Genomic DNA, 52,417 nt, shown 5'->3' with positions numbered 1-52,417 from the left:
TCCGAAGGGTTCTACGGATTAATAAGAGAAAGAGTCTGTGACTCGTTTTAATTGAGTTTGTAAACTCATCTACCATTGACAGATTCCAATAAAACGGTCGTCATCTCGACCGCAGCAACGCGAAGTGGAGAGATCTTTGTGCTATTTATTGAAATCAAATTTAAAAGATTTTGCTTCGCAGAGCCTTCGGGTTCTCCACTACTGTCGAAATGACGCCCTTGACAAAAGTCCAAGCATGCAACCCGCCCGGATTACAATGCCTCCATCCTCGTGTATCGAAAAACTTATTAACAACCATTTACGCCAGTATATTTAAAATATTCCTTCTAATAAGCCCTATTAACTCATTTAGAAACCAATTTTACAGGCGCCTGAAAGGACTAGAAAAAAATAAACGTTATAAATACGCTAAAAATACCGCTACTTTATTTTTTTATTTAATAAGTGTTACTACATTCGTGCGGACGTCTTATGAAACTAGACGCTGGTAAGTTAATCAAACATAACTTTATAGCGTAACTTCTTTGAGTGCTAATGGCCTCAATTTAGTAATTAAGGGGTTTTTATGCTAACCAAATTTATTAAACAGATGAAAGATGTTTCAGAGGAACTAGAACTTTTGTTGCGTGTAGCTGATGGTGATCGTCTGGCGTTTAATTTGTTGTATAAGAAATATCTCCATAATCTAAGAAAATTTGTCGCTTCGATTTCTGGTAATACCGATCTGGCAGATGAGCTTGTGCAGGACATCTTTGTTAAAATATGGCTTAACAGGAAAAACCTGCCCCTTATCGGATCCTTCAAACCTTACCTTTACCGTTGTGCACGAAACCTTTTAATCGATCATATCCGAAAATCAAAGACACAGATCAGGATAAAAGAGGTTTCAAAAACCCTTGAAGAGAACAGTTCTGTTAGCACAGACGATAATTTAATTTATTCACAGACCTTAAGCCAGCTATACAACGGCATTAACCTGCTTCCTGAAAAAAGAAAAAAAATTGTTGAGCTCAAAATAAACGATGACCTTTCTCTTGATGAAATTGCACTACAGTTAAAAATATCCAAATCGGTGGTCAAAAAACAGCTCTATACCGGAATAGCTTTTCTGAGAAATCACCTGAAACATTTATACAGGATTGCACCTTTTATTTCTTTTATATATTTTTTTCTTTAACGAGGGGGCCTTTTTTGTTCCACATCCGTCTTAAGCAGATATGGAACAAAAGGATGTTGAGCAACTCAGGCAAAAATTGATTCAGGGTGAATTGACTGAGCCTGAACAGCAGGACTTTTTTAATTGGTTAAAGCAATTAGATGAGCCTGAGCTAAACGCATTCATGCAAGAGTACAGCGCATCATTCGAACAAAAAACAGACAGCTTAGCGGTAGAACAGAACGAAGATTTAGCGAAAAAGATCGAAATGCGCTTAGATGCTTTAGAGGATATGAGCATACCATTCTGGAAACGCTCAGCTTTTAAACTCATGGCTGCCGCTGCAGTATTGGTTGTAGCCTGCTCATCTATATTTTTGTACTATGCTAATGCAGATGGGAACAAACGCACCACATTGTCCAAAAACACAACCATCCCACATGCAAAAGCTATCTATGGAGGAAGTGACAAAGTATTGCTTATTCTCTCAAATGGTAAGCGTATTGAAGTAAATAATTTCACAAATGGACAACTCGCCGTAGAAAATGGCTATTCTATCGAAAAACAAAGTAAGGGTCTTTTAAAATATAGAAAGATTAATGCCGCAACCGCTTTAGCATCGGGTAATTCAAACACCATCGAAACGCCCCGCGGTGGACAATATTGCGTTAATCTTCCTGATGGAAGTAAAGTTTGGCTGAATGCAGAGAGTAAAATAACTTATCCGGTAGTTTTTTCGGGCAATACCAGAAAAATTGCCCTTCAAGGCGAAGCTTATTTTGAGGTAGCCCATAATCCGAACAAACCTTTCATCGTCGATTTTGATGGCTCAAATGTAAAAGTGCTGGGTACCCATTTTAATATCTGCGCATACGGAGATGGCGAAATCCCTAAAACAACCTTGCTTCAGGGGTCGGTAGAAGTAAGTAAAGGCGACAGAAAAAAAATAATTTTACCTGGTCAGCAGGCCATTTTAAGTCATAACATTGGTATTGTTAATGTTGATACGAACCACGTAATGGGATGGAAAAACGGAAATTTTTCATTTGAACATGAACGCATCGGCACGGTGATGGGGAAAATATCCCGATGGTACGATGTTGATGTCAAATATCAGGGTGAAGTAACGCAGGAAGAATTTGTCGGTTCGATTCCAAAATCAAAAAATTTGGAAGAAGTGCTCCACAGGCTGGAGCTGACCGGATTGTTGCACTTTAAAATCAAAGGAAGGAGCGTGACCATTATGCCATAACCTTACAAAAACAGGCTGGCCCAATCCATGAAACAAAAGCCAGAGTGCTGTAACACTCTGACCTGACGTTTGGATCGCCACCAAGTATTCCAGACAATAGTACAACCAAGTATAAACCCAAACATTCAAATATATGAATTATTATGCATCACGCGTAAATAGGCTTCTGGCCTATCTGCGTAAACCGCTACTGGTTATGAAATTAACATGCTTACTTTTAGTTTCCTTAATGTTACAGCTCTCATTAGCCAGCAGCGGACAAACGGTAACGCTTTCAAAAAAGAATGCAGCTGTCGAAAAAATTTTCAAAGAAATTGAGCGCCAAACCGGTTATCAGTTTTTGTACACCAGGCAAATGCTTAGCGGAACTCACCCGGTGAGTATCGAAATTAACAAAATGAGTTTAGCAGAGGCATTGGATCTCTCGCTGAGGTCACAACCCATCAGCTATAAACTTGAAGATAATATTATCATTATCCAGCGGAGAGCAATAACTGAACCCACAACAAATAAAATAGCTGAAATCTCCGTAACAGGTAAAGTTACTGATGAGGCTGGTCTTCCAATCCCTTCTGTTAGCATTAAAATTAAAGGCACCAATACGGGTGTTCAAACCGCACCGAACGGAACCTATAGTCTTAAGGTTCCTACTGGTAGCGAAACATTGGTTTTTAGCTCGGTAGGCTTTGCTTCTCAGGAAATCGCGGTCAACAACAGAACCGAAATCAATGTTCAGCTAAAGGCCGAACTTAATAATTTAACGGATGTAGTTGTAATCGGGTACGGATTGCAACGTAAAGGTGATGTAACAAGTTCTGTAGCGAGTGTTAAAGCCGAGAATTTTGTAAAATCGCCGGTATTAGATGCAGGCCAGTTAATTCAGGGTAAAGTAGCCGGACTAACCGTTAATACGCCAAGTGGCGATCCTACCTCAGGTAGCAAAATCAGGCTTCGTGGAAACAACACACTCTTTGGTGCCAATGCCGATCCACTTGTTATTGTAGATGGTGTGCCAAGTAGCCTTAAGCTGGTTGCACCGGAGGATATTGAATCAATAGATGTATTAAAAGACGGTTCAGCAGCAGCCATTTACGGTGTACGCGGTACCAATGGCGTAATTATCGTTACCACTAAAAGATCTTCAGGAAAGAATAGCAACGTGGTGGAATATAGTGGCTCTGTAAGTACACAAACTATTGCCAGAAAACTCAACATGCTTACTGCCGATGATTACCGCAGGCAGATTGCCGAAGGAACGCGTCTTGCATCATACGATCTCGGCACGAGCACGGATTGGTTAAAAGAGATTTCAAATAAGACACCTATTACCAACATCCACAATATTACTTTCCGCGGGGGTAACGGACAAACCAATTACCTGGCTACGGTAAACTACCGTTATTTTAACGGGATATTTAAAAAATCTGACAACTCTACGCTTACTGCAAGGGCAGATATTAATCACTCCATGTTTGATAATAAGGTAAAAATTAACATGGGCGTTTTGGTACAGAACAATAAATATACCCAAACCCAGGATGGTGAAAGTTTCAATGGCGTTGTTTACCGTCAGGCCCTGATCCGTAACCCAACCTCTCCCCTTTTCGGTAGTGACGGACATTACTTTGAAGAACCGAACAATTTTGAATATGACAACCCTGTTGCGCGCCTTTTCGAAAGCACGGGGCTTAACCAAAACACCACTCAGCGTTTAAATTCGCAGATTACTTATAACCCGATTGCGGATCTTAAATTAAGTGCCTTAGGTTCATACACCAAATATGTTTCGAATGGTGGTTATTCAGAATCGAAGTTCCACATTTCCAACATCAGAGACAAACTTAATGGCTATGCCGCCCTGGGTTCTACCCAAAGTATAGACAGATTGCTTGAACTGACAGCTCAATACTCAAAAAAACTGGGCGACCATAGTTTCACGCTACTGGGCGGGTACAGTTATCAGGATAATTCGTTTCTCAATTTCTATGAGCGGAATTATGATTTCCCTACAGATGCTTTTGGCTATTATAATATTCAGCAAGGGCGTGGTGCAAACCGCGCTTTAGATGCACTATTGGGAAGTAAATATTCAGAAACCAACCTGATTGGTTTTTTTAGCAGGTTAACCTATAGCTACAAAGACAGATACCTGTTAATGGCCTCTTTAAGAAGAGAAGGTGCCAGCCAGCTTTATGGTGCTGAAAAACCGTATGGTAATTTTCCATCCGTATCTGTTGGATGGAAAATCACCAACGAAGCATTTATGAAAGATCAAACGATTTTTGACGACTTAAAACTTCGTGCAGGATATGGTGTAACGGGTAACCAGCCAAGTGATGGTTTCCGCGCTGTTGCATTATTAGGCTATGGTGCTAATGTGCTATCTAACGGCAACTGGATCCAGACACTCGTTCCTACACAGAACCCTAATCCGGCTTTACGCTGGGAAGAAAAAAGAGAGACTAATATTGGTCTTGATTTCAGCATGTATAAAGGAAGAGTTACAGGTACCGTTGATGTTTACAACAGAAACTACAATGGTTTATTATTTGATTATCAGGTACCTAGTCCACCAAACCTTTACCCTAGCACCAGGGCAAATGTTGGTACCATGCAAAATAAAGGTATTGAGGTTTTATTAAACATTGTACCGATCCAGAGCAAAGATTTTGAATGGACAACAAGTTTCAACTTTTCAACCAACAGAAATAAACTGGTTAGTTTATCTAACGATTTATACCAGGCCACAAACGACTATTTCACTACGGGGGCAACAGGTCCGCCAGCAACCACTTTTACCAATATTGTTCGTGTTGGCGATAACATTGGAGATTTTTATGGTTTTAAAGTTAAAGGCGTAACCGCTGATGGTCAGTGGATTTATGAAGGTAAAAATGGTGAAGATGTTTCCTACAACCAGTTTAATCATGCTTTTGAAGATAAAAAAGTACTTGGAAACGGTATTCCTAAATTTACCGGCGGATGGAACAATAACTTCAGGTATAAAGACCTCGATTTAAGCATCACTATGCGGGGCGCATTTGGTTTCCAGATTCTCAATTTCCAAAGAATGTATTATGAAAACACGGGTATTCAGAACTATAACCGGCTAACATCAGCTTACGATCCTGTTTTTGGCACAGCTGTTCTCAATAAGAATATGCCTGTAGAATTTAACAGCTACTACGTAGAAAACGGCGATTTCTGGAAAATTGACAACATTGTATTGGGTTATACCTTTAACAAGCTAAAAACCAAATACCTTAAAGGCGCAAGGGTTTATGTTTCTTCATTAAACACTTTTACCATTACTGGCTATAAGGGATTAGATCCAGAAGTAGACTGGAGCGGTTTGGCACCTGGTAATGATAATAGGGATAAGTATCCTACCGCCCGTACTTTTACACTAGGTTTTTCTCTTAATCTTTAATCCTTTACATCATGAAAACAAGATTTATATTGAGCACCGGCATCATGGCACTTGTAGTCCTGGTTATTAGTTTAGCATCCTGCACGAAGTTAAAGGACGAAAACTACGCTGCATTCATTCAAAATAATTTTACCCCTAATACCTCTGATGTTGCGGCGCTGGTTGGCGCAGGTTACACCTATTGGAGGCCCTTAATGCTCGGACGAAGCAACAACTCGATCTTTCGTACCAACGAGATTTCAAGTGATGAAGCCGTAATACCCGCCCGCCCGAACGGCTGGGTTGACAATGGGATCTATCGCCGCATGCATGAACATAGATGGACATCTGATGAGGACAATAGCTACCAGATCTGGAACAATGCCTATGGAGGCATTACATCATGCAACCGTGTACTTTATCAAATTCAATCCAACCTGATTCCAATTACTACGGGTAAAGATGCTACCATAGCCGAGTTGCGTGCCTTAAGAGCATCTTACTATTATGCACTCTGCGATTTCTTTGGCGGAGTACCTATAGTAGATAAATTTGATGTACCATCCGGATTCCTTCCACAGCAGAGCACACGCGCCCAGGTTTATGCTTTTATTGTTAAAGAACTTACTGAAAGCCTTCCAAATCTGAGCAAGGCCAATACCCAGGCTACTTATGGTAAATTTAATTACTGGGCTGCCACTGCCCTGCTTGCTAAAGTTTACCTGAATGCTAATGTATATATCGGCACTCCAGCTTATGCTCAATGCATTGCAGCCTGTAATGAGATCATAGCATCGAACGTATATACGCTTGAAGCCAATCAGAAAACTATTTTTCTTGACGCAAATGAAGGCAGCAGAGAAACTATTTTTGCCATTCCTTTTGACGAGAAATTCACAGCCAATGACGCTGATGCCTTTACGCTTCACATGGAAACACTTCAGCCAGAAAACCAGTCTACTTATAACTTCAAGAACTCGCCATGGGGCGGAATCTGTGCCACACCACAGTTTGTAAGCACATTCGATCCTGAAGATAACCGCCTAAAAGACAATTATGTGCAGGGGCAGCAATATACCGCTGCAGGTGCTGTTTTATTGGGAACCATTGGTGCAAGTAATGGCAAACCGCTGATTTATATCAATGAGCTTCCGGGTGTTGATCAATCAGATGAAGTACATGGTTTCAGGTTAGGAAAATTTGAATTCAAACCAGGTGCCCTGGTAGGGATGAACAACGATTTCCCTTTGCTTCGGTATGCGGATGTTTTAATGATGAAGGCCGAATGCCTGTTAAGAACAGGAGATGCCGCTGGTGCCGCTGCATTGGTAACACAGGTTCGTCAACGGTCTTTCTTAAGCAATCCTTCAAAAGCAACCGTAACTGGTAGCCAGCTTTTGTCAGGCAGCGTGTATAACTATGGCCTCCGCAATCACTTAACTTCTACTGTAGAAGGTGGAAGTGACATTCAATACGGAAGGTTTCTTGATGAACTGGGTTGGGAATTCAATACCGAAGGACGACGTAGACAGGATATGATCAGATTTGGTGTTTTCACCAAAAAATCGTGGTTATCACATTCGCCAAATGGAGATTATCGTACATTATTACCCATTCCACGTGCCGAACTTGCTAAAAACCCGAACATAAAACAAAACCAGGGATATTAGTCCTGATTACAGAGGTTGTATCATAAGATATAAAATTGTCATCCTGAGCATTAATTTATCACATAAAATCAATATAAATTAAAGGAGAATTTAACATTATGGATTTCCGCGAGAAATCTTCATCCGATAGCTATCGGATGAAGACATTTCTTAGGTATCTGTCATTAATGACTCAACGTGACAAAATCTGGAAAAAACTATCTTATGATACAGCCTCAAATTCAATTAAATATGAAAAGAAAATTTATTACCGTAATTACATTATTTTTAAGCTACCACATTTCCGTACAGGCCCAGTCTTTTCAAAAAACCCCGCAGGGTATCCACGCCGTTATTCAATCAATGGATGTAGAGGTAAGTTTTTATTCACCATCTATTGTTCGGGTTTTTAAAAAGCCAGAAGGGAGCCAGCCAAAAAAAGAAAGCCTCTCTGTTGTAAAACTTCCTGAACAGTTAACACCTGATATTAAAACCAACGGGCAAAGTGTAACCATCAGCAGTAAACTAATATCTGCAACGGTTAACCTGCAAACCGGAAAAGTTTTATTTGAAGATCCGAAGGGCAGGCAGTTATTTACAGAAAAAGATTATGGCACCCAGTTTACCGCGATAAAAGATGCCGGAAATCCTACGTATGTGGTTAGACAGGCCTATTTATTAGACAAGGACGAAATTATTTATGGGCTTGGCCAGCAGCAGAATGGAAAATTGAACCAAAGGGGTCAAAAATTACTCCTTAAACAGGAGAACACGAGGGTGTGTATTCCTTTCTTCCAATCGGTAAAAGGTTATGGAATTTTCTGGGACAACTATTCACCAACTACTTTTACAGATAATGTTCAGGAAACTTCATTTGATTCGGAAGTTGGAAACTGCGCTGATTATTATTTTATGTTTGGCGGAGGTGGCGACGGGGTGGTTGCCCAAATGCGTGAGCTTACCGGGCAATCTCCTATGATGCCCTTATGGTCATTTGGTTTCAGCCAATCGCGTGAGCGCTACAAGACACAGTTTGAGCTTGTTGATGTGGTAAAAAAATACAGAGCGTTAAAAATACCACTTGATGGTATTGTACAGGACTGGCAATATTGGGGAAAAGACGATAACTGGAATGCCATGAGTTTTGAGCCTAGCACTTTCCCAAAACCACAAGCCATGGTAGATAGTGTGCACCAGCTTAACGCCCATCTTTTTATTGTTTCATGGCCAGGTTTCGCACCAAAAACCCCGCAATACCAGGAGTTTAAGTCAAAGAATATGCTCATTAACTTTGATACATGGCCGCCGGGTGCAAACACCAAACCTTATGATGTTTATAACCCTACTGCCCGTAACATTTACTGGGATTACCTGAACAAAGGCATATTCTCATTGGGTATAGATGCCTGGTGGCTTGATTCTACCGAACCAGACCACATTAATATTAAGGAAAAGGATTTCGATCAGCCTACTTTTTTGGGGAGTTACCGAAGCGTAGAGAACGCTTTTCCGCTTCAACACACCGGTGGTGTTTATGATCACCAGAGAGCAGTAAGTAATACTAAACGCGTACTGCTGTTAACCCGTTCAGCATTTGCAGGTCAGCAACGATATGGAACAAACACCTGGAGCGGAGATGTTGGTTCTAACTGGCCTACACTAAAAAAACAGATCCCGGCAGCACTAAATTTCTCCTTAACCGGTTTACCTTACTGGAATGGAGATATTGGTGGTTTTTTCGCAGGTGACTTTGTGAAAGGTGGTGGCGCAAAAAATCCTGATTTTCAGGAATTATATAACCGCTGGATGCAGTTTGCAACCTTTACACCAATGATGCGTTCGCACGGTACCGATATACCAAGAGAAATATACCAGTTCGGCAAAAAAGGAGATCGGGCATTTGATATCCAGGAGAAGTTTATCAACCTGCGCTACCGCTTACTGCCATACACTTATGCAACTGCCTGGGCGGTAACGCATCACGCAGGATCCATTATGCGGCCATTATACTCACAATTCCCTAACGATCCTGCAGGTTTTGAAAACAACTCGGAGTATATGTTCGGAAGCTCGTTTCTCGTATCACCAGTTACCGATAAAGGTGTTACCAATCAGGAAATATACCTCCCGGCAGCCAGCAAATGGTTTGATTTCTGGACAGGTGAAGTATTTAAAGGCGGCCAAACGGTTAAACGTGAAACGCCGATGGAGATTATACCACTTTACGTAAAAGCAGGTTCAATTGTGCCTTGGGGACCGAAAGTGCAATATGCAACAGAAAAGAGATGGAATGATCTGGATATCCGCATATATCCTGGCGATAACGGTGATTTCGTTTTGTATGAGGATGAAAATGACAATTATAACTACGAGAAGGGAGAATTTTCAGAAATCCACTTCAAATGGAACGATGCCTCAAAAAACCTTACCATTGAGGATAGAAAAGGACAGTTTAAAGGCATGTTAGAAAAGCGCAAATTTAACATCGTGATGGTAAGCAAACAGAACGGAATAAGCATTGACAATCAAACCATTAATAAATCAGTTAATTATAATGGCCGTAAACTTTCTGTTAAACTCTAAGCCAAAAAAAGAGGCCATGAATGTTGTAAAACACTTATCCGCTAAATAAAACATGAGCAGGGGAAAAGAAATATACTTTAAGGCAGCGGCATTGTCGCTGCCATTGGTATTTTTATGCTTCATCGAAATCCTTTTGAGATTTTTCAATTATGGTTTTGATCCGTCATTGTTTATCAAAGATCCCGATCAGCAGGGCTACATGATGATGAACCCTACCGCCTCTTATAAGTTTTTTTCTACCAGTGCCAATGCAACCCAGGGTAACCGCGAACGATTTGGCATTGTTAAATCTAAAAACACCTACAGGATATTTGTAATAGGCGAATCGACTACAGCAGGCTACCCATATATGCACAATGGATCGTTTCACAGGTGGTTGCAATACCGGCTGATGCACCAATATCCCAGCCTAAGCTTCGAGGTGATTAATGTTTCGCTTACCGCGGTAAATTCTTACACGGTATTAGATTTTGCAAAACAAATTGTTAATTATGAACCAGATCTGGTGTTGGTATACACCGGACATAATGAGTATTACGGCGCTTTGGGTATTGGCTCTACCAGCCGGATTAAGGGCAATAGCACCTGGATAAAACTGGTGATTAAACTGCGTGAGCTTAAGTTGGTACAGTTGTCAGACCGCATCATTGAGGCTACTGCAAAACTCTTCGGAAAAAGAATTGATAAGCGCGAAAACCTGATGAAACGCATGGTAACCAACCAGCAAATACCTTATCAATCTGCCGATTTTAACCGCGGTATAGTTCAGTTTAAGAGCAACATGAACGAATTGTGCCAGTTATTGTCAAAAAAACACATCCCAACCGTAATCAGTACGCTGGTAAGTAACGAAAAAGATCTTAAACCATTTATAAGTGCAGGCAAATTTTCAGCTCAAAAGCAATACGCAAATGGCAAAAAATTATACGTAAATGGTGATTTTAAAGCCGCAAAAACAAATTTTGTTTTGGCTAAAGAGTACGATCAGCTGCGCTTCAGGGCGCCGGAAACCTTCAACCAAATCATTAAAAAGCTGTGCAAGCAGTACCCTGGTATTTATCTGGCGGATACCCGTGCCTTGTTTGAGAAAAACGAGGTTGGTGGAATAATTGGCAAAGAAACCATTTTAGAGCATGTTCATCCAAATTTATTGGGTTACGCAATCATGAGCGAAGCTTTTTATCAACAGATTAACAACAGAAATTTAATACCGGCAAAAAAACAAAGTGAAATGTCTTTTGCACAATTGTTGGTTAATATGCCCGTTACCAAAGTAGATTCGTTATATGGCGCATACCAGATTATGATGCTCCGTTCGGGTTGGCCCTTTAATGAGCCCATAACAGCTTACAACCGTGGAAATTCGATAGATGAACAACTTGCAGGGGCATTGGCAGTAGACAGGATTACCTGGAGGACAGCAATGGATGAACTGTATAAAGCTGCTATGGCCAATGCAGACAAACAAAAAGCCTTAAAGGTTACCGAAGCTGTGCTGCTGGAAAATCCTTCTCAAACAAGTTATTACACTTACGCAGGCCGTTTAGGTTTTGAACTGGCAGACCTGGAAACCGCTGAATTTTATTTCAAAAAAGCGTATGACCTTGAACCAACACGCGGGAATGCTAATAATCTTTTTTTGTTTTATTTTAAGTCAGATCTTCCTGAGCAAGCGTTGCAGTATGATGATAGAATAAAGCGCTCCGGTCAGCAATCCTACCTGGATGCACAAACTGAAGAAATACTGAAAAATATCATTAAACTTAAAAAAGAAGTTCCATCGAATAACATCAATGAGTTGATTGCCAGCTATTATCACCAACTCAGAGCCGATGAAACAGCAGCAAAATATAGGAATAAAAACAGCAGGTAACATGAGCAACAAAAAATTAGAAAACAAGAAATTCGGATTTATTTTAGGCGCCACAGTTATTTTGCTTTGCCTTATTTTTTGGAAGGGAACCTACCCGCAGCAAATAATGCTTTTGCTATCAGCTGGCTTAATCATAATGGCCCTCTTTATTCCGCAATACCTCGAACCAATGAGGACGATATGGATAAAATTTGGTAATTTTCTGGGAATGGTTAACGGTACAATTTTGTTAACCCTGGTATTTATCTTCGTCCTAACCCCTATTACCCTTTTACTACGCCTATTTAAAAAGCAGAGTTTAAAAACAACAAAAAATAAGCAGTTGGTTTCTTATTGGGAAGATGTGTCGGGCAGGGCGATGGGCTCATTTAATCAACAGTTCTAAATTAATACATACATGAATACACTGGTCGAATTTTTCCATTTCTTAACCCAGCGCAAAAAATACTGGTTGTGGCCCTTATTTATCATCCTGATTACCTTGGGTTTAGTATTGGTAGCAGCGCATGGCTCGGTATTGGCCCCATTTATTTATAGTTTATTCTAATCAGGCACGCAGCATGGCTTATATTTTAGGTATTTCTGCTTACTATCATGATAGCGCTGCATGTTTGTTGAAGAATGGAGAAGTTATTGCTGCTGCGCAGGAAGAACGTTTCTCCAGGATTAAAAATGATGAGTCATTCCCTGCAGAAGCGATAAAGTTCTGCCTTAAATTTGGCAGCATCTCCCTGGCAGAGGTAGATCATGTTGTATTTTACGAAAAGCCATTTTTAAAATTTGAGCGTTTGCTCGAAACTTATGTCAATTTTGCCCCTAAAGGATTGAGGTCTTTCCTTAAGTCGATGCCGGTTTGGTTAAAGGATAAACTATTCATAAAAAAAAATATAGCCAGGGCGCTTAATGCTATAGATTCCAACTGGAAAAAATCACGTACCATTTTGTTTGCCGATCATCACCGTTCCCATGCGGCCTCCGCTTTTTACCCCAGTCCATTTGAACAGGCGGTGGTATTAACTGTAGATGGTGTGGGCGAATGGGCCACAACAACTGTTTCAGTTGGACATTCGGCACAACTGACTTTAAAAAAGGAGATAAATTTCCCTAACTCCATCGGACTTTTATATTCTGCCTTCACCTATTATTTAGGCTTCAAAGTCAATTCTGACGAATATAAAGTAATGGGTTTAGCTTCGTACGGCACGCCGGTATATAAACAGCTGATTTATGATCATTTAATTGATGTTAAAACAGATGGATCTTTTCTCCTGAACATGGATTATTTTGATTATTGTACGGGACTGAAAATGACCAATAAAAAATTCGACAAGCTTTTTGGCCATCCACCCAGAGCGAAAGGCGAAGCACTTTTGACATTTCACAAAGATATTGCCAGCTCCATACAAAAAGTGACTGAAGAGATCATGATTAAACTCACTCAGAGTCTTTACAGGGAATTTGCAATAGATAATCTCTGTATTGCAGGAGGTGTTGCGCTGAACTGCATTGTAAATTCAGCCATCAGGCAACATTCCGGTTTCAAACAGGTTTGGGTACAACCTGCAGCAGGAGATGCTGGCGGCGCGCTGGGTGCCGCTTACAGCGTATTTTACGAGCATTTATCTGGAGTTAGAAATGTTGATCCGCAGGCTGATGGGATGAAACAATCACTGCTCGGCCCAAGCTATACTCCAAATGAAGTGATCAATGCACTTTCTGCCTATGGCCTGAATTATGAAAAAGTTGAGCATGAACTTTATTATCGTAAAATAGCGGAATACTTAGCCGAAGGAAAAGTAATCGCATATTTTAAAGGAAGAACAGAGTTTGGGCCAAGAGCACTGGGTTGCCGCAGCATTCTCGCAGACCCCAGAAACAGCGAGATGAAAGCGATACTTAATGCAAAAATTAAGTTTAGGGAGTCCTTCCGTCCTTTCGCCCCGGCTATTTTAGATGAATTCGCAGATTTATATTTTGGTGAAGGCTCAAAAAACCGCTATATGCTATTTACAGAAAATTATTCAGACCATAGCTATGGCCATCAGGCATCCAATGCAGTTTTAATTCCGGGAGCGGCACACGTTGATGGAACAGCCCGTGTTCAGATCGTAAACCAGGTACATCATCCTGATTTTCATAAGGTAATCACCGCTTTTTACAACCTTACAGGATGCCCTGCAGTTATTAATACCTCCTTAAATGTAATGAACGAACCCATGGCCTCTAGTCCGGAAGATGCAATATGTTGCTTTTTAAATACAGAAATTGATATTCTCGCTATTGAAGGTTTACTGATCGATAAAAGAGACCGGACTCTGGCGGTTTGAGATGCCTTTTCTTTTATCCGAATTTCTTGTTAATAAAAATCCAGAAACTACGGAAATTCAGAGATTAAAAATGAAGCTGCATCATTATACGGGGTTTCCGTAAAAAATTGCCATCAGAATCAGAGTTATCAATCTGATCAGTAATTAAATAAAAGGCTTTGGAATAATGGAAATTATTGTTTTACGAAATTTTCTAAATGATATTAAGAAACTCAACGATAAAAAATCGAAAGATAAAATCAAAGAATTTATTATGGAGATTGAAAATGCTGAAAGCTTAGAAGAGCTTCCAAGTATTAAAAAATGAAAGGTTTCTCCACAGCTTATCGTTGGAGAGTTGGGGATTATCGATTGGGATTTTATAAAGATGAAAACACTAGCGAGTTAGCCCGATTTGTAAAAAGAAACGACATATACAAGATATTTCCTTGACTGCAATTAAATGATATGGAATCTCAAAAACGATGAATTTCGTAAAGCAATTGAAGATCAATTAAAGTATGCAGCCAACAAACTTAATATTTGATTCAGCTAATGTATATATACATTACTGTTAAGACTATCAAAAATATATGCCTAAAAATCCCTCCCCCCAACTTTTCCGCTTAACCCTGAATAGAGTGATTTATGGCAAATCATAGAAACAAAAACGCCCTTTAAAATTAATAAAAAGAAACCCCTACGATTTGGAAGGGTTATTTTTAATATGATGTGTATTTTAAATTACTTAAAAATTCTACTCTTTTTAAGTATTTCATTAATTAGTACAAACTTTTTTGAGTCACCTTTAAATACCGTATCTTGATTTTTTATTTTTACAGCAGTACCAGCCATACATACCATAACCATAGCTTTAGCACCACCAACTTCGGCATAATCAACATCGGTTGCGATTATTCCGTTACCACCTAACATTATAGCTTTTTGCCGCAATTCGGGCATTCTTTCACACTCATAATTAAAGTATATCAGTATCTTTTCCTATAACTAATTCTATTTGCGATTGGGTCAGCCTATTATTTTCTTCTATTGAGTTATAAATACTAGTAAGTATCCTAGTCTGCTCATTTTGATTTTTTAATAAAGTTTCTACCTTCCAATACCAAAGTACTACCTGCCTAAGAGCAAGAAAAATTATTAAAAATACTGCAAGCCCTAAAAGAAACATTAAAAATGCACCTAAAGGTGTGCCACTAGGTTCTGCATAAGCCTGACCAAAACTAATAAGCGGCAATAATGCCAAGAGTGTTAAAATTGATTTTTTCATTTTATTTTTTTATTTGATATTTCTTGAGGTTCTAAAGCGATAATCAATAGCATAAACCAGATAGCTATCATTGTATAATTTGTGGTTAATAAACCTATACTGATTAGTAGCAGGATTGCGGTAAGAATTTTTGATATAATGAGAGATTAATTTTTATTGAATGTAGTCAATTATAATTCACAAATATAACCAAATGTTTCGGGATTGAAATACCGGAAACCGTAAATAAAATGGTGCTAACAATTAAGCCAGCACCATTTTATTTTATTCCAATAACGACAAAGGAATAAAACAATATAATCGAGTTTTTTGACTTTATAGATTACGAAAGTGGCACCCTTTGTAATACCCTCTTTAAAAATAAAAACCTAACTAACTAATAAATAGCTAATTAGGTTTTTAATAGGTGGAGAATATCGGATTCGAACCGATCACCAGCATGATAGATTGCTTCGTCGTTCCTCCTCGCAATGACGACCTTTTTCATAATAAAACAGGTCAAAATACGCATAACAACATCAATATCAAGCCATTAATTGTTAAAATACAAGAATACAACCTTGTATTATTACTTATGTTTGAGTAAACAACCTATAACTTATATGAAACTAAAAACAGACCTGTACAAGCCCCTTGGGCTTATGAAATTAGCATTCTTTTTATTACTGCTTTTACCTATGCTTCTCTTTGTTGGCTGCAAAAAAGAGAAACCGCTTGAAGAAGTTTCCACTACTGCTTTGAATGGGAAGGATACACTATCTATTTATATTCCAAATGAATATAAAGAAATGGATTTTAACAATAAAAATAGTGCATGGAGTTATGCAAGAAGTAGTCAATCAGAACATTTTATCGTTTTTTGGGACCTCAAATATGGCAGTGACAATCCAGGTTCTCAAAATGTACCCACAAAATATAGGGTAGACATCGTTGATTTACTTAAAAAAGCAGAAACTTTTTATCAGATCAACGTTAATACACTAAAGTTTGCAGAACCTGGGAAGTCGAAATTAGATAAATATAAGATGCTTATCTTTTTATATTATCAGGATGAGTGGCGCGCAACCGGGTCTGGTTACGATGATACCATCGGTGCTTTATGGATCAATCCGCAAGCCGTACAACCTGTGGGGTCTGTACTTGCGCATGAAATTGGCCACTGTTTTCAATATCAGGTTTTTTGCGATCAGGGCGGCCAAACCGGATTCAGATATGGCTTTGGTGGTAAACCTAATAATGGATTTTGGGAGCAAACGGCACAATGGCAATCATTTCAAAGTTATCCTTCCGAAGCATTTACCTCCTACAATTTCGGGGTTTATATGGATAATGCTCATCGCCATATCAACCACGAAGGGCAACGGTATGCCAGCTACTTTATCCACTATTACTGGGCCTCGAAACATGGTATTGATATCATTGGAAGAATCTGGCGGGGCGCAATAAAACCAGAAGATCCGATTGAGGCCTATATGCGTTTAACCGGCATTAATGTTAAACAGCTAAATGACGAAATTTACGATGCTGCAACCAAATTTGCAACCTGGGATATCCCAAGTATAAAAACTTTAGGGGCCGACTTTATCGGCAAGCAGCCTTACGAGTTTGATAAGTTAACAGACGGAAGTTTCCAGGTAAAATATGCGCGCTGCCCAGGCACTACCGGATATAATCTGGTGCCATTGAAAATACCAGCAGCAGGTACTGTTTTAAATGCCCAATTTACCGGTTTAGCAAATGCATCAGGCTATAACCAGGTTGATGCATCCAGAGCGGGCTGGCGATATGGATATGTTGCATTGCTTAACAACGGTACAAGAGTGTACAGCAACATGTTCGAAGGTACAAACGGGAATGCAACCTTTACCATGCCAGCTGATTGCAGTAAACTCTGGTTTGTAGTGTCTGGTGCCCCGAAAACATATACGCAACACGGATGGGATGATGATAATAGTAACGATGACCAATGGCCTTACAAGGTTAAGTTTACCAATACGACCCTTTTAAACGACCTTTCTGTGAATCCAGGTGCAACGCCAAAGGATGTTACCTTCTCTATTCCGGTTAAAATATTACTTGATTTAACTAATTACACCAGAACTACGGTAAACTTTGATCAGGATAAACTGGTTCAGGCTTTTACGCTTTTACCTGCTAAAATTACCGAAGGTTTAGCCAATAAAACAATAAAATTCTACGGGGTAGAAAGCAATGGTAGCTTGAACGCCCAAACAACAGCGAATGGTTACGGGCATTGGTTTAATGCAAGCGGAAATGTAATTAATTGGGGTGCTGATGCAAAAGTATTTTCAGAACTGGATGGTACAAAATTAAGTTTTGATCTGGGCCAATTTCCACAGCATGTAGCTAAAGGCGATCAATTTACAATCAGCCAGGCGCTTGTTTATGAATATGAAACCAATAAAAAAGTTACCGCTACATTTAAGTTTTTAATTACCATTGAATAAAAGCCTGTTTAAATTTTTGTAAAAAATACAAATGGCCTTTTGCTGTTACACTAAGGGGTAGTTTATGGTATAAAATCAAATTAGTGACGTAGAATTGTCTTCTCTTATCCTACGGCGCGGTCTTGCCTCGGCTCGCCGCCGCCGAAGGGCTCTTTCTTTTTGGTGTCAAAAAGACCAGCGCAGCTAGCTTGAACACAATTGAAAAAATAAAAGCAAGTGAAAAAACAAAAAACACCGGCTGAAAATTTTTCTTTTGAAGCCAGTTGTTCGGCCAGAACAGTGCAGCCCGAAAATTTGTTAGGCCGGATTTAAGTAGAACGGGGATACCGTGATATGGCCTAGCTGGATGGAAACACAAAAGGAGTTAAGCTTTTGATTAATAGTAATTTGCAAAATAACGTCTATGATAGCGTAGTCGATTGCTTCATTAATGCGTTGAAATGATCTTCGACTACGCTCAGACTGACATACGAAATAAGTTTTACTTAATTTTAAACAGGCCCTAATATTTGCCTATAACAAAAGAACAGTAATTCCGCGTGGAAAGTCCTGGCAATTAAATAAATAGAACTAAAAGGGTTTACAGGAACGGTACACCTTATCTTCATCAGGTTTGGCACGCTATGATGCTGTGAAATTGTTTTTGAATAATACAAGTCTGGCCATTCCGCCAGGCTTGTATGATATCCTACTTTAACCACTATCTCTTCAACAATTAATTTGCGCTAAGTTCTATTAGCAAAAAATCTCAAAGGCCCATCTTCAGCCAAAATATTCTTCTGGTTTTAATTACATCCACTGTATCACCATATTATTTACAATGTCTTAACATATAATCCAACTTGTCGTATCACTTTACTCAATTACCTGATAATAAAATTATTAAAAATAATAACAGACCACTGTAAGACATTTTCTGAAACTAAAAAATAATTTCAAAACCTGTATTTGATATTTTAATCAAGATTTATAAAACAACTACGGCCTTTCGGTGTAATATTAACCAGATTATATCATTTCGAAACAAAAAGCTTTGATATTTATCAAAAACACTTCAACCAACGTAAATAACCCGTTACTTTCGCAGGAAGTAGATTCAGTCTCTATAAGTAAGTGATCATATACAGCATCGACAAATTTTGTCGGAATTTCTTACAGATAAGAAACAAAAATAATTTACAAAATACGGTAACAATTCCTGTAAAATCACCGAGGAAAAATGTACTTGTTTATGTCAATTTTTTTATTTTTTATAAAGCATCATCTTTTCAGTAACACCATGTTATAGGTTTTTGGAGAAATGCATATCAATAAAAGACATATATTTTTTGTAAATAAAATATTGTAGCTGACAACAATAAGAACTACAGATAATCCTGTCGAATAAACAATAGTCAATGTCCATCATACGAACCCCGCCATATCTCACTCCCCTTTTTAATTATTTGCAACAATATCATCCAGTATCACAAGAATATATGGATGCTTATATCGGATCAGCTTATGAGTTAACTATCAAAAAAACTAAGTTTGTACTATCACCTCTACATGCCAATGAATGTATGTATTTTATTGTTAAAGGCTTATTAAGGAACTTTATCAGGCATGGAGGAAAGGATATCACCACACGGATCAGTTTCGAGGATGAGTTTGTTTGTGCAATAAGCAATCCGGCTAAACAGGAAAAATATTCGGCAGAATATATTCAGGCAATGGAAAACTGTATCCTGATTGCCATTCCCTATGGGTTGCTCAACAGCCTTTACGATAGATTCCCTGAAACCAATATCATTGGACGGAAATTAATGGCAATAGAATCCTTCAAAGCATCAGAAAGGGCAAATCTGGCCAGAATCCCAAAAGCTTCAGACCGTTACGAAATATTGATGAAAAATTATCCGAAGATTTTTAACCGGATGCCTCTTCATTATCTCGCCAGCTATTTAGGAATGCGTAACGAAACATTGAGCAGAGTTAGGGCAGTTTGTGCACTTGAAAAAACGTTTTATTAGCTATAGTTTTTTCAACTGCCGTTTCAATGGCTTATAGGGCATTACGCGATCAATTTTCGTGTTTTTTTTTCAAATCGCGGTCGCTATCGGATTATATAAACTTCAGTTCCATTAATATTTATTCATACTGACTAATTTGATTTTATAAAATAAAGCATTCCCGACAATATCTTCCGATCCTATTGTTATTGGGTCTGAACCGGCAGTATGGCAGTTTTTAAACCTTTAGACGCAACACTCAGATTTAATTTCCCTGCCTGTTCTGTTGATTGAACGGTAACAACCAGCTTGCCTTTAAAGGCCTTCATCTTGGGCAGGTGAAACAATTCCAGGCTGGTCGCATCACCATTGGCCACCACTTTATAGGTTCCATTTCCGGTAACTTTAAAAGACAGGCTATTCTCTGCATCAGGGCATAAGGTACCATTAGCATCTAACACGCTTGCTGTAATGTAAGCAAGATCCTTTCCATCAGCTATTAAGGTTTTACGATCGGATTCCAACAGAATATGATGAGGTTTGCCTGCCGTTTTAACCGTTTGTTCAGCAACAGGTTTACCATTCCCATCATAGGCAACGACCTTTATTTCTCCAGGTTCGTATTTTACATCGTTCCACATCAGCCGGTACCTGCTTGTATTAGTGGCTTTATTTTTACTTCGCCTGCCCTGGCTTTTGTTGTTAATAAATAACTCGGCCGATGGGTAACTGGTGTACACAAATACAGGCGTAACCTGCCCTTCACGACCGGGGAAAGTCCAGTGTGGAACTATATGCAGCGTGGGTTTTTCGGTATTCCATTTGCTTCGGTAGAGGTAAAAACGATCTTTAGGAATGCCTGCCAAATCAATAATCCCAAAATAAGAACTGTGAGAAGGCCATTTTTCATCATAAGGAGTAGGTTCGCCCAAATAATCAAAACCTGTCCAAACAAATTCGCCGATTACATATTTGAGTGAATCCTGCATCACAAATTCATCATCGGGAATTTGCGACCAGGTACAATATTCAAGATCGTACGATGAACTTTGATTGTCATCATACATTTTCATCTTTTGAGGCACAACAGGGAATTTATACACACCTCTTGAACTCACGGTAGAAGCCGTTTCTGAACCCAGAATCATACCTTGTGGCAGGCGGGTATAGGCATTTCCGTACCATAGTGGTTTATAATTAAACCCGGGAATATCTAATACGGAGGCAAAGTTATTATCCAGTGCATCTTTGATTCTATCCATACCAGCAGTTACCGGCCTGGTTGGATCTTCGCGATGGCATATATCCTGTAAAAACTTTACGATCTTACCACCTTCTTTGGTAGATTGATCAGGCACTTCGTTTCCAATACTCCACATTACCACAGAAGGATTGTTCCTGTTGGCATGAATCATGTTCACGATATCTTTTTCGGCCCACTCATCAAAAAGGTGACTGTAGCCGTTTAAAACCTTCGGAGCCTTCCATTCATCAAAAGATTCGACCATGAGCATAAATCCCATTTCATCGCATAATTTTACCAGCTCGGGTGCAGGCATATTGTGCGAGGTCCTAATGGCATCGCAACCCATATCTTTCAATAGTGTAAGTTGCCTGCGCAGGGCGGCAACATTTATGGCGGCTCCAAGTGGCCCAAGATCATGGTGGTTGCAAACTCCCTTAAACTTACGGTAAACCCCATTTAACGAGAAGCCTTTTTCCGCCTCGTATTTTATGGACCGGATTCCAAAAGTAGTGGTATACTCGTCTTTTAGGATATTTCCTGCATATAATTTTGTTACGGCAGAGTACAAGTTTGGTGTTTCAGGAGACCACAGCTCAGGATTTCTGACTAATAAATCCTGCTCAAACTCGTTCAAATCGCCCTCATTCAAAGTCCTGGTTGCCGAGGCTACCGTTTCGCCTTTGGCATTTAAAATAGTTGTTTGCAAGCTCAAAGCAGTGTAGTTGCCACTAAGTGAACTTACCTGAGTTCTTATTTTTACCCGCGCAAAATCTTTGTTGATTAGAGGTGTAGTAATATAGGTGCCCCAAACCGGGATGCTTACCTCATCCGTAATAATAACATGCACGTTCCGGTACAAACCAGCTCCGGGATACCAGCGTGAGGCTTCAGGTAAATTTTCCAGGCTGATGGCAAGTGTATTCTTGCCTGCTTTCATTTTGTCGGTTACATCAATAGAGAAAGCATTGTATCCATAGGCCCAGTGGCCAACAGCCTCTCCATTCAGGAACACTTTGGGATAGCTCATGGCACCATCAATTAAGATAACGGCTTTTTTACCTTTAGTAAAGGCAGGCGCAACAAAAGTATTACGGTACCAGGCTTTGCCCACAAAAGGCAAACCGCCTGTTCTTCCTGTTTTTAATGATGCCGTTTTCTCACCGTTCTGTACAATCTGTACATTTTGGCTATCGTTATTCCCATCAAAAGGACCTTTTATTGCCCAATCATGAGGTATACTTACCGTTTCCCATTTTGTATCATCAAAAGCCGGGTTTTTAGATTCAGGAAAATCACCTTTGCTAAACTTCCAGTTTTTTTCCAACAGGTATTCTGTCCTGCCCTGACCATGTACTGCTCCACAAAATAGCACGGTTAACAATAACATGGATAAACTCAGATATGATGATGTTTTGATTGTACTCATCCTCAAATCTAAATGTTAAAACAGTGCATACCAATTAAGGAAAGAACAATGTTAAAATAAGCAAATAAATGGTTTAATTTTAGTTGGTTCGATTACAAAACCAGTTCTTAAACGAGCGGATTTGCGTTACTATACTTGCCAACCGCACAAGGTTTTTGGTGTAGCTGACGTTCGTACCTCAAACTCTAACCTAAAATCAACAAAATACCGCTCCTTTTCAAGATCATTCTATTCTTCATTAATTTTCAGAAGTTAATTTTTAGTGTCAGATCTGTGCTCAAAAATTAATTTTAATAGATTACAAAAACTGAGTATCCAGGCATGCCTATAAAACCAAAAGCCACCTACAACTTTCGCTACAGATGGCAGGTTTTAACCGGGACAACAACTATTTGGTTAGTGCTGTTATCTTTTCTTGCTCAACATCTATCAAATGACTATAGAACTTCCAGTCAACGTTAGGGTTTCTCATTGCTGCAAATGACATTGTTTTAGTTTTATCATCCTGACTTGCAGAATACATCTTTTTAAAGTCTTTCAAGGTTGCTTTCATTGCGTTTAGAACGGCAAAAAATCTACGATCATTGAAAACAATGTTATTCTTGTTTTTTTTGTTAGACCTATATTCATCATTGGATGCTTCGCTATAGGCTTTCTGAAGTTTATCCAGAACTTTTAGTCTGTCGCTGATATTTTTCAATGATTCCTCCGACAGATCCATGTCTTTAATCCCAGTAATAACTTTTTGATCTGTTAAGACCGTAACGCCGGCAATGCTTACTTCGTGTTTACCATCTCTGGAGAACAAATAAACAGATGGAGGCAGATCATCAATATTGACAGAATCCAACTTCATTAATTTTTTGTTAAAGTCTGCACGGGTAGTTGATAACAATTCAACTGATAACTGTTTAACAGATTGAGCTTTAGCATTAATCATTAACAATGATAACACCATGATTTTAAGAGCGGTTTTCATGGGGCCAAAGGTATGATTAATTATTTTTTAAAGTTAAGTTAACAATAAAAGAGCTTTTGATAAATATCAACAAAGTGCCCTGAGGTTGCTTTTTAGCGTTTTAGGAATGTAAAAAAACACAGATATTGGTTATACCCGTATTATTTATATGACTTTTTAAGTGTCTTTTGGTTTGATTGTACTGTTCTGGTAGCCCATTTACCACCCCTTTCGCCAGGCTGAGCATAAATTGCCCCAACCTTTACCTCATTATCAAATGATTCTATAAAATTTAGTATTCTGCAACCTGATCATCAACATAACAGTACAACCATCGTTCCCCGGGCTCTGAAGAAATAACTACAGGATGCTCCTTGATTTTAAAGTGTTGAGACATGTGTTGTTTTGGAGAGGAATCGCAGCACAAAGTTATGCCGCAAGTTTGGCAGGTACGTAAATGAACCCAATCTGTGCCCTGCTTTACGCATTCTTCGCAAACAGGCTGTTTCGCCAACTTCAATTCTTTAATAGCCGATAAATGGCTGCATGGTCGATTGTTTTCCATAATTATAGTTTTGATAGATATTGATGCACTTGGGTAACGGCCATTGCACCCTCTCCAACGGCCGATGCGACACGCTTTACTGAATTGAATCGTACGTCTCCCGCGGCAAAAGATCCGGGCACGCTGGTCTCCAGGTGGAAGGGAGGCCTGTCAAGTTCCCAGCATGTTTTATATTGATCCAGCGCCATCACATCATTTCCGGTATACAGGTATCCATTCCTGTCCCTGCAAATGGCTGTTTCCGAGGCCCACTCTGTGTTGGGCTTTCCGCCTATACAAATAAACAGTTTTGATGTTTCATGCCAGGATTCCGTTTCCTGTTCGCTATTGGCTAATTTTAATCCGTTGCAGGTAATCCTCACCTTCCAGCGCAGTAACCTGTGAATGATACAAAACAAAAATGTTTTTGATGCTGGCAATTCTTTGAATGAGGTATTCGGACAAGGTTTCGGCAAGATTTCCTTTTCTGATGACCATAAAGACGCGTTTTGCAAATCCTGAAAAATAAGTTGCGGCCTGGCCGGCGGAATTTCCCCCGCCTATGATGTATAAATCCTTGTCCTGGCAAAAAAAAGCTTCGCTGGCACCGGCTCCGTAGTATACGCCTTTATGAAAAAACCGTTCTTCATCCGGCAGGTTCAATCTTGCGTATTCCACTCCTGTTGCACAAATATTAGCCTTCGCGACCAGTTTTTCACCAGAAGCAAAGTCGACATGAATCTTATTATCGTAAAAAGTGCCCTTAATCCCTTCTTTGAGCAGTAAAATTTCCACGCCAAACTTTAGAGCCTGCTGCCTGGCCCGCTCAGCCAGATTTGCACCCGATATGCCCTCCGGAAAGCCAAGATAATTCTCAATTAAAGAGCTGGTGCCTGCTTGTCCGCCTACCGCTTCCCTTTCTATAAGAATGGTTTTCAATCCTTCTGATGCAGCGTAAACTGCAGCACTTAATCCCGCCGGACCTGCACCATATATGGACAGATCATATTCATCGTACTTAGGTTCCGTAATCCAACCCAGGTTACAGGCAATCTCTTTTAAAGAAGGATTAATAATTATTTTTCCATCGGGAAACTCTATTACCGGATGCTTTTGTGGATTGTCGAAAGAAGTAATTCCCTGGCCCTGCCCGTCATGCGAGAGGTCAAACCAGTCGAAATCAACAACACTTCTTTTTAAAAAATCCCTGATTGGATAAATTTCCTGAGAATCGGGAACGCCGTATAGTTTAAGTTTGTCCATACGCTACTTTGTCCTGGTTTTTATTTTTTTAATAATTTCTTCTACCGGATACTCAGCGGAGATACCATAACCATCCACAAGTAATCCTTTTATTTTTCCGTCTGTTGATGATATAGCGTATAAGATAGATTCATCTTCGGGATCTGAGGCACCCTCAAATCTGTAAATTTTATCTATCAGAAAATTTTCCGGATGCTGCGCGAGTGCATTTTGTTCATCCACGGATTTTACAGCTGTATTAAAATCGAAAGTATAGCCTTCTTTGGATAAGTGATTCATTACCTCACTCAATGTGGTCATCTCACCTAAATGTTTCAAATTGTCGTCGCTCATCGTAAGTATTCGTTTTGGAGATTACAAATTAGCTTAAAATTTTAATTAACTTATGCGTCAATTAACCTTATTTCCTTTTAGACTCTAATGAATTTAGTTTGTTTCCTTCTGCAATTACCGTCCTGTTAATCTCGCTAACCCTTTTGATATCCATTTTCTCAACAGCGCGGTCGTAGCTCAGTAGTCCATTCACCTCATGCTCCACATCTGTTGTCTGGGTGTAAACCGCTACGCTGAGTCCCTGATATTTCATCAACTGCTCAACCTGGCTCATTAACAGCACAAACCTATCCGTCAATGCTTCAGAGGTAGGTTCGTAAGCATAAGCATTATTCTCTACCGGCCACATGTGCCCCCTCACAAAAAGCCCCACCCCTCCAAATTCACCTAAAGATGCTGCCCGTTTAGCGTCGGGTTTCGAGGCATCATTAGGACCAATGTAAATGTGGGTATCCACAAAGTCTCCATTACCCGGGTCTCCCGCAGCCTTTTGGTAGTCAGGGTTGTTATTAAAGCCCGAATTTCCATTAACCAGTCTGGATGGATCATACTTTTTAACCCAATCGGTAATTTTCGGCACATCGAAAGCACCCCAATTTTCGTTGAAAGGCACCCATGCAATAATGGAAGGGGCGTTATAATGCTCGTCTATAATTTCCTTAAGTTCCCTGCGGAATGCCGTCCGTACCCTGGCCGTATCTTCATTCTGGTACCATATCGCCGGCATATCCTGCCAAAGCAGCATTCCCAGTTTATCTGCCCAGTAATAAAAGCGTTTGGGCTCAGTTTTCATGTGCTTGCGAATAAGATTAAAGCCGGCATTTTTTGTAAACTCAAGATCCGACTTTAGGGCTTCATCACCTGGTGCTGTAAGAATGCCGTCTGGCCAATAGCCCTGGTCCAATAGCCCAACCTGCATGATAAACTTTCCATTCAAAAGTGGACGTACTATGCCGGCCATCTTGCCGAGCCTGATATCGCGCATCCCGAAGTAGCTGCTAATTTCATCAGTTACTTTCCCATTGCGGTCTTTAACCGAGATTTTAAGATCATATAGAAAAGGCTCTTCCGGAGACCAAAGTTTGGGGTTGGTAATGGGCAGATAAAAAGTATTTCCTGCGCTTCCTTCCCACTGTGAGACTACTTTCTTCCCATCCATGGCAACAGCAGATAAATTTGACGTGCCAGCTTCCACCTTCACCTGCAGCCTGCTATGCTCCAGATCTGGTAAAAGTCTGATATTTGTGATGTGCACCAGACTAACCGGCTCGAGCCATACACTTTGCCAGATCCCCGAACTGAAGGTGTAGTCGCCGCGGGGGCCATTCTTTCCTGAAGGCATTGTCCCGTCGTTGGAATCGTAGGCGGAGACAATAACCTCATTACGACCCGCCTTCAAGAACTTGGTAATATCCAGCGAAAAGCCATCGTATCCGCCGGAATGATTGCCAGCTTTTTGTCCATTTACAAAAACGGTCGCCTCATGATCTACCGCCTCAAAGTTAATCAGTACATTTTTGCCTCTCCATTTCTGTGGAATTTCAAAATATCTGCGGTACCACATATTTATTTCCTGTTTACGCTCGATTCCGGAAATCACGGATTCGGGGCAGTATGGTACAAGGATTTGCTCGTTATTAGTGGGGAATTCAATAGGTACACGGGGATTTAAAGCAGCCTTTTTTTCTTTACCTCCGATATAGTCCCATTTTCCATTGAGCGACTTCCACTCTCCACGGACCAGCTGAGGCCGCGGATAGTCAGGAAACGGGTTTGAAGAAGCCATAGCCGCCTGAGTCCATTTTGTGGGCAGTTTAGCTGTTTGGGCGAAAGTATATCCGCAGTAGTTTACCTGAAAAAAAATCGTTAAAAAAAGGATATTTAAAATCGTATTTTTCATAAAATGTTTTAAGTAAAAGCTTATCTGGATCAACAAACCAAGATAAGCTTTTTAACATTCTAAATCGATTTATTATTTAAAATTGTTTTTGGAATGGGTTAGTGAACAAGCAATTAAGCAAGCATAACGCAGATCTGAACTTGCGGTTTTTACACGCCACAATGTTATCATATATATACACCAAACGGAACAACAGCACCCAGAAATGCAGGCTAATCGTTACCAAAGCGCACATGGAAATGAAACAGACGCAAACAGGCTGCGTCCGTACATTCTTTTTGATCACCGTGTTGGATATCTGCCAATGTATTTAATCATTTAAAAATGGATAATCGACATAACCATGCGCCCCACCCCCAAACATGGTAGCCCTGTCCGGTTCGTTGAGTGTTGCCTCTTTTTCAAATCGTTTTGGCAGATCTGGGTTGGCCAGGAATAGATGGATATATAGTCGGGATCTGAAAATGCCATTTTTTTTACCGTAATCATTTAAAAGCGATTTCCCTGCCTGTTGCCCCAAGTATTACTATTTTCTTTTTCATCTTTGTATTTTTTAATTGTTGTTTATAATTGACTATGCAAATATGCTACGATCAAAAAACGGAAACTTGTATCAGATCACTGTTTTGGCCCGGAGCATTTTAATGTAGCTACCTTTATCATAAAAAAATATAGATGAACGAACTTGAAAGTTATATCCACCACCATTTCGGCATTAGTCCGGATGACTGTCAAAAAGTGAGCGGATTATTTAAACCGGAGGTGATTGAAAAGGGAAACTATTTCTTAAGAGCAGGTAAATTCTGCAATAAACTTAGTTTTATAGAAAGTGGTATTTTAAGAGTTTTTGTAAAGCTGCCAGAAAAAGAAGTTACTCAATGGATAGGAACTGCCGGTTATTTCATCACGGATCTCCAAGGCTTCATGTTCAGGAATACCTCTCGATTTGAGATCCAGGCACTCACACCAACGCGTTTGTTTACGATCGATTACGAAGCGTACTTAACGATGGGAAGACTGGTGCCCAAATGGCATGAATTTGAAAAACTGTTTACGGGTAAATGTTTTGTAATGATGGAGAACCGAATCATGGACCTCATTTCCCTGACCGCCGAAGACCGTTATCAAAAACTCTTCGAGCACAACCGTGAACTTTTTAATCAGGTACCGCTTCAATACCTGGCCTCTATGCTCGGCATGACACCTGAAACTTTTAGCCGGATACGGAGGAAAATGCTTTCTTGATTTTTGTCAAGAGCTTACCCATTGTTTCACACATACATTTGAGCTAACAAAAATCATTGTCATGAATCAGCAAAAAGTGATGGATTTCACCATCAGAATTGAAGAAGCAGCCATAACTGCAATAGCTATTTATTTCTTAACGAAATATAATCTAGGATTATCGGTTTGGCTGTGGGTATTGCTATTTTTTGCGCCTGATCTTTCTATGATCGGTTACCTGGTGAATACCCGCGTAGGCGCTTTCACCTATAACTTATTTCATCATCGTGCAGTAGCAATAGTTCTGCTGGCAGCTGGTTTTGCGATGCACATAGATGTACTTACCTCCATAGGATTACTACTAGTTGCACATTCATCTTTTGACCGTATGCTGGGTTATGGTCTGAAATTTCCAGATGATTTCAAACATACAAGTTTGGGCTGGACAGGAAAATAAATTTCTCAATTTTAACAACGCTTTTTGCAAATAATAAATAGTTATTTTAAATTTACGTAACTGATTACGTAAATAATAACACACTAAGTTTATGTAACGGCTGGCATCAAGTTAATAGGTAGGCGGCGAAAGTGCATTGGTTGAAATGGAAGTCCAACCTTTCTGGCTACTCAAACTACTGACATTGTGCTGTTCATCACGCAAACAACCGCAGGTTATTTTGACGGCGGCATGTATAGTGGGAATTTGCATTCCTGATCAGGCAATATGCTAAAACCAGAACAGCAATCTGTTACAAGCTTTCCTACTCATAAAATTGGATCTTAAATAAGGTTACGGTGAATTGTTAAAAGTTTCAATAGCAATTAATATATTCTAAGGTATGCCAGATAAAAAAGAATCCAACGACCCCTTTCTGCCAAAAACAAGTAGCCAGCAAGCCCTGGACTTATAGCTATTCACCATATACCAAATTGTTGGGAGGGGCAAATAATGTTTTATTTTGCAATTAACTATAGATAACGATCAGGCTTTTCTAAACTATTAATTTTTACTCCAATCAGATGGTAGCCATTTATTTTGGTCGGAACCAATTATAATGGGAGCGCGGGTAACACTGTACATATCATAAGAAGGGTGCTTCATAAATTCTTCTAAGCCTACAGCCTCAATGGTCTCTTCCTCTTCTTTATATATTGGATATAATGCTACCAGATTAATATTTCTATCTTCGATTTTAATATTCTCGTAATCTTCTGATTCAAGTATTGATGGGGCAAATACAAAAAAAGAAGTCATTTTAGACTCTTCTGATATCTGATTGCCAAAATGTATCACTTCGCCATATTCGAAATTATGTTCTTCAATAAGCTCGGCCCCTATAAAAGCGAGTGCTTTTCCCCAGTTCATATCGGTAGATTGCACCGTTAACATCAGTTCCGGGCGCCCTTCAGTCCATTCCGGATTGTTAAATTCTGACACTCCGAATGTGATAGACGTAATATAATCCTGTTCAGGTACATTTTCATAGTTAAACGAGGCCACAGGTGGACAACTTTTAACAGTTGAGTCAAATGCAAATATTTCCGGATCCTGAAGAAATATTCTTTCTATATATTCCCTGAAATCTTGTAGTCTTCCCTGGCTGTTATCCATTTTTATATTTTTCAAAAAGATTTAATTGTTCTTCGTTTTCATCTTCTAAAGCCAGCGAATAAGGACTGTGGCTTACCCCCATTGGTTGCTTTTTTTTGCCGACTAGAATTTCGCCAACTTTGTTTTTAGTATATGCATCCGCGCCATGTTTTAACAACAATTCTATAATTTCCAAATTATTGGTATAACAGGCAGACCATAATGCATTATTGCCAAAGCCATCTCTAATATTGAGGTCGGGTTTGTACTTCAAAAAGAGTTTGAGCATGTCAAGCTGCTCATCAAGCGCGGCGGACTGTACAACAGTTTTAAATTTTTCAGTTTTGTATCTATAATTTAAATCTGCATGATTTTTAAGCAGGAGTTCAGCCATTTCCAGATCATTTTCCGATTGGGCCCATGATAAAGCGGTCATTCCGGTATCATGCTCAAAATTGACATCTGCACCATCCTTAATCAGGGTGTTCACTTTATTAAAATCCCTTTTTTCAACAGCATCTAAAAATTGTTCTTCCATATATAAGTTTATTTATTCGTGCATATGACTCATATTGCCTACTGGGTCTTCTGGCACGTAATTCTTGTGATCTCCGTGTTTGTCCAATAACTCTTTCCAGGTAATTTTTCCGTCCTTATAATCTTTAACAGTCTTGCTCCATTTACTGTCTTTGGTATGCCCCATATGCCACTGATCAAATCTGTTTTTCTTTTTATTCCACTTTAGCGTTTTACCTGTATTTGGACATTTAACTTTTCCATTACCTTTTTTTAATGCCTTATCCCAGACCTTCTGAACCTGGCCCTTCCTGTATTTAGGCCGGTATCCCTTTTCCAGCATTTCCGTCCGGATTTTTTTTATGGCGTCCTCAGTAAGATTTTTTAAGCATATCCGGCCATTATGAACTAAAATCCTCTGCTTACCTACATGAAAAGTTTCATAGTCTTCTACCTCAAAGTTATAAACTTTTATCTTTTTTCTGCCGCTCAATAAATCCATAGCATCCGGCGCGCTGCTACTGGAAAAATCTATTTCCTGATCATCATAGTCCTCGTTTTCTATTACATAATCAACACTTTTTATCTTTTCCTCAGTACCATCGAAAAGCATTACCATATCGCCAGGCTCAAGTGCACCGGCATCTACCCATTCTCCCTTGCTATAAAAAGGATGGGTTGGAGTGGTATCGATCGTTTCACCATTTACGGTAAGTCTTACTAAAATATCTGTTTCACTTTCTATTATTCTAGTCACTTTTTTAAGTGCATAGTCCTTTTTGTTCTCGCTCCACGCCCAGATTTCTTCTCCTGGAATTATCTCTTCGATATTTTTTAATGCGTCCTTAACAGCAATGGGAGTGCCTGCTGGAAAACATGCAAACACACATAATTTACCTTTTGTAAGGCTTCTTACGCTGAGTTTTTCGAGTTGTCTTGCCGTTTGTTTTGCCGCAGCCTCTAAAGCCTCTTTACTTAGCTTTTTTGCTACCTGCCTGGCTCCAGCCTTAATGGCTTGTTTAATGCCTACTTTAGCCACCGTACTACCTGCAAGTGAGGCACCTCCGGTAAAGGGAGCACCGGCAACACCAACAACATCCAGCGCAAGAAAACCAACATCTAATAATGCCATTCCCCAATTCCCTTCACTAACATTCTTTACCAAACTAACAATGGGGCCAATCACTGGTACACAGTCAACAACAAATTCCCCTGCTTTTTGCCACCAAGGTTTATTTTTCTCCTTTTGTTCCGCTTCAAAGTTTTTCTTAACCCCATCCCGCATTTCGTTTAATTCAGATTCTTCTTCGGGAGATAGAGGTACTTGCCCACTGGTTAAGAATTCTATTTTACCACCGATACCACAAGTCATGCAACTCTGACCTATAAGCGTTTGGGCGCTTTTTACCTTTACCGGATAAGTATCCTGCCACTCGGTACTCACCGGAACGCAAGGCTTTTGCGTTTTTTTACAAACAACGAATGAAGGTATATTTGTGATTGGAATTTTATCGTTATTGGTTGATACTAAACAACTATTAATTTTTGTTGTTTGGTTATATGTAGGCGTAAACAATCCTGGCGCACCACCGTTTGTGCACTGCATCATTGCTTTTTTTGTTATATACTCCAATCCTTCCATAACGATTACGTAATATCTGTGTCTGAAGAATTTATCCTGACGGTTGAAGTCCCATTCATTTTAACATCGGTTCCATTAATTTTAGTTATGGTACTCCCTATTAAGCTGGCTATGGCAGATGTACTCTGTAAGCTTACATCTGTTTTACCGGTAATGGCCACACCCATAGTAGTGGCATCGATAGTAATACCTTCGGTATCCGCTGTAGCTGCAATTGTTTTCTTTGCACTAATGTTAATGGTACCTTCACCACCACCTTCTTCGGCAGGCTGTGCATTAACGGCAATGCTGTTGCTGGCGTTCACAACAAAATCTTTAGTGTTTATAGTGAATGAATTGGGTGCAGTGAGGGTAATGGTTCCATCGCCATGCATCACCAGTACATTTCCGCTAGGGTCTTTTACCGTAGCGCTGCCTGTGCTGTCATCGAGTATAACTGCACACCCACTCCTTGTTGTAAGGCTTTTGGTTTTATTGGTCTCGCCACCACCAGCCCCGATTTTGCCGTGGTACATGCTGCCCATTACGAATGGCCGGTTAGGATCATTGTACCTGAAACCGATCAGCACCTGGTCACCAGTTTCCGGTACAAATGCAAAGCCCCTGTTCTTGCTCACCTTGTCACTACTTCCCGCATCAGGAGTCAGTACCCTGATCCACTCGGTTTTATCAGTTCCTGTTTGCCAAAGCATCTGCACTTTTACACGGCCCATGCCCTTGGGATCGTTATTGTCAACCACCTTAGCAATCTGGCTTTCGGCTATCGGGGTCTTAATATTGTATACGGGTATAATATCGGCCCCTGCATCTATACCGTAAAAATGGTTTTTATATTCGTTGTTCGATTGGATCTCGTGCGTAACCGAGAGCACCAGGTAACTTCCCTCATCCTGTTCTATAAAATTTAATTCTTCGCGCTTCGAATTGGTGATCTTAACAATACGGCCCAAAGCAACCTCTGGATTATCACCCACGGCATTAATACCAACCAGATCATTTGAAACGGCTGCCTTTTTTACCTTGAGGATATCATCCAGTTCTTTCTGCGAAGTGATGCGATTGCGCAACGGTGTATTGTTTTCTCCGCTAAAAGTTTCCTGTGACTGCTGGATGGCAAAAATACTGTGCTCCGACAAGCTGCCGTTATCCGGTTTTGCCGTACCACTGAATACCTCGTCGTTTTCTGAATTATAGGAATAGTTTGAAAAATTAAGGTGGGCCACTCTCATGGAAAAGTCCATCTGTTCTATATCGCGGCCATAAACCAACTGGGTTTCTTCAATTTTGTCGGGCATCCCAAAGCACAACTGCTCTCCGTTGTAATAAAACCATTCGCCATACAATGCCGAAATCCGGTTTATAAAATCAAAATTACTTTCTTTGTACTGGGTAAAATATCCAAGACTTGTATTGCGGTTTACATTGATCTTTACGTTAACGCCTCCGGTCTTTAATACCTTAGAGGTTATACCCTCTATATCCAGCTGGTTAAATGACCGCATAAGTGCACCGCCATCCAGCTTAATAGTTTGGCTATAGCCGCTTAGCACATATCCTCCGCTCTGTCCATGCGTCTTTATCACGCTTATTTTGGTTACCAGGCCTTTGAACTTGTTTGCCGATTGGCCTATTGCAGAAAAAAGCTCGATCGTGATATCCTTGCCTATCCAGTTTCTTGACTGGTAAACATCAAATGCTCCTGCAAGGCCAAGATCGAACAGACTTAAGTGCAGTTCGAAATCGTGGTGATTGTTAAATGATTGGGCCAGTTTAAGATAGGTAAAATGGCTTATTTTTTCGCCATCTACAAATATTTCTGCCCTTACCTTATTTGCTGTAGACATGTTTTTTAGTTTAGATGAATGATTTGAGGTTAACTTAGCATCTCAATATAAAGCCAACACCAGCCTCAAAACTAATATTGCGAAGAGATGGCGGGAACTCCTTACTCTTTAGGTAGGTTATAATCTGCTCATTAAGCTCTTTTATTTGAGCTTTGTTTAATGAGCATTCTATTTCTTCTCTTATTTTTTCTATTTTAACGGCCTTACCCAAACTATCTATTGAAATAGAATAGCCCATTAATAAGCGGTTACAATTTTCACAATCATCGATAACTTTATATTTCTTAAAACAGGGGCCAATGCAATTGTGCATTACCTCCATCCTTATTTTCTCCCAATCATTAGTTTGAATGTCGTTTAACTTAACAATATTTACCATATCTTTCTTTTTTGAAGTTTGCAAAGTATCGGGTTGGTTTACTTTTTTTACAGACTGATTCCCCGTACAGGATAAAACAGTGACCAATAACAAGAGAAGAAAAATTTTCATGTTTTATTATTTATTATTGTGAAAAATAAGGGTTCCCGGTATCTCTTTCCATATTCTTTTTCTTAATATCCGTTTCATATTTATACATCGTTTTAATAATATCTTCCATGCTTTTACCTTCTAACAAGCTTTTTAGTATAGGTTCGGCATCTGCATAAACACTCTGGTTTGTTCCAAAAAAAACCAGATTATCTCTTGATTTAATATTGCCATGTTCTGTTTTTACTAAACCAAACTTACTCTTCTTATCCTTTATAGACCATTTCCCTCTAATCTCATCAATATAATCAATGGATGAGCAGGCATTAAAAAACCACACCTGGTACAAATCTTCCTTAAAAAGGTTCTTTTTTGTAATATTTTCTAAATCGTTATCTTTTCTGGATTCGATCCCTTTGAGATACTTGGTTCTTAACGATTTATCATGTGGAGATTGCTGCAGTTTAAGTTGCTTATTAGCGTGAGCCACGGTATTTAATCCAATGATAAAGTTTTCTTTATTGGAATGATTGTCATCAAAATCTGGCCCTATACCAACACGGGCATGACCAGAATAAATCACAATCTCTTTTGTTGCCAAAAAAGACCCAAATGTTTGAGCCGGATTTTTCTTATATGAACTGGTTAGATAGACATAAATATCAATGTTTACAGGTGCTTTTCCTTTTATTAGAATAAATGGTTTTCGGGTAGAAAAAGTATCGTAATTATCTCCTGTTTTTTTGATAAACTTATGTTGATTTAATAGTATTACTATTTTATTTAATTCATTGGTAATATCGGGCTTTTCACCAGCAAATTCATAACCAATACCGATAGCAATATCCAACCGCTTATCACGAAGCAGTTTTGCATAATCAATCCTTCCCATAATTAGATGATCTATGAGGTAGAAATGCAATTACATTCCTACCTCAAATATAAAAATTTAAGCTTTTGGCCAGTCGTTCGTATGCTCGGCGTTACCCAGCTTTAGTTTTCGGGCAGATACCACAAAACTTAAGGTCATCGGGGTATTGTCATTAACCGCGATCCCCTCGTTATACTGGATGATGTAACCATCTTCGAAAGACAATTCCTTCATCTTAGCATCTTCTTCTCCTTTTTTGAAGATAATGGTACCGGCCTGTGGTTTGTACTGGTTATTGACCATTGACTCGATCACTGAAGTATCTTCAGTTGATTCGATTTCAATGTGGATAGTTCCACCATAAACACCTGAAGACGGACGGCCTTTTGCGTCAACATCGCGGTTTAATGAAAAACTGCACTGTAGGACATCAAACTCTTTTGAGCCCAATGTTAATCTGGTTTTAAATGCCATTGTAGTAAGTTTAAATGTTTTGAAATGAATGAATTGCGGTGGGCGGTTGGCGTGGAGCGAAGAGCACGGTACTTAGTGTTAAGCATTTTAGCCCCTAAACCTTCAACCTTCCTACCCTCAACCTTAGACTAGGCTTTTGGCCAGTCGTTAAGATGCTCGGCGTTTCCTAATTTAAGCTTGCGTGCTGAAATCTGGAACTTGAGTGTCATAGGGTGATCGCCCACAATGTTGATTCCTTCGGAATATTTAACAATGTAGCCGTCCTGAAATTCTACTTCTTTCATTTTGGCATCTTCCTCTGTTTTTTTGATCAGAAGGGTTCCTGTAATGGGTTTGTACTGATTGTTTACCATCGCCTCAATAATGGAGGTGTCTTCGGTTGATTCGATCTCGATATCGATGGTACCGCCGTAAACTCCGGAAGAGGGTCTTCCTTTAGCATCAACATCGCGGTTTAATGAATAGGCACAGTGAAGCACATCGTACTCCTTGCCTGAAAAATTTAATCTAGCTTTGAAAGCCATAAGTTTAAAATTTAAAAGGTTTGAAAATGGATTGTCTATACAGCATCCGCTGCGTTAGGACGCCAACAAAAATCAAACCAATATTTTACCTATATCCCTCATTACCAAACCAAAAGATAGAATGTGGAATTCAAAAAACTGCAATCCTGATTATTCAATGGCTGTTTTTAACTCTTTTTAAAAGAATTTATCAACATACAACTAAGTAGTTTTACACAGTAAAAATATATGAACTGGTGCATAGTATGCTGACTGCTAATCAGTACAGCAATGTATCGCCTGAGTTAATATTTCAGTAGCTTTGTAAAGAGCACAACAGAGATAACTGTTTACGCAGAATAGCCCAGAGCCTAATGACTTCGTACCACTGAACCAAGTAACCAGCAAGCCCGTGATTTATAGCCAATTTCACCATACATTAAATAAATCGGTAGCAATAGCTCAAGTCTTCGGCGACACTAAAGAAGTTCCGGCATCCATCATAAAAAGTATGTCTTATGGATGCATAAAAATATTAAGGGGGATTTTGAGCACTTTCACTGTCCCGGAAAAATCTTCAACTACTCATAAACAACGTTGTAGAGGCTTTGAGGAGCAGAAACAACTTTCAAATGTAGATGAGTTAGTTGAAATGGAAAGTCCAACCTTTCTGGCTACTCAAACCACTGATATTGTGCTGTTCATCACGCAGACAACCGCAGGTCATTTTAACGGCGGCATGTATAGTGGAAATTTGCATCCCTGATCAGGCAAATACGCTCCAAACCAGAACAGCAATCTGTTACAAGCTTTCCCGCTCATATAATGGATCCTAAAATAAGGTTACAATTTACAACAAACCGAAAAAGTATCTAGCTGATCTATTATTAACTGTTATAAAGCGTGGGCTGCCTGTATTAACCACAAAATAGATGCAAACCATCAATATCATCCTTTTGTGGCTAGATTTCTAGTGAGATAAATTTTGAACTTTGATATTGAAAAGTTTACTTTAGAGAACATTACGGTTTCTTCTATAACGAAGGACTTAAACCAAATAAATGATTATTGAGCGTTTTGAATGTGAAATTTTAAGGGCAAGCAGGATCAGGCTTTACCAGTTAATGGAAACAACTAATTCCGAAATATTATTTAAAATTCCAGAAGGTTTTAACAATAATATAATTTGGCAAATTGGTCATTGCATCACTTCTCAACAGCGGCATATGTACATGCGTAGCGGATTACCAATGTATATCACTAAAGAATTTATGGAGCCCTTCAAAATTGGATCGTCCCCACGTACCTGGAAAATTACTCCAGATGTTAATGAGGTGAAACGGTTACTGATTGAAACAGTTAACCAACTTGAATTAGATCTGGAATCTGGATTATTTATCAACTATGAACCCTTTGAGTTACCTATCGGATTCCAAGTAAAAAATCATATCCAGGCATTGCAAGCCGCTAACTATCACGAAGCAGAGCACAGTAGGAAAATTTTCACCTATTTGAAATTGCTATCGGGGATGAATTACAGCCATGAAGAACCACATCTAAAAATCAGGCAAACCACTGCAATGTTTACAAAGCACACAGCATGATGAAACTTAGAAAACTCAGACAACCATTAAACAAAAAAAACGCTTAAAATAAAGTTAAACAAAAAACATTGTTCAAACCACTTTTAAGCCACATTATATATCTACAAAGTGATGAATACATTATTATCCACAAATAAAAATTAATAAAAAATGGGAATTTCTTCCAAATTGTCCGTTTTTACACCGTTTTCTAAATTAATAAGCAATCTATTTTACAGAGACATTCAAGTTTACTGGCTGAGTTTAATCTTCTCCTTTCGTCAAAGACTCTTGAATAAGAAATATTTTATTAAAATCCATTAATCGGTAGAACCGTAGTACGCCAAGACATATTAAATTGGTGTTGGTTGGATTATTAAATGCCCTATAAGTCCAAAACAAATCAAGACAATTACTGAACATGAGTGTTCTTCCAATAGTTTCTATAAAAAGGGAAGAATTTTCAATTCTCCCTTCAAGTGCACTTGTAGGGACTTCAGTTGAATAATTAATTCCATTACTTACCTTTGTTCAATACAGTAGAATCTAAGCAAAAAAAGCCTATTACATAATAAAGATAAATTTTTAGTCTTTCATGCTGTCAATAAAAGACAAAAAATAGATGTATATTGAACATCTCATATTGGCAAATTCGCCAAAAGAATAAAGAGTGCCAAAATTCAGCGATCCAAATCGAACCCCGTACAGTTGATATGAATTCTTTCAAAAGCACAAAATAACGTGATATAGTGTTTCTTTAAAGCAAAAGTATTTACAAGGAAAATTTAAACAAAAATAACTGTTTTGAATTTACTTGTTTTTTCCTGAATAGCTACACTAAATACTTTTTGTTCAGTATTTAATGTACTGGTAAAATCTATTCCAAAAGAATACAGAGATGAGAAGTTCTAAAATTTACGTTTTTATCGTAATCCATAATTGTAGAGATCTTTTCCCAATTCGCTAAGCTCAAAACCAGCGCTCCACGAGCTGTAAGAGTATCCAAGTCCACTTGCAATTACCATTGCTTCCATGTCTAATTTCAATGGAAAATCTTCTCTGCTATTCTCTGGAATTTCAAAGTTGTGCTGTGATAACTCTTCCAAAAAAGCAAATATTTTAGGATGGGCTGAATTAAGGCATGTGGAAAGATGATTGAAATGCCCCCAGTCATATGTCCCTTCAACATAAGATGCAAAAAGCTTTGCCAGGATTTTTGATTTTTCGACCTGAAGAAATGCGTCATTATAAACAATTAGACTTTCAGTTATTTTCTCTCTGTATTTCTTATCATTGTGAAAATCATTTTTGAATTCAATGAGTTTCTCCTCACTTATAGTACGGGAATGATACTCTCTTAGAAAAGTCATAAATTTCTTGGTAAAATGAAACTCTTTTATGCCCGCACCTATCTTGTAAATTGCATAAATAGATTTCACAAACGGGATTTCCTTAAGAATACCGGTTTCTAAAAAACTATCCAGCGAAAGCTCAGCATAGTCTACTGATAGGTCTATAGTGGTTGATATTATTTCGTTTGAAGCAGGCCCTATGAGACCTCTAGATTCTTCGTTGTTATACATAATTTGTTTTGTTTAAAGTTGTGACAATATAAAAGAGAAATGCTCGGGCTTTTCATTTTCATAAATTCATTTGGAGAGTAGTAGTTGTTATCCATAACCTTCGTTAACTTGTTTGGTATAGATCAAATATCACCAATTAGAACCGAAAATCTACAATTACGAAATCCTTAAAGAAAATCAGAGGACGATGAATCATTATCTATAAAAGATCCAATTCGACCAAATTACATTTAGCATCTACACAGTTATCTACCTGACAGATAAAAATTTACTTGAAATTATTAGGAAAAATCATTTCTAATTTATTAAATTACCTTAACTAAATTAGCTCACTCTTAAAATGAAAAAACTCCTTTACACGTTGTGTTTGGTGACCGGTATACAGATGAAGCCTTTCAAGAGACTATGATGTCCAGTTAACTCAAATAGAGGAAAAAAATAAATCTATAAACGATCAACAAATCACCATTACTACATTGCAAAATTCAAATTCTGACCAGGAAAACAATCTTCAAGCAGAAAGATCAAACTACAGAAGTTTAAAAGATTCTAATGAACAACTTAAGACTGATCTACATGTAACAGAAACTCTATTAAATTCGAAGAAAAAAGATGTCGAATTATTTAATGAGAATATTGACAACTTATTGAAAGTACTGCTGAATCCTAAAATTTTAGCCACAATAACTGATGATCCAATTCCCAAAGCAGTTGCACAAAAAATTAAAGAGTTAAAGGATGTTGGAGAATGAACAAATTTTATAAAGTATGTAAGATTTGAACAAGACGGAGGAAGTGTAAGTTCGTCAATATTAACTCGTATACAAGGATTGGGTATTGCTGATAAGGATAACCGTGAGCATATGACTCCTCTTAGAAGATACTTGACAGCTTACACCCAAGTAGTATCTTAAGAGTGAGGTAAAAATCCTCTTCAATTCACGTTCAATTGTTGATAAAATGATGGTAAAGTATTAAATAAATTGACTAGACCGTTCACTAAAACAGCCATAAAATCGCTAAATTGATGATCTTCACAGATTTAAATTGTCATAAAAAAGTCACATAAAAAATTTTATGTTATCAAATTTCATCGAATTTACAAGTCACTAAATCACTTCTGATAAAAGAAGTGACCTTTTAAGGCTACATCATTGATATCATCGCGATCGTTCCTCCTAGGCGCCAAATTTAGGCTCATTTGAAATTTTATACATGTACTATGCAATACAAATTGTTTCTACCACAGTTATCTTCACTGCCATGGTTATTACTTCAAGCATCACTATCTTCGTTACTATGATCATTACTATAATTAGCGAAAATGGTATAACTTTGGAGTCTATCTAATTAACGCTCGAGACATTCTTCTCCAAGAGGATGTCTATTATTAACAATGTATAAAGAAAGTATTCTATGACAACCATAACTCATGACCAAGAATTCGACAGGCTATTCGAATTTTCTAAGGTAATTGAAGATTGGCAGTCTTCAAGGAGATCTATCAAAAAATATTCAGGTCTAGTTGGACTATCATTATCACTACCATTTCAATTAATAGGAGCTGGCTTGATAATAAGAAAAAATTATAAAAAGCTAGATACAATTTTAGAATCACTTATTGCACATTTTAATGAAGCTGATGAACGCGGCAAGATGAAGTTAGAGGCTAGGTTCATAAAAGTTAATAAAGCCCTTGAGCTGAAATTAGTGCCTGTTATCTCCATATTAAAAAAGACTAAATTTCCGTTTTGTAAGTTCTTTTTAAAATCTATAATGGGTTACCTAAATCGAGTTAATCATACTGCCTCTGTAATGACATCCATTGTTTATCCTGAGAGACAGGACCCCTCTCTTAATCAGGATTCTTTTGACAGGTTAAAAAAAGCATATCAAAACTCCGATCTATCAGATTGGAAGAATGAAAAAAATTCTATTTACGATTCTCTCTACACCAATAATGCCTGCGTATAAGAGAGGAGACGTTTTATTAGTTTATTTTCCATTTCAAGATAATCCGAATGAATCGAAAAAGAGGCCAGCGGTTCTTTTAGAAGATGCTATTGACGACCACCTTGTTGTTAAGTGTACCAAAACGGATAAATCTAAATATGGCCCCTGCATTTTCATAGATAAGGGAACAAAGAACTATAATGAGATGGGCTTATGGGAGCCAACATACATCAGCATCGGAGAGACAGTAGAGTTAACTAAATATGAAATACATAGCTATCTTGGGGAATGCCCTGAAGAACTCATTGATAAAATAAACGAACTTTATCAAGAATATAAGAAGGACAATTGATGTACTTTTTTATTTACCTAAAAACATATCTTTTGGATATGTTTTTATTGTTATCTTTTCGTATATGGAAATCGTTACGCAATCTATTTGTGTATTTCGGTGAAAGTGACCCCTCTGTTTCGGGCCAAACTGGCCACCAATTTGATTACCGGATGATGCACATCTAAGTTCCTTTCCCCCTTGAACAAATATACACTTCGGATCCAAATCCATTTTCCTCAGGACTTTTCGGTTTAATCCATCTTACTGCCGGATTTATCTTCAATTCAGACTTCCTAACGATCAAAACCCATTCGCAGGTACTGGAAGGATTAAAAAAACACCATAACCCCTTCAAAACAGCGAAGTGACCATAGTCCAACCCGAATTGTAGATATGCTCCCAGGAGCCTTTATTTTATGCAGAAATTGAAAATTATTCCCGAAAGCCAGCCGTGAAAAAAGCTGATTGAAAGATCAGAATGGCCAGTTTGATTCGGAACAGGTGGTCACTTTAAAGCGAAATGGGGTGACAGTTTAAATGCGGAACGGGCGGCCATTTTTACCGAAATGCCCAACTTGATTACAAAAATAGGCGTATCAATAAACTTTATTTCTCGTTTATGAGTTATCATAATCTTTGACATTCCAAGTTCCATCCTTTTTTGTTGCTCGGGTCTTATTAAGGCTTTAAAGGTAGACATTCAGTAAACTTTTGGTAAACATTTGTATTGAGTCACACAAAAATGCTTGTTTTTTTGGAAATAAAAAAAGCCGATCTAAGTTAATAAATCGGCTTTTAATGGTGGAGAATATCGGATTCGAACCGATCACCTCTTCACTGCCAGCGAAGCGCTCTAGCCAAATGAGCTAATCCCCCAAAATTTAAATATTCAATAACCAAAGTGAGAATAACCAAATCAATTATTGAAAACAAGCTTCCGGCTTGAGCAGCAAAAATAGCAAATACTTTCTCGAATGCAAATGATAATTTATCTTTTTAATTAATCTTTAATTTTAACAGCAAACAATGCCATTAAACAGATTACACCAAATGCCGATTGCATAGGATAATTGATGAATAAAAAAAGCACAAATGTGGCAATGAGCAACATTACAAAAAACATAATGGCCTTAAAAGCCGTATCCATATAACACATGGCTACAATAGCCAAAAGGTAAAACGGAACAGTAACGGCAATTATAAACATCACCCGAAAATAAATTTCTAATATTAACCGGGTATTAAATCCCCTTTAGATTTTATTCATTCAAGGCTTAGATTAGCCATACGCATTAACTTCTTTGCGGTTTAACAGCGCCTGATAGCAGTCTACAAACTGGGCAACGTTAAATCCATCCATCAAAGCATGGTTTACATGTATAGAAACCGACATTATTTTTCTTTCATTTTCATCTCTAAGCTTGCCAAAAGATATTTTAGGACAGCTATCCTGGTAAGCATAATTTCGGGCATGCGATAAAGAAGTAAAATTTAACCAGGCCAGTGCAGAATAATGGATTACATTTTCGCCTGATGAGGAAGGGATTAAACCCGTGCTGGCCTGTACTTTTTCAATCTCCTGATTGGCTGCTGTTCTAAAATCTTCAAAATCCTGATAGAAATCCATATAACCAAACCCAAAAGTGCCGTTTGGCCGGTTAATGGTAGCCGCAGCATTTACGGTATCGTATTTCCAAACTTCACCATCTATAATGCGGTAGCTAAAAGGCTCTACCTGATTGGCGGCTACCAGCGATTTGTGCAGGTAAAGGAGGAAAAAAGAAATATTATTTTCTTTTGCCTCTTCATAGGTAGCGGTACAATCTACCTCTACGGTTACGCCGAAAAAAGGTTCTTCAAAGGCGCTAAAAAATTTAAAATGATCTTTTCTGATCCAGGTATTGATATCTATTTTTTCTTTCATTCAATTAATTTTGGTAAAACCTCAGATAGACTTTCCATCTGGTAAAAATTTACATGTTCAATGGTATGATCAATGTGTTCATGCACCCATGTAGTGTGAAAAGGGATGTGAACAGCATGTCCGCCAATATTCAGTACCGGTAAAACATCCGATTTTAAGGAATTGCCCAACATTAAAAATTCTTCAGGTTTACAATCCAGGTGTTTGAGCAGTTTTTGATAATCGCTTTCCTGTTTATCACTCATAATTTCGATATGGTGAAAATAATGATCCAGTCCTGATTTGGTCAGTTTTCGTTGCTGATCAAGCAAATCGCCTTTGGTAGCCACTACCAGTTTATATTTTCCATGTAAGGCTTTCAGTACCTCTTCTACCCCATCAAGCAGTTCTACCGGTTTATTGAGCATTTCCTGCCCGAGTGCTATTGCCCTGCTAATCACAACAGGGTCTATTTTACCTGCTGTGATCCTTAAAACGGTTTCGATCATACTCAATACAAAACCTTTAATTCCATAACCATAAAGGGGTAAATTGGCTATTTCTGTTTTGTAAAGCTCTGACAGGATGCTGTGCCGGGGCATAAAACCTTCCAAAAGACCTGCAAACTGCTCTTCCGTTTCGCGGAAATAGGGTTCATTTACCCAAAGGGTATCATCAGCATCAAAAGCAATTACAGTAATTTGATTTTTCATGGTTATGCTTACTTTAGCACCACAAAAGTAAAGCAACCATTACCTTTAAAAAAGGACATTTGTCTCGACTAAATAAATATGCTACGTACCAATCTTACTTTCCTGTCATTTATTGAACATTTTTGCGCCGAAAATAAAGAAGAGGCCATTACGCTTAAAAACTTTAAAGCAGGGTATAGATTTATTGAGCAGGGCGAAAAAATCAGCAACATTTACATCATTAAAGATGGGATTAGCAAATGTTTTATTTCTGAAGAAAACGGTAAAGATTTTATTATCGAATTTTTGGGTAAGGGCGAAGTGGTTGGCGAATTAGAAGCTATAAAAAAGATCAATTGTTTGTGCAATGTAGCCGCAATAAGTGAGGTTACCGCCTATGTTATACCTGATCATCTTTTCCTTTCGTTGATTAATAAAAGTAGTGAGTTCACTACTATCTTACTCCAGGAATTGTCTACCAGAATTATCCAAACCAGTACGCGGGCATCCTTCCAACAGTTATATACTTTGGAATATGCGCTTTTAAAATTGCTTAAATTGCAGGCTGATGAGCATATTTCCATTTCAAAAGAAGACATGGCGGCCTACCTGGGTATCTCTGTAAGAAGCTTTAACAGAAGCCTGAAACAGGTAATCGCTAAGGGTGGTTTTGACACACCTGAATTTAAAAACATCCTGCAGCTAACAAGTATGAAAAAACTGCTGGAAAGATTAAGATAATCTATTATTATCGCTCAAAAGCTATTTTAAAATCAACCGTGTGTTTTCATGATCTGTTTAAGTCATTGAAATTTTCCAACTTTTTGCCTATCGTGTACACACATCTTCTGGTTTGGGTTTTTTGCTCCTTTTGCTAAGCAACTTTAATACAACACAGATTTTACCGAAGAACGCCGTCAATCCCAAGGGCCGGAGAAATCAAAAAAACGGTTGCAGGAAAGAACAAATAGCATTGCCAAACCTAAAACGCAGTGGTTTTGTGTTCATAACGATGATTTAATTTTAAAAAATTATTGAACACAAAACGAAGTGCCACCGTTTTTTTGATGCGTGTAGGGTTGTGTAAAAGGCCCATTGCTGGATTGACAAAGCGCTTTGGGTACTTTGGCGCTCCAAAGTACCATGCCACCGCGGCATAGAGCGGAAAATTTCAATATTTACGTTAGAGCTAGCCAGGAAATATGCTAAAATAAATCCGATAGCTCGGATCAGCAGAACGATCGCCTTAGAGAGGGGCTAAACACAATAGGCCTATTTGCTGGAAATAATTCTTGCCTGCAATATAAAACCTGAAATTAATTCAATCGCAGCTTTCCCCTATCGCCACAGGTCAGCGTGAAGGCGCTAACATTCAAAACCTGTACTACACCTCTCAACAATTTCTACCTTGCGTTTCCTTCCTCAATAGCTAACAAATCAGCAAACATTTCAGGATAAAGTTTGTTAGAACAATCTATAAAAGAAAATCTGTATGGCCGATTTATTTCAATCTGAATACAACAATCACAGATGAAGAATGCTGCCGGAATCAGGAAATCTTTGTTAATTTTATATCCGCATAAACAACAGTTTAACATAATTTATAGATCCAAAAAGGCTATTTAAATCACAAATATGAATGTAGAAGACGTTTTTAAGAACAACGAAAAATGGATCGCCGATAAACTGGCTATCAATCCTGATTACTTTACTGAACTATCAAAAGGCCAGAGTCCCGAGTTTTTATATATCGGATGTTCAGATAGCCGTGTTACAGCAGAAGATTTAATGGGCATACAACCAGGTCAGGCTTTTGTACACCGGAATGTAGCCAACCTGGTAAACAACGTAGATTTAAACGTAATGACGGTTTTAAACTATGCTGTGCGCCATTTGAAAGTGAACCATATTGTGGTTTGCGGTCACTACAACTGCGGTGGGGTTAAAGCGGCAATGCAACCTGCCGATATGGGCATACTCAATCCATGGTTAAGAAATATCCGGGATGTTTACCGCATTCATAAAGACGAGTTAAATGCCATTGAGGATGAGGGTGCACGTTACAACAGACTGGTGGAGCTGAATGTTCAGGAACAATGCGTGAACCTGTTAAAAACCGCGGCAGTGCAGGAAGCAATTACCAACCGTGGGATAACGGTACATGGCTGGGTTTTCGATATCCATACAGGTAAATTAATCGACCTTAAAATCGATTTCGAAGCCATTTTGAAAGATATTAAGGAGATTTATAATCTTTACTAGTTCAGCGGTTGAGCGTTTGGCGTTCGAAACGCATAGAAACCATCCAGGCTTTCAAAATAAGACAAGAAGTCAAGTTTTAAAAACTTGACTTCTTTAAATATAAATCCCAAACTGTCGACTCAGGACTAAAGACTCCTGACTAAGGACTAACCTACCGTCCCATCCAACCGCCATCAACGGTCAAGATTGTTCCATGTACATAATCGCTTGCCGGTGAGGCCAGGAATATTGTTGGTCCTTTAAAATCTTCTGGTGTTCCCCATCTTCCGGCAGGGATGCGCGATAAAATAGAAGTGCTTCTATCCTGATCTTCGCGTAAAGCAGAAGTATTATCGGTTGCGATATATCCAGGCGCTATCGCATTTACATTTACACCCTTTGAGGCCCACTCATTTGCAAAGGCCTTGGTTAAAGAGGCAATTGCACCTTTACTGGCGGCATAACCAGGAACGGTAATGCCACCCTGGAATGATAGTAATGAGGCCGTGAAAATTACTTTTCCGCGTCCTCTGGCAATCATTTCTCTGCCAATTTCGCGTGTTAAAATAAACGGTGCCGTTTGGTTTACCGCAATTACTTCATCCCAGTATTCATCCGAATGTTCGGCAATTGGCTGACGTAAAATCGTTCCGGCGTTATTTACCAAAATATCGATAACAGGATGATCTGCTTTTACCTGGGCCGCAAAAGCCAGGGTCTTTTCGCGTTTAGCAAAATCGCACTGGTAAGCATAAAATTTTCTACCCAGCGCTAAAATTTCTTTTTCAACGGTACTGCCCTGAAGTTCGAGACTTGCAGAAACACCGATAATATCGGCACCTGCTTCGGCCAAAGCTAAAGCCATAGCTTTCCCTATTCCTCTTTTACAGCCGGTAACTAATGCAGTTTTACCTACTAAATTAAATATGTCAGACATGTTTTTTCTAAAGTTCTATTTTAAAGATCGCTCCATTTCGCTGTACTCCAGTGGAGACGAAATGAATTATTTCAGTTCGTTAATGGCACAGTGATCCATATCGCCATAATCTAAGTTTTCGCCGGCCATTCCCCAAATAAAAGTATAGTTGCTTGTACCTGCTCCTGAATGAATAGACCAGTTTGGCGAAATTACCGCCTGATCGCTCTGCATCCAGATATGACGGGTTTCTTGCGGCTGGCCCATAAAGTGACAAACACTCTGCCCTTTTGGAACTTCGAAATAGAAATAGGCTTCCATCCTTCTATCGTGCGTATGTGCTGGCATGGTATTCCAAACACTGCCCGATTTTAACTCTGTCATACCCATTTGCAACTGGCAGGTTGGCAATACACTGTTTACCAATAATTTATTGATGATCCTGTGGTTAGCAGTTTCTGGTGTACCCAATTCTACAATCTCCGCTTCAGCTTTGCTTACCTTTTTAGTAGGGTAAGTATGATGCGCAGGGGCAGAATTGATGTATAATTTCGCAGCCTCGCCTGGTGTAGCAGACTCAAAAAACACTTCTTTTGTACCTTTACCAATGTATAAAGCTTCTTTATAATCCAGTTCGTATTTTTCGCCGTCAGCAGTAACAATAGCTTTTCCGCCAACATTAATAATCCCCAGTTCCCTACGTTCTAAAAAGTAGGTCGCTTTTAAATCATCAGGGTTTGGAAGTGCTATTTTCTGATCAGCTGGCATTGCACCACCAACAATATACCTATCAAAATGAGATAAGGTTAGGTTTACCTGGTTGGCCTCAAATACGTTTTCAATTAAGAAATTTTCCCGCAAAGCTGCGGTATCCATTTGTTTAACTTCTTTAGGGCTTTGAGCGTAACGGCTTTCGAATTTATTCATTGGTTAAAAATTGAGTTTTGAGATCAGGACCTGAACTCATAACAGATCCTATGGCAAATATATTTATACGATATTTATTATTGGTATTAATACTCAACTTTATAATCCTTTTTTATGGTTTGTCTGCTCCAGGCTTTTAAATTGGTTCAGGGTGCGGCTGCACCTGTTCAGAATTATTAGCGACAGATACACTTAACATTAAAAAGCCGGCAAACATCAATTTTCGCAGTTTTTGCACAACCCCCTGTTCATAAACCCGGTAGTAGCGTGCATCCCGATTTTTCCATCGGGATAAAGCGAATAACGGGGCTGCTGTTGCCGAAGAAATAAGAACACTCATTTTCAGCTAAAAACAATAAACTTAACTTAAGCTTTGGGATAACCTGATACAAAAACTAATTGCCAACTCGGTAGGTTTTAATGACTGAGTTTACCAACAACACTTAACCCGTACCTATTCTGCTAAGCTGTTGATCGAAATGCTTATTCATCATACGCTGATAAACCTGTTCTGCAAGCACATACAATAAATCTGCCTTCTCAAACAGGCGTAACACGTCTGCTTCGCTGATTGTGTAATTGTTTTCGTAGCGCACAGCCAGATAAGCCTCATCAAGCAAATGCAACAGGCCAACCTCTTCTTCCCTATCATTAAATAACTCGGAAAGTGGCTTTACATAAGGTTTAATATACAATTGATGAACTTTAATGCGGTGTGTTTTTTTATCCTTTCCCATTACCAGAGTTTCAATGGCCCCATACATCAAATCGAAAACCTGATGTAACATAAAAGCGCAGTATGCTAAATCTTGCTGTTTAAAATAGAATGTTGCGCCCGATAAAAATTTATTGGCCTTATCAATTCCGTGCTGATACGTAGTGCTCACCTGATCTGCAACAAGTTCTGGTGAGACCCCGTTTAGAAAATTTCCGGAAATACTGAATAAACAATTTTGAGCGGTGGTGGCATAGTAAAAAAACAAACTTCCCTGCAGTAATGCCTGCTCCACCTCGTGTACATGGAAAACCCGGTAACTCAATTCCACCTGCCCGTTAAATACAATATTTAATACCGGCGTTAATTCGTTTAAAATACGCACGTTTTTAAACGAAACCATAATCAGCATTTCTTGCGCTGCCTTACCAGCCAAAAAGTTATTATGGAGATAAATATACTGAGCAGGTACCGCAGCCGTAATGCCCTTTAATAAACGCACTATGCTTTCATCTTTTAGCGCATCATGACCCAGGTTTAAAGATTTACTCCACATAATAACCCCCTTCATCATTTTCAATTAATGCAGGAGTATTGATCATTACAAAAAAAGCTTCCATAATCATCATCATGCTTTCATACTGCTCAAACAAAAATTCCTTATCCATTAGTTTAATGCTGCTCCTGGTACTGAAAGCAGCATACAGCCACTCTAAAAGCCCTAAACGCAGCCGTTTAATTTTTTCGGGAATAAAAAAGGACTCCACAAACAGGTAAGGATTTTCTATATGTACTGCCGCCAGCGTATTCACCTCGCACAGTTCTTTGTGGTAGGCATCGCTGTTTATAAATTGCTCTTGAGCAGCGGGCAAACCCTCGGCGCCCTGATAAGTTAGTTTTTTAGCCGTGATTAAATAACCCGCATTAAGCAGTTTTGTAAATTGGTTGTAGAAGAAAAAATAATCGGCCACATCGCTCACACATTGCTCTTCTGCCAGGGCAGCTTTGTACCAGTTTTTTAAATAAGCTTTATGCCCGGCGAGGTTATCCAGGCTAAAGAAAAATTCAATCACTTTAAATGGATCGTTAAATAATTCCTGTTCGAAAGCCAAAGGCGATGTACTTTCGAATATGGCCATATGGTAGTAGCGATCGATCTTCTTGAAACTATTTCTGGTAATAATCCTCTCGTGGATGAGCCAGCAAGCCTCCAGCATTTTTTTGGTATTTTCGTAAAACGCCGCAACATACTGATCCCAATCCAGATCGAGGTTATTTTCCAATGCGGCCAACAGCCATTCTTTGTAAACCAGTTTATAGGTATCTGATTGGAAAAACAGGAAAATATCAAGAAAGGTAAGTTTTGGATTTTGCATTTCTCCGCTGCTTAACAATTTCGGATAGTAATCAAGCAGTACCGTTTCGCGTTCCACACCACATTCATCAGCCCCAATCGCTTTCACAAATGCGGTATCGGTTTCAATGTGGTTAAAAATTAAATCCGAATAATCGAAAAGCGGCACCAGTTTTTCGTAAAAAACCAACAGCTGTGCCGGGTGCTTTTGTGGCGAAAAATCAAACTCGTTCTGTGGAGGGATTAACCAGTTTTTTAAAAAATTTAAATGGTAGCTTACGCCATTTGAAGAAAAAAAGCTTTCAATTGCACCAATAAATGCCACAGTTTCTTTTTTAAAATTTAAGTTCCCTTCCATAGTGTATATTTTTTAAATGATTATATTAGCTAACGAATTTAGCAATATATATATAGTTAAACTATAATTAATTCAAAAAACTTATCAACATTTCTTATGAATGAAAATCAGCGCTTAAAAAAGTTAATGGAATTACTGCATTTTAAGACTCAAAAGGATTTTGCTGCTGCATTGAATATTCAACAAGGTTCTTTATCAGATATTTTAAGAGAAAGGGTCAACGTATCTAATGCTATTAAAGATAGGTTAGAAATGAAATTCGACGTCAATTTAACCTGGCTGGAAGATGGAATTGGCGAACCTTTTTTCAAAAAGAAACCAGCCGTTGGCGAAAGTAAAGAGGGTGTTCCTTATTTTGACATGAGCCTATCTGATGCGAAAGACCGCATCGTAGAAGAGCATCGGGCAGAATACCTGGTAAATTATCTCCCTTTTAACGATTGCACGGCCTACTTGCCGGTTTATGGCGATAGCATGTATCCTCAATATGCCGCAGGCGAAATTATAGCGATAAAAGAAATTACCAATTACGAAATTTTACAATGGGGAGAAGCTTATGTGGTAATGACGGATGAAGATAGTAACAGTCTGCGTACCATAAAACTAATTTTTCAGCATACTGATGATACCAAACTAATCCTCCGTTCTTCAAATCCAAATTTTAAAGGCGATACCGTAATCAGCAAAAAAAACATCCAGGCACTTTACCTTATAAAAGGCAAAATTACCAGGAATATTATTTAGGTAAAGTAGTTTTCAGTTCGAGTCTGTATTCAAAAATGTCATCCTGAGGGTTAACTTATTTTATAAAAATCAATATAAGTTGACAGATGGATAAAGAAGGTGAATGGCCTCGAAGTATCGTCATTTCGACCGCAGTTAAGAAATCTTTTAAATTTGATTTCAATAACTTAGTACAAAGATCTCTCCACTTCGCGTTGCTCCGGTCGAGATGACGACTTTTCTATTGGAGTCTGTCAATGGTAGCTTGTTGAAGGACCTGGTTTGAATATCTTGCAAGGCGTTTCGATACTTCGTTAAGCTCAGTACAGGCTAAGCTCAACGTGACAAATCCGCAG

Annotated in this window: 46 protein-coding genes and 1 tRNA gene; 22 read left to right on the top strand and 25 right to left on the bottom strand. The window is 38.7% G+C overall.

Annotated elements, in window-relative coordinates; all coding sequences use genetic code 11:
* The first annotated feature begins 565 nt into the window (after nucleotides 1-565).
* The 10 genes from IM793_RS23555 to IM793_RS24940 all read left to right on the top strand — a co-directional run bounded on the left by IM793_RS23555 (nucleotide 566) and on the right by IM793_RS24940 (nucleotide 14,556).
* Nucleotides 566-1,177 carry an RNA polymerase sigma factor gene (locus IM793_RS23555; protein ID WP_193425768.1) on the top strand — a complete coding sequence of 204 codons (612 nt, stop codon included), beginning with the start codon at nucleotides 566-568 and terminating at the stop codon, nucleotides 1,175-1,177.
* 40 nt (nucleotides 1,178-1,217) lie between these two features.
* Complete coding sequence (locus tag IM793_RS23550; RefSeq protein ID WP_193425766.1) at nucleotides 1,218-2,408, top strand: FecR family protein; 1,191 nt, start codon at nucleotides 1,218-1,220, stop codon at nucleotides 2,406-2,408.
* A gap of 196 nt (nucleotides 2,409-2,604) precedes the next feature.
* Nucleotides 2,605-5,838: a SusC/RagA family TonB-linked outer membrane protein gene (locus IM793_RS23545; protein WP_227256372.1), complete on the top strand. Its 3,234-nt coding sequence runs from the start codon at nucleotides 2,605-2,607 to the stop codon at nucleotides 5,836-5,838.
* Between the two features lie 11 nt (nucleotides 5,839-5,849).
* Nucleotides 5,850-7,487: a RagB/SusD family nutrient uptake outer membrane protein gene (locus tag IM793_RS23540; RefSeq protein ID WP_193425764.1), complete on the top strand. Its 1,638-nt coding sequence runs from the start codon at nucleotides 5,850-5,852 to the stop codon at nucleotides 7,485-7,487.
* A gap of 231 nt (nucleotides 7,488-7,718) precedes the next feature.
* Nucleotides 7,719-10,049: a TIM-barrel domain-containing protein gene (locus IM793_RS23535; protein ID WP_193425761.1), complete on the top strand. Its 2,331-nt coding sequence runs from the start codon at nucleotides 7,719-7,721 to the stop codon at nucleotides 10,047-10,049.
* Nucleotides 10,050-10,101: 52 nt separating this feature from the next.
* Complete coding sequence (locus IM793_RS23530; RefSeq protein ID WP_193425759.1) at nucleotides 10,102-11,922, top strand: GDSL-type esterase/lipase family protein; 1,821 nt, start codon at nucleotides 10,102-10,104, stop codon at nucleotides 11,920-11,922.
* 1 nt (nucleotide 11,923) lies between these two features.
* Nucleotides 11,924-12,307, top strand: a complete 384-nt coding sequence (locus IM793_RS23525) for an SxtJ family membrane protein (protein ID WP_193425757.1) — start codon at nucleotides 11,924-11,926, stop codon at nucleotides 12,305-12,307.
* 12 nt (nucleotides 12,308-12,319) lie between these two features.
* Nucleotides 12,320-12,469 (top strand): DUF5989 family protein, encoded by a 150-nt coding sequence (locus tag IM793_RS23520; RefSeq protein ID WP_165902767.1) that lies wholly within the window; start codon nucleotides 12,320-12,322, stop codon nucleotides 12,467-12,469.
* 13 nt (nucleotides 12,470-12,482) lie between these two features.
* Nucleotides 12,483-14,249, top strand: coding sequence for a carbamoyltransferase N-terminal domain-containing protein (locus IM793_RS23515; protein ID WP_193425755.1), 1,767 nt, complete (start codon nucleotides 12,483-12,485; stop codon nucleotides 14,247-14,249).
* A gap of 166 nt (nucleotides 14,250-14,415) precedes the next feature.
* Nucleotides 14,416-14,556: a hypothetical protein gene (locus IM793_RS24940; protein WP_207908523.1), complete on the top strand. Its 141-nt coding sequence runs from the start codon at nucleotides 14,416-14,418 to the stop codon at nucleotides 14,554-14,556.
* 416 nt (nucleotides 14,557-14,972) lie between these two features.
* Here the strand turns inward: IM793_RS24940 and IM793_RS23505 are convergent, their stop codons facing one another.
* Nucleotides 14,973-15,191 (bottom strand): heavy metal-binding domain-containing protein, encoded by a 219-nt coding sequence (locus IM793_RS23505; RefSeq protein ID WP_132403978.1) that lies wholly within the window; start codon nucleotides 15,189-15,191, stop codon nucleotides 14,973-14,975.
* A 16-nt stretch (nucleotides 15,192-15,207) separates the two neighbouring features.
* Nucleotides 15,208-15,516, bottom strand: coding sequence for a hypothetical protein (locus IM793_RS23500; protein WP_132403975.1), 309 nt, complete (start codon nucleotides 15,514-15,516; stop codon nucleotides 15,208-15,210).
* Nucleotides 15,517-16,157: 641 nt separating this feature from the next.
* On the opposite strand from IM793_RS23500, the gene IM793_RS23495 reads away from it, so the two are divergent.
* Nucleotides 16,158-17,984, top strand: a complete 1,827-nt coding sequence (locus tag IM793_RS23495) for a DUF4859 domain-containing protein (RefSeq protein ID WP_227256371.1) — start codon at nucleotides 16,158-16,160, stop codon at nucleotides 17,982-17,984.
* Between the two features lie 1,397 nt (nucleotides 17,985-19,381).
* Nucleotides 19,382-19,996: a Crp/Fnr family transcriptional regulator gene (locus tag IM793_RS23490; RefSeq protein ID WP_132403969.1), complete on the top strand. Its 615-nt coding sequence runs from the start codon at nucleotides 19,382-19,384 to the stop codon at nucleotides 19,994-19,996.
* Between the two features lie 185 nt (nucleotides 19,997-20,181).
* On the opposite strand, the gene galB is transcribed toward IM793_RS23490, so the two are convergent.
* The 6 genes from galB to IM793_RS23460 all read right to left on the bottom strand — a co-directional run bounded on the left by galB (nucleotide 20,182) and on the right by IM793_RS23460 (nucleotide 27,645).
* On the bottom strand, nucleotides 20,182-22,647 hold the full coding sequence (galB, locus tag IM793_RS23485) for a beta-galactosidase GalB (RefSeq protein WP_227256370.1): 2,466 nt from the start codon (nucleotides 22,645-22,647) through the stop codon (nucleotides 20,182-20,184).
* 388 nt (nucleotides 22,648-23,035) lie between these two features.
* Entirely contained in the window at nucleotides 23,036-23,626 is a 591-nt protein-coding gene (locus IM793_RS23480; RefSeq protein WP_193425751.1) for a hypothetical protein, read from the bottom strand.
* 271 nt (nucleotides 23,627-23,897) lie between these two features.
* Nucleotides 23,898-24,170 (bottom strand): UBP-type zinc finger domain-containing protein, encoded by a 273-nt coding sequence (locus tag IM793_RS23475; RefSeq protein WP_193425749.1) that lies wholly within the window; start codon nucleotides 24,168-24,170, stop codon nucleotides 23,898-23,900.
* A 324-nt stretch (nucleotides 24,171-24,494) separates the two neighbouring features.
* Entirely contained in the window at nucleotides 24,495-25,412 is a 918-nt protein-coding gene (locus IM793_RS23470; protein WP_227256369.1) for an NAD(P)/FAD-dependent oxidoreductase, read from the bottom strand.
* A gap of 3 nt (nucleotides 25,413-25,415) precedes the next feature.
* The gene (locus IM793_RS23465) at nucleotides 25,416-25,745 is read right to left on the bottom strand and encodes a phosphoribosylpyrophosphate synthetase (RefSeq protein WP_227256368.1); all 330 of its coding nucleotides are present in this window, start codon (nucleotides 25,743-25,745) and stop codon (nucleotides 25,416-25,418) included.
* A 67-nt stretch (nucleotides 25,746-25,812) separates the two neighbouring features.
* Entirely contained in the window at nucleotides 25,813-27,645 is a 1,833-nt protein-coding gene (locus IM793_RS23460) for a glycoside hydrolase family 2 protein (protein WP_193425747.1), read from the bottom strand.
* Between the two features lie 675 nt (nucleotides 27,646-28,320).
* On the opposite strand from IM793_RS23460, the gene IM793_RS23455 reads away from it, so the two are divergent.
* Nucleotides 28,321-28,890: a Crp/Fnr family transcriptional regulator gene (locus IM793_RS23455; protein ID WP_193425745.1), complete on the top strand. Its 570-nt coding sequence runs from the start codon at nucleotides 28,321-28,323 to the stop codon at nucleotides 28,888-28,890.
* Nucleotides 28,891-28,951: 61 nt separating this feature from the next.
* Nucleotides 28,952-29,326: a DUF4260 domain-containing protein gene (locus IM793_RS23450; RefSeq protein ID WP_227256367.1), complete on the top strand. Its 375-nt coding sequence runs from the start codon at nucleotides 28,952-28,954 to the stop codon at nucleotides 29,324-29,326.
* Between the two features lie 543 nt (nucleotides 29,327-29,869).
* Here IM793_RS23450 and IM793_RS23445 read toward each other — a convergent pair.
* The 8 genes from IM793_RS23445 to tssD (IM793_RS23410) form a co-directional block, all read right to left on the bottom strand.
* Complete coding sequence (locus tag IM793_RS23445; RefSeq protein ID WP_193425743.1) at nucleotides 29,870-30,481, bottom strand: suppressor of fused domain protein; 612 nt, start codon at nucleotides 30,479-30,481, stop codon at nucleotides 29,870-29,872.
* Nucleotides 30,474-30,998 carry an ankyrin repeat domain-containing protein gene (locus IM793_RS23440; RefSeq protein WP_193425741.1) on the bottom strand — a complete coding sequence of 175 codons (525 nt, stop codon included), beginning with the start codon at nucleotides 30,996-30,998 and terminating at the stop codon, nucleotides 30,474-30,476. Before IM793_RS23440 ends, IM793_RS23445 begins: the two co-directional genes overlap by 8 nt.
* A gap of 12 nt (nucleotides 30,999-31,010) precedes the next feature.
* A complete protein-coding gene (locus tag IM793_RS23435; protein ID WP_193425739.1) occupies nucleotides 31,011-32,585 on the bottom strand; it encodes a GH-E family nuclease in 1,575 nt (524 codons plus the stop codon).
* Between the two features lie 38 nt (nucleotides 32,586-32,623).
* The gene (locus IM793_RS23430; protein ID WP_193425737.1) at nucleotides 32,624-34,462 is read right to left on the bottom strand and encodes a type VI secretion system Vgr family protein; all 1,839 of its coding nucleotides are present in this window, start codon (nucleotides 34,460-34,462) and stop codon (nucleotides 32,624-32,626) included.
* Between the two features lie 34 nt (nucleotides 34,463-34,496).
* Nucleotides 34,497-34,952, bottom strand: coding sequence for a hypothetical protein (locus IM793_RS23425; protein WP_193425735.1), 456 nt, complete (start codon nucleotides 34,950-34,952; stop codon nucleotides 34,497-34,499).
* Between the two features lie 13 nt (nucleotides 34,953-34,965).
* The gene (locus IM793_RS23420) at nucleotides 34,966-35,823 is read right to left on the bottom strand and encodes a hypothetical protein (RefSeq protein ID WP_193425733.1); all 858 of its coding nucleotides are present in this window, start codon (nucleotides 35,821-35,823) and stop codon (nucleotides 34,966-34,968) included.
* Between the two features lie 57 nt (nucleotides 35,824-35,880).
* Nucleotides 35,881-36,276 carry a type VI secretion system tube protein TssD gene (gene tssD, locus IM793_RS23415; protein WP_121288056.1) on the bottom strand — a complete coding sequence of 132 codons (396 nt, stop codon included), beginning with the start codon at nucleotides 36,274-36,276 and terminating at the stop codon, nucleotides 35,881-35,883.
* A gap of 128 nt (nucleotides 36,277-36,404) precedes the next feature.
* Entirely contained in the window at nucleotides 36,405-36,800 is a 396-nt protein-coding gene (gene tssD, locus IM793_RS23410) for a type VI secretion system tube protein TssD (protein ID WP_193425731.1), read from the bottom strand.
* A gap of 526 nt (nucleotides 36,801-37,326) precedes the next feature.
* Between tssD (IM793_RS23410) and IM793_RS23405 the strand changes: the two genes are divergently transcribed.
* Nucleotides 37,327-37,545, top strand: coding sequence for a hypothetical protein (locus IM793_RS23405; protein ID WP_193425729.1), 219 nt, complete (start codon nucleotides 37,327-37,329; stop codon nucleotides 37,543-37,545).
* A 295-nt stretch (nucleotides 37,546-37,840) separates the two neighbouring features.
* Nucleotides 37,841-38,383, top strand: a complete 543-nt coding sequence (locus tag IM793_RS23400; RefSeq protein WP_193425726.1) for a DinB family protein — start codon at nucleotides 37,841-37,843, stop codon at nucleotides 38,381-38,383.
* 902 nt (nucleotides 38,384-39,285) lie between these two features.
* On the opposite strand, the gene IM793_RS23395 is transcribed toward IM793_RS23400, so the two are convergent.
* Nucleotides 39,286-39,945 carry a hypothetical protein gene (locus IM793_RS23395; protein WP_193425724.1) on the bottom strand — a complete coding sequence of 220 codons (660 nt, stop codon included), beginning with the start codon at nucleotides 39,943-39,945 and terminating at the stop codon, nucleotides 39,286-39,288.
* 476 nt (nucleotides 39,946-40,421) lie between these two features.
* Between IM793_RS23395 and IM793_RS23390 the strand changes: the two genes are divergently transcribed.
* The 3 genes from IM793_RS23390 to IM793_RS23380 all read left to right on the top strand — a co-directional run bounded on the left by IM793_RS23390 (nucleotide 40,422) and on the right by IM793_RS23380 (nucleotide 42,250).
* The gene (locus tag IM793_RS23390) at nucleotides 40,422-40,697 is read left to right on the top strand and encodes a hypothetical protein (protein WP_193425722.1); all 276 of its coding nucleotides are present in this window, start codon (nucleotides 40,422-40,424) and stop codon (nucleotides 40,695-40,697) included.
* 664 nt (nucleotides 40,698-41,361) lie between these two features.
* Nucleotides 41,362-41,919, top strand: a complete 558-nt coding sequence (locus IM793_RS23385; RefSeq protein ID WP_193425720.1) for a hypothetical protein — start codon at nucleotides 41,362-41,364, stop codon at nucleotides 41,917-41,919.
* Nucleotides 41,906-42,250 carry a type II toxin-antitoxin system PemK/MazF family toxin gene (locus IM793_RS23380; RefSeq protein WP_193425718.1) on the top strand — a complete coding sequence of 115 codons (345 nt, stop codon included), beginning with the start codon at nucleotides 41,906-41,908 and terminating at the stop codon, nucleotides 42,248-42,250. Before IM793_RS23385 ends, IM793_RS23380 begins: the two co-directional genes overlap by 14 nt.
* 781 nt (nucleotides 42,251-43,031) lie before the next feature.
* On the opposite strand, the gene IM793_RS23375 is transcribed toward IM793_RS23380, so the two are convergent.
* The 4 genes from IM793_RS23375 to IM793_RS23360 form a co-directional block, all read right to left on the bottom strand.
* Nucleotides 43,032-43,108 (bottom strand) — tRNA-Ala (locus tag IM793_RS23375).
* Nucleotides 43,109-43,232: 124 nt separating this feature from the next.
* Nucleotides 43,233-43,439: a hypothetical protein gene (locus IM793_RS23370; protein ID WP_193425716.1), complete on the bottom strand. Its 207-nt coding sequence runs from the start codon at nucleotides 43,437-43,439 to the stop codon at nucleotides 43,233-43,235.
* A gap of 72 nt (nucleotides 43,440-43,511) precedes the next feature.
* Complete coding sequence (locus IM793_RS23365) at nucleotides 43,512-44,156, bottom strand: chloramphenicol acetyltransferase (RefSeq protein WP_193425714.1); 645 nt, start codon at nucleotides 44,154-44,156, stop codon at nucleotides 43,512-43,514.
* Complete coding sequence (locus IM793_RS23360) at nucleotides 44,153-44,848, bottom strand: HAD family hydrolase (protein ID WP_193425712.1); 696 nt, start codon at nucleotides 44,846-44,848, stop codon at nucleotides 44,153-44,155. The genes IM793_RS23365 and IM793_RS23360 overlap by 4 nt, the downstream gene beginning before the upstream one ends.
* 78 nt (nucleotides 44,849-44,926) lie before the next feature.
* Between IM793_RS23360 and IM793_RS23355 the strand changes: the two genes are divergently transcribed.
* Both IM793_RS23355 and IM793_RS23350 read left to right on the top strand, forming a co-directional pair.
* Nucleotides 44,927-45,568: a Crp/Fnr family transcriptional regulator gene (locus IM793_RS23355; protein ID WP_193425710.1), complete on the top strand. Its 642-nt coding sequence runs from the start codon at nucleotides 44,927-44,929 to the stop codon at nucleotides 45,566-45,568.
* A gap of 894 nt (nucleotides 45,569-46,462) precedes the next feature.
* Nucleotides 46,463-47,089: a carbonic anhydrase gene (locus IM793_RS23350; RefSeq protein ID WP_132403240.1), complete on the top strand. Its 627-nt coding sequence runs from the start codon at nucleotides 46,463-46,465 to the stop codon at nucleotides 47,087-47,089.
* Nucleotides 47,090-47,240: 151 nt separating this feature from the next.
* Here the strand turns inward: IM793_RS23350 and IM793_RS23345 are convergent, their stop codons facing one another.
* The 4 genes from IM793_RS23345 to IM793_RS23330 all read right to left on the bottom strand — a co-directional run bounded on the left by IM793_RS23345 (nucleotide 47,241) and on the right by IM793_RS23330 (nucleotide 51,338).
* Entirely contained in the window at nucleotides 47,241-48,005 is a 765-nt protein-coding gene (locus tag IM793_RS23345; RefSeq protein ID WP_193425708.1) for an SDR family NAD(P)-dependent oxidoreductase, read from the bottom strand.
* Between the two features lie 66 nt (nucleotides 48,006-48,071).
* The gene (gene kduI / locus IM793_RS23340; protein ID WP_193425706.1) at nucleotides 48,072-48,911 is read right to left on the bottom strand and encodes a 5-dehydro-4-deoxy-D-glucuronate isomerase; all 840 of its coding nucleotides are present in this window, start codon (nucleotides 48,909-48,911) and stop codon (nucleotides 48,072-48,074) included.
* Nucleotides 48,912-49,354: 443 nt separating this feature from the next.
* Nucleotides 49,355-50,200: a HEPN domain-containing protein gene (locus IM793_RS23335; RefSeq protein WP_193425704.1), complete on the bottom strand. Its 846-nt coding sequence runs from the start codon at nucleotides 50,198-50,200 to the stop codon at nucleotides 49,355-49,357.
* Nucleotides 50,172-51,338, bottom strand: a complete 1,167-nt coding sequence (locus tag IM793_RS23330) for a hypothetical protein (protein WP_193425702.1) — start codon at nucleotides 51,336-51,338, stop codon at nucleotides 50,172-50,174. The genes IM793_RS23335 and IM793_RS23330 overlap by 29 nt, the downstream gene beginning before the upstream one ends.
* 126 nt (nucleotides 51,339-51,464) lie before the next feature.
* On the opposite strand from IM793_RS23330, the gene IM793_RS23325 reads away from it, so the two are divergent.
* Nucleotides 51,465-52,082, top strand: a complete 618-nt coding sequence (locus tag IM793_RS23325; RefSeq protein ID WP_193425700.1) for an XRE family transcriptional regulator — start codon at nucleotides 51,465-51,467, stop codon at nucleotides 52,080-52,082.
* Nucleotides 52,083-52,417 lie beyond the last annotated feature (335 nt).

It is taken from the genome of Pedobacter sp. MR2016-19, from assembly GCF_014947265.1.
Lineage (GTDB): Bacteria > Bacteroidota > Bacteroidia > Sphingobacteriales > Sphingobacteriaceae > Pedobacter.
The sequence above is the reverse complement of the archived record's forward strand: the minus strand, read 5'-3'. Positions and strand labels throughout refer to the sequence as shown.

What these genes read in the sequence shown, in the direction of transcription:
- IM793_RS23555 (WP_193425768.1), top strand. Translation starts at nt 566, where the DNA reads ATGCTAACCAAATTTATTAAACAGATGAAAGATGTTTCAGAGGAACTA.
- IM793_RS23550 (WP_193425766.1), top strand. Translation starts at nt 1,218, where the DNA reads ATGGAACAAAAGGATGTTGAGCAACTCAGGCAAAAATTGATTCAGGGT.
- IM793_RS23545 (WP_227256372.1), top strand. Translation starts at nt 2,605, where the DNA reads ATGAAATTAACATGCTTACTTTTAGTTTCCTTAATGTTACAGCTCTCA.
- IM793_RS23540 (WP_193425764.1), top strand. Translation starts at nt 5,850, where the DNA reads ATGAAAACAAGATTTATATTGAGCACCGGCATCATGGCACTTGTAGTC.
- IM793_RS23535 (WP_193425761.1), top strand. Translation starts at nt 7,719, where the DNA reads ATGAAAAGAAAATTTATTACCGTAATTACATTATTTTTAAGCTACCAC.
- IM793_RS23530 (WP_193425759.1), top strand. Translation starts at nt 10,102, where the DNA reads ATGAGCAGGGGAAAAGAAATATACTTTAAGGCAGCGGCATTGTCGCTG.
- IM793_RS23525 (WP_193425757.1), top strand. Translation starts at nt 11,924, where the DNA reads ATGAGCAACAAAAAATTAGAAAACAAGAAATTCGGATTTATTTTAGGC.
- IM793_RS23520 (WP_165902767.1), top strand. Translation starts at nt 12,320, where the DNA reads ATGAATACACTGGTCGAATTTTTCCATTTCTTAACCCAGCGCAAAAAA.
- IM793_RS23515 (WP_193425755.1), top strand. Translation starts at nt 12,483, where the DNA reads ATGGCTTATATTTTAGGTATTTCTGCTTACTATCATGATAGCGCTGCA.
- IM793_RS24940 (WP_207908523.1), top strand. Translation starts at nt 14,416, where the DNA reads ATGGAAATTATTGTTTTACGAAATTTTCTAAATGATATTAAGAAACTC.
- IM793_RS23505 (WP_132403978.1), bottom strand. Translation starts at nt 15,191, where the DNA reads ATGCCCGAATTGCGGCAAAAAGCTATAATGTTAGGTGGTAACGGAATA.
- IM793_RS23500 (WP_132403975.1), bottom strand. Translation starts at nt 15,516, where the DNA reads ATGAAAAAATCAATTTTAACACTCTTGGCATTATTGCCGCTTATTAGT.
- IM793_RS23495 (WP_227256371.1), top strand. Translation starts at nt 16,158, where the DNA reads ATGAAATTAGCATTCTTTTTATTACTGCTTTTACCTATGCTTCTCTTT.
- IM793_RS23490 (WP_132403969.1), top strand. Translation starts at nt 19,382, where the DNA reads ATGTCCATCATACGAACCCCGCCATATCTCACTCCCCTTTTTAATTAT.
- galB (WP_227256370.1), bottom strand. Translation starts at nt 22,647, where the DNA reads ATGAGTACAATCAAAACATCATCATATCTGAGTTTATCCATGTTATTG.
- IM793_RS23480 (WP_193425751.1), bottom strand. Translation starts at nt 23,626, where the DNA reads ATGAAAACCGCTCTTAAAATCATGGTGTTATCATTGTTAATGATTAAT.
- IM793_RS23475 (WP_193425749.1), bottom strand. Translation starts at nt 24,170, where the DNA reads ATGGAAAACAATCGACCATGCAGCCATTTATCGGCTATTAAAGAATTG.
- IM793_RS23470 (WP_227256369.1), bottom strand. Translation starts at nt 25,412, where the DNA reads ATGGACAAACTTAAACTATACGGCGTTCCCGATTCTCAGGAAATTTAT.
- IM793_RS23465 (WP_227256368.1), bottom strand. Translation starts at nt 25,745, where the DNA reads ATGAGCGACGACAATTTGAAACATTTAGGTGAGATGACCACATTGAGT.
- IM793_RS23460 (WP_193425747.1), bottom strand. Translation starts at nt 27,645, where the DNA reads ATGAAAAATACGATTTTAAATATCCTTTTTTTAACGATTTTTTTTCAG.
- IM793_RS23455 (WP_193425745.1), top strand. Translation starts at nt 28,321, where the DNA reads ATGAACGAACTTGAAAGTTATATCCACCACCATTTCGGCATTAGTCCG.
- IM793_RS23450 (WP_227256367.1), top strand. Translation starts at nt 28,952, where the DNA reads ATGAATCAGCAAAAAGTGATGGATTTCACCATCAGAATTGAAGAAGCA.
- IM793_RS23445 (WP_193425743.1), bottom strand. Translation starts at nt 30,481, where the DNA reads ATGGATAACAGCCAGGGAAGACTACAAGATTTCAGGGAATATATAGAA.
- IM793_RS23440 (WP_193425741.1), bottom strand. Translation starts at nt 30,998, where the DNA reads ATGGAAGAACAATTTTTAGATGCTGTTGAAAAAAGGGATTTTAATAAA.
- IM793_RS23435 (WP_193425739.1), bottom strand. Translation starts at nt 32,585, where the DNA reads ATGATGCAGTGCACAAACGGTGGTGCGCCAGGATTGTTTACGCCTACA.
- IM793_RS23430 (WP_193425737.1), bottom strand. Translation starts at nt 34,462, where the DNA reads ATGTCTACAGCAAATAAGGTAAGGGCAGAAATATTTGTAGATGGCGAA.
- IM793_RS23425 (WP_193425735.1), bottom strand. Translation starts at nt 34,952, where the DNA reads ATGAAAATTTTTCTTCTCTTGTTATTGGTCACTGTTTTATCCTGTACG.
- IM793_RS23420 (WP_193425733.1), bottom strand. Translation starts at nt 35,823, where the DNA reads ATGGGAAGGATTGATTATGCAAAACTGCTTCGTGATAAGCGGTTGGAT.
- tssD (WP_121288056.1), bottom strand. Translation starts at nt 36,276, where the DNA reads ATGGCATTTAAAACCAGATTAACATTGGGCTCAAAAGAGTTTGATGTC.
- tssD (WP_193425731.1), bottom strand. Translation starts at nt 36,800, where the DNA reads ATGGCTTTCAAAGCTAGATTAAATTTTTCAGGCAAGGAGTACGATGTG.
- IM793_RS23400 (WP_193425726.1), top strand. Translation starts at nt 37,841, where the DNA reads ATGATTATTGAGCGTTTTGAATGTGAAATTTTAAGGGCAAGCAGGATC.
- IM793_RS23395 (WP_193425724.1), bottom strand. Translation starts at nt 39,945, where the DNA reads ATGTATAACAACGAAGAATCTAGAGGTCTCATAGGGCCTGCTTCAAAC.
- IM793_RS23385 (WP_193425720.1), top strand. Translation starts at nt 41,362, where the DNA reads ATGACAACCATAACTCATGACCAAGAATTCGACAGGCTATTCGAATTT.
- IM793_RS23380 (WP_193425718.1), top strand. Translation starts at nt 41,906, where the DNA reads ATGCCTGCGTATAAGAGAGGAGACGTTTTATTAGTTTATTTTCCATTT.
- IM793_RS23370 (WP_193425716.1), bottom strand. Translation starts at nt 43,439, where the DNA reads ATGTTTATAATTGCCGTTACTGTTCCGTTTTACCTTTTGGCTATTGTA.
- IM793_RS23365 (WP_193425714.1), bottom strand. Translation starts at nt 44,156, where the DNA reads ATGAAAGAAAAAATAGATATCAATACCTGGATCAGAAAAGATCATTTT.
- IM793_RS23360 (WP_193425712.1), bottom strand. Translation starts at nt 44,848, where the DNA reads ATGAAAAATCAAATTACTGTAATTGCTTTTGATGCTGATGATACCCTT.
- IM793_RS23355 (WP_193425710.1), top strand. Translation starts at nt 44,927, where the DNA reads ATGCTACGTACCAATCTTACTTTCCTGTCATTTATTGAACATTTTTGC.
- IM793_RS23350 (WP_132403240.1), top strand. Translation starts at nt 46,463, where the DNA reads ATGAATGTAGAAGACGTTTTTAAGAACAACGAAAAATGGATCGCCGAT.
- IM793_RS23345 (WP_193425708.1), bottom strand. Translation starts at nt 48,005, where the DNA reads ATGTCTGACATATTTAATTTAGTAGGTAAAACTGCATTAGTTACCGGC.
- kduI (WP_193425706.1), bottom strand. Translation starts at nt 48,911, where the DNA reads ATGAATAAATTCGAAAGCCGTTACGCTCAAAGCCCTAAAGAAGTTAAA.
- IM793_RS23335 (WP_193425704.1), bottom strand. Translation starts at nt 50,200, where the DNA reads ATGATGAAGGGGGTTATTATGTGGAGTAAATCTTTAAACCTGGGTCAT.
- IM793_RS23330 (WP_193425702.1), bottom strand. Translation starts at nt 51,338, where the DNA reads ATGGAAGGGAACTTAAATTTTAAAAAAGAAACTGTGGCATTTATTGGT.
- IM793_RS23325 (WP_193425700.1), top strand. Translation starts at nt 51,465, where the DNA reads ATGGAATTACTGCATTTTAAGACTCAAAAGGATTTTGCTGCTGCATTG.